This window comes from Paenirhodobacter hankyongi, assembly GCF_003664585.1.
Taxonomy (GTDB): Bacteria; Pseudomonadota; Alphaproteobacteria; order Rhodobacterales; family Rhodobacteraceae; genus Rhodobacter; species Rhodobacter hankyongi.
In genome coordinates, this window is sequence record NZ_RCHI01000001.1 from 280790 (window position 1) to 336833 (window position 56044).

51 protein-coding genes (1 of these 51 only partly in view) are annotated in these 56044 nt (G+C 69.6%); 38 read left to right on the forward strand and 13 right to left on the reverse strand.

Annotated elements, in window-relative coordinates; genetic code table 11:
• Window positions 1-16 precede the first annotated feature (16 nt).
• The 11 genes from DYS74_RS01310 (at window position 17) to glmM (ending at window position 14710) form a co-directional block, all read left to right on the forward strand.
• A complete protein-coding gene (locus DYS74_RS01310) occupies window positions 17-1531 on the forward strand; it encodes a sugar ABC transporter ATP-binding protein (protein WP_121530352.1) in 1515 nt (504 codons plus the stop codon).
• On the forward strand, window positions 1528-2532 hold the full coding sequence (locus tag DYS74_RS01315; RefSeq protein WP_121530353.1) for an ABC transporter permease: 1005 nt from the start codon (window positions 1528-1530) through the stop codon (window positions 2530-2532). Before DYS74_RS01310 ends, DYS74_RS01315 begins: the two co-directional genes overlap by 4 nt.
• On the forward strand, window positions 2529-3545 hold the full coding sequence (locus tag DYS74_RS01320; protein WP_121530354.1) for an ABC transporter permease: 1017 nt from the start codon (window positions 2529-2531) through the stop codon (window positions 3543-3545). The genes DYS74_RS01315 and DYS74_RS01320 overlap by 4 nt, the downstream gene beginning before the upstream one ends.
• Window positions 3535-5091: an FGGY-family carbohydrate kinase gene (locus DYS74_RS01325; protein ID WP_121530355.1), complete on the forward strand. Its 1557-nt coding sequence runs from the start codon at window positions 3535-3537 to the stop codon at window positions 5089-5091. Before DYS74_RS01320 ends, DYS74_RS01325 begins: the two co-directional genes overlap by 11 nt.
• A 101-nt stretch (window positions 5092-5192) precedes the next feature.
• Window positions 5193-6971, forward strand: a complete 1779-nt coding sequence (locus DYS74_RS01330) for a thiamine pyrophosphate-binding protein (RefSeq protein WP_121530356.1) — start codon at window positions 5193-5195, stop codon at window positions 6969-6971.
• Between the two features lie 105 nt (window positions 6972-7076).
• Window positions 7077-7682, forward strand: coding sequence for a glutathione binding-like protein (locus tag DYS74_RS01335; RefSeq protein WP_121530357.1), 606 nt, complete (start codon window positions 7077-7079; stop codon window positions 7680-7682).
• Window positions 7683-7826: 144 nt separating this feature from the next.
• Window positions 7827-10370: a putative PEP-binding protein gene (locus DYS74_RS01340; protein WP_121530358.1), complete on the forward strand. Its 2544-nt coding sequence runs from the start codon at window positions 7827-7829 to the stop codon at window positions 10368-10370.
• A gap of 224 nt (window positions 10371-10594) precedes the next feature.
• On the forward strand, window positions 10595-11287 hold the full coding sequence (locus DYS74_RS01345) for a cell wall hydrolase (protein WP_121530359.1): 693 nt from the start codon (window positions 10595-10597) through the stop codon (window positions 11285-11287).
• Between the two features lie 95 nt (window positions 11288-11382).
• A complete protein-coding gene (locus tag DYS74_RS01350; RefSeq protein ID WP_121530360.1) occupies window positions 11383-12312 on the forward strand; it encodes a dihydroneopterin aldolase in 930 nt (309 codons plus the stop codon).
• Window positions 12313-12350: 38 nt separating this feature from the next.
• Window positions 12351-13370: a dihydropteroate synthase gene (folP, locus tag DYS74_RS01355; RefSeq protein WP_121530361.1), complete on the forward strand. Its 1020-nt coding sequence runs from the start codon at window positions 12351-12353 to the stop codon at window positions 13368-13370.
• Window positions 13367-14710: a phosphoglucosamine mutase gene (glmM, locus tag DYS74_RS01360; protein ID WP_121530362.1), complete on the forward strand. Its 1344-nt coding sequence runs from the start codon at window positions 13367-13369 to the stop codon at window positions 14708-14710. The genes folP and glmM overlap by 4 nt, the downstream gene beginning before the upstream one ends.
• Window position 14711: 1 nt before the next feature.
• On the opposite strand, the gene DYS74_RS01365 is transcribed toward glmM, so the two are convergent.
• The 3 genes from DYS74_RS01365 to ilvC form a co-directional block, all read right to left on the reverse strand.
• Window positions 14712-15332, reverse strand: coding sequence for a sulfotransferase (locus tag DYS74_RS01365; protein ID WP_121530363.1), 621 nt, complete (start codon window positions 15330-15332; stop codon window positions 14712-14714).
• Between the two features lie 12 nt (window positions 15333-15344).
• Window positions 15345-15725: a hypothetical protein gene (locus DYS74_RS01370; RefSeq protein WP_121530364.1), complete on the reverse strand. Its 381-nt coding sequence runs from the start codon at window positions 15723-15725 to the stop codon at window positions 15345-15347.
• An 84-nt stretch (window positions 15726-15809) separates the two neighbouring features.
• Window positions 15810-16892 (reverse strand): ketol-acid reductoisomerase, encoded by a 1083-nt coding sequence (ilvC, locus tag DYS74_RS01375; RefSeq protein WP_121530365.1) that lies wholly within the window; start codon window positions 16890-16892, stop codon window positions 15810-15812.
• A 65-nt stretch (window positions 16893-16957) separates the two neighbouring features.
• On the opposite strand from ilvC, the gene DYS74_RS01380 reads away from it, so the two are divergent.
• The 6 genes from DYS74_RS01380 (at window position 16958) to ureC (ending at window position 21158) form a co-directional block, all read left to right on the forward strand.
• Window positions 16958-17416: an Lrp/AsnC family transcriptional regulator gene (locus DYS74_RS01380; protein WP_113900917.1), complete on the forward strand. Its 459-nt coding sequence runs from the start codon at window positions 16958-16960 to the stop codon at window positions 17414-17416.
• Complete coding sequence (locus DYS74_RS01385) at window positions 17413-17871, forward strand: Lrp/AsnC family transcriptional regulator (RefSeq protein WP_121530366.1); 459 nt, start codon at window positions 17413-17415, stop codon at window positions 17869-17871. The genes DYS74_RS01380 and DYS74_RS01385 overlap by 4 nt, the downstream gene beginning before the upstream one ends.
• 141 nt (window positions 17872-18012) lie before the next feature.
• Entirely contained in the window at window positions 18013-18825 is an 813-nt protein-coding gene (locus DYS74_RS01390) for an urease accessory protein UreD (RefSeq protein WP_121530470.1), read from the forward strand.
• Window positions 18826-18834: 9 nt separating this feature from the next.
• Window positions 18835-19137, forward strand: coding sequence for an urease subunit gamma (locus tag DYS74_RS01395; RefSeq protein WP_121530367.1), 303 nt, complete (start codon window positions 18835-18837; stop codon window positions 19135-19137).
• Between the two features lie 9 nt (window positions 19138-19146).
• Window positions 19147-19452: an urease subunit beta gene (locus tag DYS74_RS01400; protein WP_113900914.1), complete on the forward strand. Its 306-nt coding sequence runs from the start codon at window positions 19147-19149 to the stop codon at window positions 19450-19452.
• Complete coding sequence (ureC, locus tag DYS74_RS01405) at window positions 19452-21158, forward strand: urease subunit alpha (protein WP_121530368.1); 1707 nt, start codon at window positions 19452-19454, stop codon at window positions 21156-21158. The genes DYS74_RS01400 and ureC overlap by 1 nt, the downstream gene beginning before the upstream one ends.
• A 4-nt stretch (window positions 21159-21162) precedes the next feature.
• Here the strand turns inward: ureC and DYS74_RS01410 are convergent, their stop codons facing one another.
• Window positions 21163-21519, reverse strand: coding sequence for a hypothetical protein (locus tag DYS74_RS01410; RefSeq protein ID WP_121530369.1), 357 nt, complete (start codon window positions 21517-21519; stop codon window positions 21163-21165).
• Between the two features lie 76 nt (window positions 21520-21595).
• Between DYS74_RS01410 and DYS74_RS01415 the strand changes: the two genes are divergently transcribed.
• The 8 genes from DYS74_RS01415 (at window position 21596) to urtE (ending at window position 29747) form a co-directional block, all read left to right on the forward strand.
• Window positions 21596-22102, forward strand: coding sequence for an urease accessory protein UreE (locus DYS74_RS01415; protein WP_121530370.1), 507 nt, complete (start codon window positions 21596-21598; stop codon window positions 22100-22102).
• Window positions 22089-22733 carry an urease accessory protein UreF gene (locus tag DYS74_RS01420; protein WP_121530371.1) on the forward strand — a complete coding sequence of 215 codons (645 nt, stop codon included), beginning with the start codon at window positions 22089-22091 and terminating at the stop codon, window positions 22731-22733. The genes DYS74_RS01415 and DYS74_RS01420 overlap by 14 nt, the downstream gene beginning before the upstream one ends.
• Entirely contained in the window at window positions 22730-23356 is a 627-nt protein-coding gene (gene ureG / locus DYS74_RS01425; RefSeq protein WP_121530372.1) for an urease accessory protein UreG, read from the forward strand. Before DYS74_RS01420 ends, ureG begins: the two co-directional genes overlap by 4 nt.
• Window positions 23357-23612: 256 nt before the next feature.
• The gene (urtA, locus tag DYS74_RS01430; RefSeq protein WP_394342929.1) at window positions 23613-24920 is read left to right on the forward strand and encodes an urea ABC transporter substrate-binding protein; all 1308 of its coding nucleotides are present in this window, start codon (window positions 23613-23615) and stop codon (window positions 24918-24920) included.
• A 64-nt stretch (window positions 24921-24984) separates the two neighbouring features.
• Window positions 24985-26976, forward strand: coding sequence for an urea ABC transporter permease subunit UrtB (urtB, locus tag DYS74_RS01435; protein ID WP_121530373.1), 1992 nt, complete (start codon window positions 24985-24987; stop codon window positions 26974-26976).
• Between the two features lie 109 nt (window positions 26977-27085).
• The gene (urtC, locus tag DYS74_RS01440) at window positions 27086-28312 is read left to right on the forward strand and encodes an urea ABC transporter permease subunit UrtC (RefSeq protein WP_121530374.1); all 1227 of its coding nucleotides are present in this window, start codon (window positions 27086-27088) and stop codon (window positions 28310-28312) included.
• Window positions 28309-29049 carry an urea ABC transporter ATP-binding protein UrtD gene (gene urtD, locus DYS74_RS01445; RefSeq protein ID WP_121530375.1) on the forward strand — a complete coding sequence of 247 codons (741 nt, stop codon included), beginning with the start codon at window positions 28309-28311 and terminating at the stop codon, window positions 29047-29049. Before urtC ends, urtD begins: the two co-directional genes overlap by 4 nt.
• Before the next feature lie 2 nt (window positions 29050-29051).
• Window positions 29052-29747: an urea ABC transporter ATP-binding subunit UrtE gene (urtE, locus tag DYS74_RS01450; RefSeq protein ID WP_121530376.1), complete on the forward strand. Its 696-nt coding sequence runs from the start codon at window positions 29052-29054 to the stop codon at window positions 29745-29747.
• A 20-nt stretch (window positions 29748-29767) separates the two neighbouring features.
• Here urtE and DYS74_RS01455 read toward each other — a convergent pair whose 3' ends face one another.
• The 3 genes from DYS74_RS01455 to DYS74_RS01465 form a co-directional block, all read right to left on the reverse strand.
• On the reverse strand, window positions 29768-30976 hold the full coding sequence (locus tag DYS74_RS01455) for a UbiH/UbiF family hydroxylase (RefSeq protein ID WP_121530377.1): 1209 nt from the start codon (window positions 30974-30976) through the stop codon (window positions 29768-29770).
• Window positions 30977-31140: 164 nt separating this feature from the next.
• Window positions 31141-31323, reverse strand: coding sequence for a hypothetical protein (locus DYS74_RS01460; RefSeq protein ID WP_121530378.1), 183 nt, complete (start codon window positions 31321-31323; stop codon window positions 31141-31143).
• 99 nt (window positions 31324-31422) lie between these two features.
• A complete protein-coding gene (locus tag DYS74_RS01465; RefSeq protein WP_121530379.1) occupies window positions 31423-32082 on the reverse strand; it encodes a pyrimidine 5'-nucleotidase in 660 nt (219 codons plus the stop codon).
• 112 nt (window positions 32083-32194) lie between these two features.
• On the opposite strand from DYS74_RS01465, the gene DYS74_RS01470 reads away from it, so the two are divergent.
• A complete protein-coding gene (locus tag DYS74_RS01470; RefSeq protein ID WP_121530380.1) occupies window positions 32195-32842 on the forward strand; it encodes a GntR family transcriptional regulator in 648 nt (215 codons plus the stop codon).
• Here DYS74_RS01470 and DYS74_RS01475 read toward each other — a convergent pair.
• Both DYS74_RS01475 and carA read right to left on the reverse strand, forming a co-directional pair.
• Entirely contained in the window at window positions 32839-34863 is a 2025-nt protein-coding gene (locus DYS74_RS01475) for a glycosyltransferase (protein WP_121530381.1), read from the reverse strand. The genes DYS74_RS01470 and DYS74_RS01475 overlap by 4 nt on opposite strands.
• Window positions 34864-35014: 151 nt before the next feature.
• Window positions 35015-36181, reverse strand: coding sequence for a glutamine-hydrolyzing carbamoyl-phosphate synthase small subunit (gene carA, locus DYS74_RS01480; protein WP_121530382.1), 1167 nt, complete (start codon window positions 36179-36181; stop codon window positions 35015-35017).
• A 168-nt stretch (window positions 36182-36349) separates the two neighbouring features.
• On the opposite strand from carA, the gene DYS74_RS01485 reads away from it, so the two are divergent.
• The 5 genes from DYS74_RS01485 to DYS74_RS01505 all read left to right on the forward strand — a co-directional run bounded on the left by DYS74_RS01485 (window position 36350) and on the right by DYS74_RS01505 (window position 41828).
• Window positions 36350-36808: a GatB/YqeY domain-containing protein gene (locus DYS74_RS01485; protein WP_121530383.1), complete on the forward strand. Its 459-nt coding sequence runs from the start codon at window positions 36350-36352 to the stop codon at window positions 36806-36808.
• A gap of 419 nt (window positions 36809-37227) precedes the next feature.
• A complete protein-coding gene (locus tag DYS74_RS01490) occupies window positions 37228-38331 on the forward strand; it encodes an ABC transporter ATP-binding protein (RefSeq protein ID WP_121530384.1) in 1104 nt (367 codons plus the stop codon).
• Between the two features lie 89 nt (window positions 38332-38420).
• Complete coding sequence (locus tag DYS74_RS01495; protein WP_121530385.1) at window positions 38421-39494, forward strand: ABC transporter substrate-binding protein; 1074 nt, start codon at window positions 38421-38423, stop codon at window positions 39492-39494.
• Window positions 39495-39601: 107 nt separating this feature from the next.
• Window positions 39602-40855, forward strand: a complete 1254-nt coding sequence (locus DYS74_RS01500) for an ABC transporter permease (protein WP_121530386.1) — start codon at window positions 39602-39604, stop codon at window positions 40853-40855.
• A 13-nt stretch (window positions 40856-40868) separates the two neighbouring features.
• Complete coding sequence (locus tag DYS74_RS01505) at window positions 40869-41828, forward strand: ABC transporter permease (protein WP_121530387.1); 960 nt, start codon at window positions 40869-40871, stop codon at window positions 41826-41828.
• Here DYS74_RS01505 and DYS74_RS01510 read toward each other — a convergent pair.
• From DYS74_RS01510 to DYS74_RS01520, 3 genes are all read right to left on the reverse strand, one after another.
• Window positions 41815-43179, reverse strand: a complete 1365-nt coding sequence (locus tag DYS74_RS01510) for an O-antigen ligase domain-containing protein (RefSeq protein WP_245965158.1) — start codon at window positions 43177-43179, stop codon at window positions 41815-41817. The genes DYS74_RS01505 and DYS74_RS01510 overlap by 14 nt on opposite strands.
• On the reverse strand, window positions 43176-44675 hold the full coding sequence (locus DYS74_RS01515) for a hypothetical protein (protein WP_121530388.1): 1500 nt from the start codon (window positions 44673-44675) through the stop codon (window positions 43176-43178). The genes DYS74_RS01510 and DYS74_RS01515 overlap by 4 nt, the downstream gene beginning before the upstream one ends.
• A 110-nt stretch (window positions 44676-44785) precedes the next feature.
• Window positions 44786-45400: a response regulator transcription factor gene (locus DYS74_RS01520; protein ID WP_121530472.1), complete on the reverse strand. Its 615-nt coding sequence runs from the start codon at window positions 45398-45400 to the stop codon at window positions 44786-44788.
• A 315-nt stretch (window positions 45401-45715) separates the two neighbouring features.
• Between DYS74_RS01520 and DYS74_RS01525 the strand changes: the two genes are divergently transcribed.
• From DYS74_RS01525 to DYS74_RS01535, 3 genes are all read left to right on the forward strand, one after another.
• On the forward strand, window positions 45716-47128 hold the full coding sequence (locus DYS74_RS01525; RefSeq protein WP_121530389.1) for a WecB/TagA/CpsF family glycosyltransferase: 1413 nt from the start codon (window positions 45716-45718) through the stop codon (window positions 47126-47128).
• Between the two features lie 151 nt (window positions 47129-47279).
• Window positions 47280-47828 carry a molybdopterin-dependent oxidoreductase gene (locus DYS74_RS01530; RefSeq protein ID WP_183077425.1) on the forward strand — a complete coding sequence of 183 codons (549 nt, stop codon included), beginning with the start codon at window positions 47280-47282 and terminating at the stop codon, window positions 47826-47828.
• A 21-nt stretch (window positions 47829-47849) separates the two neighbouring features.
• Window positions 47850-50507 (forward strand): hybrid sensor histidine kinase/response regulator, encoded by a 2658-nt coding sequence (locus DYS74_RS01535; RefSeq protein WP_147435433.1) that lies wholly within the window; start codon window positions 47850-47852, stop codon window positions 50505-50507.
• On the opposite strand, the gene DYS74_RS01540 is transcribed toward DYS74_RS01535, so the two are convergent.
• On the reverse strand, window positions 50504-51712 hold the full coding sequence (locus DYS74_RS01540) for a polysaccharide biosynthesis/export family protein (protein ID WP_245965159.1): 1209 nt from the start codon (window positions 51710-51712) through the stop codon (window positions 50504-50506). The two genes, DYS74_RS01535 and DYS74_RS01540, sit on opposite strands and share 4 nt — an antisense overlap.
• A gap of 222 nt (window positions 51713-51934) precedes the next feature.
• On the opposite strand from DYS74_RS01540, the gene DYS74_RS01545 reads away from it, so the two are divergent.
• The 4 genes in view from DYS74_RS01545 to DYS74_RS01560 are tightly spaced (at most 31 nt apart) and all read left to right on the forward strand, a layout consistent with a single transcriptional unit that may run on beyond the window.
• Window positions 51935-53194, forward strand: coding sequence for an oligosaccharide flippase family protein (locus DYS74_RS01545; protein WP_121530392.1), 1260 nt, complete (start codon window positions 51935-51937; stop codon window positions 53192-53194).
• A 19-nt stretch (window positions 53195-53213) separates the two neighbouring features.
• Window positions 53214-54134, forward strand: a complete 921-nt coding sequence (locus tag DYS74_RS01550) for a glycosyltransferase family 2 protein (RefSeq protein ID WP_121530393.1) — start codon at window positions 53214-53216, stop codon at window positions 54132-54134.
• Window positions 54135-54162: 28 nt separating this feature from the next.
• Window positions 54163-55140 carry a glycosyltransferase family 2 protein gene (locus tag DYS74_RS01555; RefSeq protein ID WP_121530394.1) on the forward strand — a complete coding sequence of 326 codons (978 nt, stop codon included), beginning with the start codon at window positions 54163-54165 and terminating at the stop codon, window positions 55138-55140.
• 31 nt (window positions 55141-55171) lie between these two features.
• On the forward strand, window positions 55172-56044 hold the 5' portion of the coding sequence (locus DYS74_RS01560) for a glycosyltransferase (RefSeq protein WP_121530395.1). 177 nt of this gene lie beyond the right edge of the window; the window shows 873 of its 1050 coding nt (coding positions 1-873); the start codon lies at window positions 55172-55174; the stop codon falls past the right edge of the window.

Here is a 56044-nt window from a genome sequence, read left to right on the forward strand (position 1 = left end):
ATGAGGAACTGAAGCCATGGCAACGCCCGTTCTGACGGCGTCCGATGTGTCGAAGCGGTTCGGCCCGGTGCAGGCCCTGCGCGGCGTGGACTTCCACGTCGGGCCGGGCGAGGTGCACGCCCTGCTCGGCATCAACGGCGCGGGAAAATCCACCTTCATCAAGATCCTCTCGGGGATCATCCAGAAAGACGGCGGCACGCTGACCGTCGCCGGCCGCGAGGTGCATTTCCGCACCCCCGAGGACGCGATCCGCGCCGGCATCGCCACGGTGCAGCAGCACCCCGAGCTCGTGGCCGACATGAGCGGGCTCGACAACATCTTCCTCGGCCGCGAGACCGCCGGGCGCGGGCTGTTCGCCCGCATCGACCGCGCCGCGCTCGAGGCCCGGGCCGAGGCGCTGCTGGCGCGCTTTGCCGTGCCGCTCGACCTGCGGCAGGAAGTCGGGCAGATGTCCGCGGTCGAGCGCGAGGCGGTGGCGATCCTGCAGGCGCTTGCCGTCGACGGCATCCGCGTGCTGATCCTCGACGAGCCGACCTCGACGCTCACCGAGGTCGAGCGCGAGGACCTCTTCGCGCTGATGAACCAGCTCAAGACCCGCGGCATCTCGATCATCTACATCACCCACCAGCTGGAAGAGGTCTTTGCCATCGCCGACAGCTTCTCGGTGTTCCGTGCCGGCACCTGCGTGGCGCGGATGAGCGTCGCCGAGGCGCGCGAAAGCCGGGTGTCGCTGGCCGAGCTGATGCTGGGCGAGGCGGTGGGGGACGTGTTCCCGCCGAAGGCCGGGGCGCCCGCGGGCGAGGCGCTGCTCGAGCTCGAGGGGCTCGGCCGGCCGCATGAATTCACCGACATCAGCCTTCAGGCCCGGCGCGGCGAGATCCTCGGCATCTTCGGGCTGGTGGGGTCGGGCTGCGACGAGCTGTCGAAGACGATCTTCGGCGCGCTGCCGGCCGCGCGCGGCACGATCCGCGTGCATGGCCGCGAGGTGGCGCTGCGCTCGCCGCGCGCGGCGCTCGATGCCGGGATCTTCCTCGTGCCGGGCGACCGGCGCAGCGAGGGGCTGGCGCTGAGCCGGCCGGCGCTGTTCAACGTGCCGCTCGCCAACCTGCGCCGCGCCTCGGGCGGGTTCTGGGCACTGCGCCGCGGAAGGCTGCGCCGCGACGCGCAGGAGCTGACACGTCAGGTGGCGCTGCATCCGCCAAGCCTGACCACGCCGGCGAGCGGCTTCTCCGGCGGCAACCAGCAGAAGATCGTGCTGGCGAAGGGGCTCTACAGCGAGGCCGACATCTACATCTTCGTCGAGCCCACGGTCGGCGTCGACATCGGCGCGCGGGCGAAGATCTATGCGCAGATGCGTGCGCTCGCCCGGACCGCCGCGGTGGTGGTGATCTCGAGCGACTGCGACGAGGTGCACGGCGTCGCCGACCGCACCGTGGCGCTGCACAAGGGGCGTCTGGTGGCGCCGGGGGCACGCGGCTTCAGCCGCGACGACCTGCTGATGGCGGGGATCATGGGGGAGGTTGCGGCATGAGCCGGCTGAACGATCATTTCCGCGGCGCGGCCCGGGTTCTGGGCTTTGTCGCACTGGTGCTGGGCGTGGGCGCGGTCTTCGCGCTGATCGAGCCGCGCTTTCTGAGCCACGCCAGCCTGAGCGGCATCGCCCGGCACATGGCGGCGAACGGGCTTGCCGCGCTTGGCCTCACCTTCGTGGTGATCGTGCGCAAGTTCGACCTGTCGATCGCCGGCATCGCGGCCTTCGCGGCGATGTCGATGGGGGCGCTGATCGCCGCCGGGCTGCCGCTTTGGGCGGCGATCATGGGCGGGCTGGCGCTCGGTGCGGTGCTGGGCGCCATCTCGGGCATCGCGATCAGCTATTTCGAGCTGCCCGACATCGTCACCACCATCGCCGTCGGCTCGATCTGCGGCGGGCTGGCGTTCCTCTACACGGGCGGGCGCTCGATCTTCCAGAACTTCTTCCAGAGCGGCATCACCGACCTCAACGATGCCCGGCTGCTGGGGCTTGGCGTCTCGCTGTGGATCCTGCTCGCCGTCTATGCCGCGGCCTGGTTCGTGATGAGCCGCACCCGCACCGGCATGGCCTTCTATGCCACCGGCGAGAACCCGGTCGCGGCGCATTTCTCGGGCATCGCGACGCGGCGCTTCGTGGCGCTCGCCTATGTGCTGTGCGCGCTGTGCACGGTTCTGGCGGTGCTGCTGATCCTCGCGGAATCGGGCAATGCCGAGACCAACAAGGGCGCGAACCTGATGATGCCGGCCTATGCCGGGGTGTTCCTCGGTGCCGCGGTGATGGGCGGGACCTCGGTCGTCGCCACCTTCGGGGGGATCCTGCTCATCACCATGCTCCTCGACGGCTTCGCGCTGATGGGGGTGCCCTACTACTACAGCGACGGGGTCGTCAGCCTGATCCTTCTGGGCGGTGTGATCGCCTTTTCGGACAGCCTGCGTGAGTGGATCACCGGGCTTGGCCTGCTGCGCCCGCGCGCGGCGCGGAAATCGGAGAACAGGGCATGACCATGACCTATATCGACAAGACGACCCGCCCGGGCGGCACCCTGCGCCGGCGCATGGCGCGGCTGACGACCGATCTGTGGCTGCCGGCGGCGGTGGTGGTGCTGACCCTCGCGGTGGCGAGCGTCCGGCCGCAGATCCTCGACGCCGGCAATATCGCGGCCATGCTGAAATCCTTCTCGGTGATGGCGGTGATGGTGCTCGGTCTGACCTGGGTGATCGCCGCGGGCAAGATCGACGTCAGCTTCATGCAGGTCGCGGCGCTCGCCAACATGATCTGCGCCTGGAGCCTGGCGCAGGGCTGGGGCTGGGGCGCGGCGATCGGCGCGGCGCTGGCGGCGGGGCTGGTCGTCGGCGTGGTGAACGGGCTTCTCGTCTCGGCGATGCGGCTGCCGGCGCTGATCGTCACGATCTCGACCGCGGGGATCTGCGCCTCGATCGCGGCGGCGCTCGGCAAGGGCACGGTGATCCGGATCGAGGCGCCGGGGCCGCTCGCACCGCTGCTCGACCCGGTGCTCGGGGGCGCGGTGCCGCCGGTGGTGGTGCCGGTCCTGCTGATTGCGGCGCTGGCCTGGGTCGTGCAGGAGCGGCTGGCGATGGGGCGCTATATCTATGCCATGGCGCAGAACGAGGCCGCGGTGCGCAGCGTCGGCGTGCCGGTGGTGGGGCTTGGCGTGCTGCTTTTCGCCCTCTCGGGGGTGAGTGCGGCCGCCGCGGGTGTGCTGCTCGCCGAGCATCTCGCGTCGGGGCAGCCGATGATCGGCGGGCCCTACCTGATCAACGGGCTCACCGTGGTGCTGCTCGGCGGCATGATGGTGCGGGTCGGCAAGCCGAACATCCTCGGCACGCTGACCGCGACGCTCTTCATCGGGGTGCTGTTCAGCGGCACGGCGCTGCTTGGTCTGCCTGACTACCAGCGCCAGATCATCCAGGGGGCGCTGCTGCTGATCGGGCTCGCGGTTGCCACGCTGGCGGCCCGCCACCACGGCACCGGAGGGCACCGCGATGGCGCGTGATATCACCATCGGGCTTGATTGCGGCACGGGCGGCGCGCGGGCGCTGGTGTGCGACGCGGCGGGGCAGGTGCTTGCCATGGCAACGCGCGAGTACCCCACCCATTACCCGCGCCCGGGCTGGGCGACGCAGGCGCCGGCCGACTGGTGGCGCGCAGCCTGCGGCGCGATCCGCGAGGCGGTCGAGCGCGCCCGGATCGACCCCGCCCGCATCGCCGCGATCTGCGCCGACGGCACCTCGAGCACGCTGGTCGCGCTTGATGCCGATCTCGAGCCGGTGGCCGAGGCGATCCTGTGGATGGACAACCGCGCTTCGCCGCAGGCGCGCCGGATCGAGGCGACCGGCCATGCCGCGCTGCGCCGCTCGCGCGCCGGGGTCAGCGCCGAGACCGCGCTGCCGAAGATCCTGTGGCTGCGCGAAGAGGCGCCCGAGCGGTTTGCCCGCACCCGCTGGTTCGTCGAGATGGCCGATTATCTGGCGCTGAAGCTGTCGGGCCGGCTGACGCTCGGGCAGAACCTGACGATCAACCGCTGGTTCTATGACCCGCGCGCCGGCGGCTGGCCCGAGGATTTCCTGAATGCGATCGGGCTTCAGGGCATCACCGCGCGGTTCCCGTCCGAGATGCCCGCGCTTGGCGATCCGATCGGGCCGCTTTGCGCTGCGGCCGCGGCCGAGACCGGGCTGCCCGCGGATGTGCTGGTGGTGGCGGGCGGCACCGACGCCTATGTCGCGATGGTCGGGCTCAACACCCTGCGCCCGGGCGAGACCGCCCTCATCACCGGCACCTCGCATCTGGTGCTGCCGGTGGTGGCCGAGGATGTCGAGATCGAGGGCCTCTTCGGCCCGCATCCCGATTGCGTCACCCGGGGGCGTTTCGTGATGGAGGGCGGGCAGGTCTCGTCGGGGGCGATCCTGCGCTGGTGGCATGACCTTCTGCACGAGGCGGGCGACGGCTATGGGCCGTTGCTGGCCGAGGCCGAGGCGGCGCCGGCCGGGGCGAACGGGCTCGTCGTGCTCGACTTCTGGCAGGGCAATCGCAACCCCTTCACCGATTACGACCTGCAGGGCGCGATCTGGGGGCTGACGCTCAAGCATTCGCGCGCCGATGTGACGCGGGCGCTGATGGAGGCGGTGGCACTTGGCACCGCGAACATCCTCGGCCGGCTGAGTGCGAAGGGCCTTGCCGTCGACAGCATGACGCTCGCGGGCGGGGTGCTGCGCTCGCCCTTCTGGGTGCAGATGCACGCCGATTCCACCGGCACGCCGCTGCGCATCCCCGAGGTGGGCGACGCCACCGCTTTCGGTGCCGCAATCGCGGCGGCGGTGGGGGCGGGGCTGCATCCCTCGCTCGAGGCGGCGGCGGACCGGATGGTGCGGATCCGCGACGAGGTGCACCCCGACCCCGGGCGCACCGCGCAGTTCCGTGCGCAGCTTGACCTTTACCTTGAAACCCATGCCGCGCTGCGGCCGCTGATGCACCGCATGGCGGCGCGCAGCCGGGCGAGCCCCGCGCCGGTGGCGGCGCCCCCGGCCGCCGTGCCCGCCTGATCCCGGGCCGACCACACACCACTCACGACCTTGCCTCCTGCCGGCTGCGGCGCGCCCTGCGTCGCGGCACGGCCCAACGATGCCTGACGAAAGGAAAGATCATGGCTCATATCGGTGACCTCATTGCGGAAATGCTGGCGCAATACGGGGTCGAGTATGTCTACGGCATGCCCGGCGGGCAGACCACGGCGCTGCATGACGGGATCTCGCGCCGCACCGACCGCATCCGCCACATCCTGATGCGCGACGAACGCAACGCCGCCTATGCCGCCGACGCCTATGCGCGGCTGACCGGCAAGCCCGGGATCTGCGACGTCACGGTGGGCCCCGGCGCCAACCTCTTGCCCGCGGGCTTCCTCGAGGCGCTGAACGCCTCGATCCCGATGATCGGCATCATCGGCGAGCTGCCGCTCGACTGGCTGCCGCTGAAGGAGAAGGGCATCGCGAGCCAGGGCTTCGACCAGCTCTCCTTCTTCAAGACCTGCACCAAGGAGGCGTTCCTCGTGCCCTCGGTCACCGCGCTGCCCGAGCTGATCCGCACCGCCTTCCGCATCGCCACCGCGCCGCGGCCGGGGCCGGTCGCGCTGATCATCCCGCATGACATCTTCGATGCCGAATGGGACGAGGAGGTGCTGAAGATCCGCGTCGACGACCGCGCCCGGCAGATCCCCTATCTGCGCAGCTGTGCCCCGCATGGCGAGATCGCCCGCGCCGCGGCGCTGATCCGGCGCGCGAAGCGGCCGGCCCTCGTGTGCGGCGGTGGCGTGCACGGATCGGAGGCAACGGCCGAGGTGACGGCCTTCGCCGACCGGCTCGACGGGCTGGTCGTGACCTCGCTCTCGGGCAAGGGCTCGGTCCCCGAGACCCGCGACTATGCGGCGGGGGTGCTGAACCCGCTCGGCTCGAAGGCGGCGATCGATCTCGTCCGCGAGGCCGATCTGGTGATCTGGTGCGGCTCCAAGGTCAGCCAGAACACCGGCATGAACTGGTCGCTGCCGCTGCCCGAGCAGGCGACGATCACCATCGACGCCGACCCGCTCGAACACGGCCGCACCTTCCGCCCGACGGTGGCGCTGCTCGGCGATGTGCGCGAGACGGTGGCGGCGATCGACGCGGCGCTGGCCGAGATCCCGGCCCATCCCGAATGGCGCGCCCGCATCGCCGAGGTGAAGGCCGCCTGCGACGCCGACAAGCGCGCCGAGATCGAGAGCGACCGGATGCCGATCCAGCCGCCGCGGGTGATGGACGAGATCGCGCGCCGGCTCGGCGCCGAGGATATCGTGGTCTCGGACGCCTCGTTCTCGGCGGGCTGGATCTCGGGCTACATCCCGGCGAAGCGGGCGGGGCGGCAGTTCCTGTTCGCGCGCGGGCAGGGCGGGCTTGGCTATTCGGTGCCCGCGGCGATCGGCGCGGCGGCGGTGCGGCCCGATGCGCGCATCGTCACCGTCGCGGGCGACGGCGCCTTTTCCTATACCGTGGGCGAGCTTGCGACGCAGGCGCAATATGGCCAGCGGATCGTCAACGTGGTCATCAACAACGGCAAGCTCGGCTGGATCCAGCTGTGGCAGGAGCTCTACTTCAACAACGTGCAATCGGCGGTGCTGGAAACGCAAAGCGTGAAGCCGGGCTATGCCGGGGCGGCGGCGGCGCTTGGTCTTCTCGGGATCTATGTCGAGACCCCCGACGAGATCGGCCCGGCGCTCGACCGTGCCTTCGCCCATGACGGCCCCTCGGTGGTCGAGATCCGCATCGACGACCGCGCGACGCCGATCCACTCGTTCAAGCGGCGCCTGCGCGAGAAGTCGGACACGCCCTTCCCGCGGCCGGGCACCGTCTACAAGCTGCGCGACTGGAAGGTCTCGCCCGACCTTGCCGAGTGACGCGAGGATATTCGCCGCCCCCGGAGCGATCCGGGGGCGGTTGCCATTGCCGCGCCGGGCAGGGCTGCTAGATCGGGGGAACGACCTGTTTTCCGAGGACCGAGAATGAAACTCTACTACAAGCCCGGCGCCTGTTCGCTCGCCTCCCATATCGTGCTGTGCGAGATGGGCGTGCCCTTCGAGACCGAGGCGGTCGATCTGCAGGGCAAGGTGACCGCCGGCGGGCGCAACTATTTCGAGATCAACCCGCGCGGCGCGGTGCCGGCGCTCGAGCTTGATGACGGCACGGTGCTGACCCAGAACGCGGCGATCCTGCCCTTCCTCGGCGATCTGTCGCAGATTGCCGCGCTGAAACCCGCCTGCGGCACGATCGCGCGGGCGCGGCTGCACGAGGCGCTCGGCTTCTGCTCGGACCTGCACGCGGCCTTCAGTGGTCTTTTCGCCCCGAACATGTCCGAGGAGACGCGGGCGATGGTGATGGCGCGGGTGAGCCGCCGTCTGGGCGAGCTCGAGGCGATGATGCCGGCGGGCGAGGGCTATTGGCTCGGCCCCGATTTCACCCAGGCAGACGCCTATGTCGCCACCATCCTCGGCTGGGGGCTGGCGCTGAAACTTGACCTGTCGGCCTGCCCGAAGGCGCTGGCACTGCGCGCGCGGGTGATGGCGCGGCCGGCCGCACAGGCGGCGCTGCGGGCCGAAGGGCTGATCTGAGAACGGGCCTGTCCGGGTCTTCCGGGCGGGCTTTCCCGTGCTTTGGCTGACGCGGCGGCACCGACGTTGCGTCCGTCACTTGATCGTCGCACTTGCACGGGGCGCGTTTCCGCATATCCTGCGGGGGACCGGGGGATTGCTGCAATGCAGAAACATGCTGACTTCGCTGAATTCGTCACGCTGACGCCCTCGGCGCAGATCAGCATCGCGCGCCATGGCTGGCGGGCGAAGTGCCTGCAACGGCTGATCCGGCTTGATCTGCCGGTGCCGCAGACCGTGGCGCTGCCCTCCGAGACGGTGCGCGCGATCGTCGCCGGGCAATTGCCCGACACCGAGAAACTGGCGGCAGTCTTCGGCCCCGATTTCCTTGTCTCGGTGCGCTCGAGCCCGGAAAACCCCGAATGGGGCGGGCCGGGCACGGTGCTGAACGTCGGCATGAACGACGCGATGCACGCGCGGCTGACCGACAGCCACGGGCGCGAGGCGGCCGACGCGCTCTATCTGCGCTTCGTGCAGAATTACGCGACCCATGTCGCGCGGCTCGATCCCGACATGTTCCATGACGAGCCGGGGCCGGGGGCGCTCGCCTCGGCGCTCGCCACCTATCGTGCCGAGACCGACGAGGACTTCCCGCAATCGCCGGCGCGGCAGCTGGGCGAGGTGCTGCGCTCGATGGCGCGGGCCTGGGAGGGGACGACGGCGCGGCTCCTGCGTCAGGCGAAGGGCGCGCCGCTCGAGGCGGTGCTGGGCCTTCTGGTGCAGCGCATGGCGCTTGGCATCGGGCCGGGGCTGTCGGGCTCGGGCACGATGCAATTCGCCGATGGCGTCACCGGCGCGCGCCGCATCACCGGCCGCTTCCGCGGCCAGAGCCAGGGCCGCAAGGCCTCGGTCGAGACGCTATATCTCACCCGCGACCCGCGCGGCGCCTCGCTCGAGGAGGCCTCGCCCGAGGTCTTCGCCGAGCTGCAGGGCTATGGCTTCGCCTGCCGCGCGAAGCTGCGCGAGGAGATGCAGATCGAATTCGCGATCGAGGGCGGCCGGGTCTCGGTGATCGATGCGGTGCGGGTGGTGCGCTCGGCCCGGGCGGCGGTGAAGATCGCCGTGGCGCTGGCAAAGGACGGCATCATCAGCCGCGAGGAGGCGCTGCTTCGGGTCGAGCCGCGGGCCCTGTCGGAGCTTCTGCATTATCAGGTCGACCCGCGCGGCGCGCGCGACCGCTTTGCCCGCGGCATCGCGGCCAGCCCCGGCGCCGCCACCGGCCGCATCGTCTTCACCGCGGCCGCCGCCCAGGCCTCGGCCGCGCGGGACGAACCCTGCATCCTGGTGCGGCGCGAGACCGTGCCCGAGGACATCCGCGGCATGCACGCCGCCGTCGCCGTGCTGACCGAGCGTGGCGGCATGACCAGTCACGCCGCGGTGATCGCGCGCGGGCTTGGCCTGCCCTGCATCGCGGGCTGTGCCGACATCTCGATCAACCCGCGCGAGAAGGTGATGCTGGCGCCCGGCGGGCGGATCTTCCGCGAGGGCGACGTGATCACCCTCGACGGTACCAATGGCGAGGTGCTGGCGGGTGCGGCCGAGATGCTGGAACCGGCGCTCGACGACGGGTTCCGCACCTTGCTGCACTGGGCCGACAATGTGCGCGACATCGGGGTGCGGGCGAATGCCGACACCCCCGAGGACGCCCGCACCGCGCGGATGTTCGAGGCCGAGGGCATCGGCCTTGCCCGCACCGAGCACATGTTCTTCGACGAGGATCGCCTGACGCTGATGCGCGAGATGATCTTTGCCGACACGCCGAACGACCGGCGCATCGCGCTGGAACGGCTGCTGCCGATGCAGCGCGCCGACTTCATCACGCTCTTCGACATCATGGCGGGCCAGCCGGTCTGCATCCGGCTCTTCGATCCGCCGCTGCACGAGTTCCTGCCGCATGACCGCGAGGGGATGCGCGAGCTGGCCGAGGCGCTCGACCGGCCGCTGAGCGAGGTCACACGGCGTTGCGAGGCGCTGTCCGAATTCAACCCGATGCTGGGCATGCGCGGCGTGCGCCTTGGCGTGACCGTGCCCGAGATCTACGACATGCAGGCCCGCGCGATCTTCGAGGCAGCGGTCGAGGCCAGCCGGCGCGGCGCCAAGGTGGTGCCCGAGGTGATGATCCCGCTGGTCTCGGCCGCGCGCGAGGTCGAGATCGTCAAGACCCGGATCGACGCGGTGGCGGCCGCGGTGCGCACCGAGATGAAGGCCGAGTTCACCTATCGCCTCGGCGTGATGGTGGAAACGCCGCGCGCCGCGCTGCGCGCGGGCGAGATCGCCGAGCACGCGCATTTCCTCTCCTTCGGCACCAACGACCTGACGCAGATGACCTATGGCCTGTCGCGCGACGACGCCGGGCGCTTCATGTCGACCTATGTCAACCAGGGCGTCTATGCCGAGGATCCGTTCCACATCCTCGACGTCGAGGGGGTGGGGGAACTGCTGCTGATCGGCGCCGGGCGGGGCAAGGGCGCGCGGCCCGACGTGACGATCTCGGTCTGTGGCGAGCATGGCGGCAACCCCGAATCGATCGCCTTCTGCCGCGCCGCGGGCTTCGATTATGTGTCCTGTTCCCCCTTCCGGGTGCCGGTTGCCCGCCTTGCCGCCGCGCATTTCGCCCTTCTTGCGCCGAAGCATCGCGCGGGCCCCTGATCTTGCGTTTTTTCGCTGATTCCACTGGCGTTTCGCCCGGCGCGGGACTACTCACAGAAACGTGGCTCCGGGGGTGATTCGGGGCGCCAGTCAGCGGAATTCCGCCGTAAAGGCGGAAGGAAGTCCTTGTTTTCAAATCGGTAGGTAGACGCGGTGCAGCCATCTGGGCTATGAGCGCCGGGTCCCGGCATTTGTCGGGGCGACGTCCTTATCGGAAGATACACATGTCAGTGCTGAAAAGCTGGACGGGTGGAGCGGTGCTCCTCCTTGCCCTTGCCGGAGGCTTGCGTGCCGAAGTTACGGTAAGCCAGTCAAACGACCCCATCGGGATTGCGCAGCCCGGCTTCGCTCAGTCGAGCCTTGTCGCGCTGCTGTCCCAGGAACGCAGCGGGTTCGATTCGGTTCCAGCGAGCCGGATTTCCGCAATCACCACCGCGCCCCGCCCGAAAGCCGGGGAGGCGCCCGATGTCCTCACCGAGGACTGGCTCGCGGCCCAGCCGGTTCCCGCCGGCGGTGACCAGCAGTTTCAGTGCCTCGCCAGCGCCCTCTATCACGAGGCCCGCGGCGAAAGCGTCGAAGGCCAGCAGGCCGTGGCCGAGGTCATCCTCAACCGTGTCGACGACGGCCGGTTCCCCCACACCATCTGCGGTGTCGTGCATCAGCGTGCCGGTGGCAGCTGCCAGTTCAGCTGGGCCTGTGACGGCCGTTCGGATGCCGTGCGCCGCGATGCAACCTACGAGCAGGTCGCCAAGGTCGCGCGGGCGATGCTGGACGGGATGCCGCGCAGCCTGACCGACGGCGCGACCTTCTTCCACGCCCGCGGCGTCCGCCCGAGCTGGTCGAACCGCTTCGTCAACACCGCCGAGATCGGCGCGCATCTGTTCTATCGCCGACCGATCCAGACCGCCTCGAACTGAGGTGGGGTCGTTTCAGGCCTGAAGAATGACGTTTCGGGGTGGGCCTTTGCCCGCCCCGTTTCTATAACGGCGGGGCGTGACTGCACAGGACGCCGATGACACCCGATCCCATCTCCGACACCTCGCTGGCCTTCGCCCATCCCGAAGAGCGGGCGATCGCCTCCGCCTCGGCCGATCCGCGCGACCGGATCTCGCTGCGCGACCATGTGGTCACCGCCGATATCGGTGCCTTCCAGCAGGAGCGCGGCCACGGCCAGCGGCTGCGCTTCAACGTGGTGGTCGAGGTCCGCCCGGCGCCGGCGCCGCTCGAGGACGACGTCGACCGCATCCTCAGCTATGACCGGATCACCGAGGCGATCGCGGCCGAGCTGGCGGCCGAGCGGCTGAACCTGCTCGAGACGCTGGCCGAGCGCGTGGCCGAACGGATTCTGGCCGAACCGCAAGCGATGCGCGTCTTCGTCCGGATCGAGAAGCTCGACCGCGGCCCGGGGGCGCTTGGCGTCGAGATCGTGCGCTCGCGCGCCTCGGTGCCGGTGGCGGCGCACGAGGGGCAGGGGGCCGACGCGCTGCACCCGGTGGTCGCCTATCTGACGAATGCCGCGATCGCGGCGCCCGACCTCGGGGCACGGCTCGACCGGCTGGCGGCCTCGGGCGCGCCGGTGATCCTGACCGTGGGTCTGCCCGACACCCCCGTGCCCGAAACCGGGCAGCGCCCGACGCAGCGGCGCATCGACCTTCTGGCGATCGAGCAGAACGCCTGGCGGCTCGCCGCGCGTGACCGCCGCTGCATGGTCGTCGCGACCCGCACCGAGATCGACTGGGCGATGCGCAACGGCGAGATGGTGGTCTGGGCGCCCTCGAAGATCGTGCTCGACGCGGTCGACGGCCCGAAGGGGCCGGCGCGCGACGCGGTGGCGCTGGCGCTGTGGCTGGCCGAGCAGAGCGCGGCGCTGCGGCTGGAACTTCACGGCGATGTTTCAGCCCCGGCAGGAAGCCGCGTGCCGGTCGTCTCGGTGCCGGTCTGACGCTTGCCAAGCCGGGCTGCGCGCGCGATACGGGCGGCATGACCCGTCCGTATTACCGCCCGCTCGTCCAGTCCGATGCCCTCCGCCCCGAAGGTGCCCTGCCGCTTGCCGGTGGCTGGTGCTGGTTCACCGAGGTCGAAGTCCTCGGCCGTGGTGGCGAGAGCGAGATCCTGCCCGCAACACATCTGCCGCCCGAGGTGGCCGAACGCCTGTGCGCCCCGCGCCGCCCGGTCGCCGGTCTGACGATGGACGCGCCGCGGATCATGGGCATCCTGAACGTCACCCCCGACAGCTTCTCGGATGGCGGCCGCTATGACGACGAGGAGATCGCGCTCGACCATGCCCGCGCGCTGGCCGAGGCCGGGGCCGACATCCTCGACATCGGCGGCGAATCCACCCGCCCCGGTGCGCAGGAGGTGCCCGAGGACGAGGAAATCGACCGTACCGCCCCGGTGATTGCCGCCCTGCGCGACGAGGATTTCCCGCTGCCGATCTCGATCGACACCCGCAAGGCGCTGGTCGCCGATGCCGCGGTCGAGGCCGGGGCCGAGATGCTCAATGACGTCTCGGCGATGGAATTCGATCCGGCGATGGCGGAACTGGCGGCGATCACCGGCCTGCCGATTTGCCTGATGCACGCCCAGGGCCTGCCCGAGACGATGCAGGACGACCCCGAGTACGGCGATGTGCTGCTCGACGTCTATGACTATCTCGAGGACCGCATCGCGCTCGCCGAGGCGCAGGGCATCGCGCGCGAGCAGATCGTCGTCGATCCGGGCATCGGCTTCGGCAAGACCGTGGCGCATAACCTGGCGCTCATTCGCGGTCTTGGCCTGTTCCACGGGCTCGGCTGCCCGATCCTTCTGGGCGTGTCGCGCAAGCGCTTCATCGGCACCGTCGCGGGAGTCGAGACCGCCGAGGCGCGGATGCCCGGCACATTGGCCGTGACGCTCGCCGGGATCGCGCAGGGGGCACAGATCCACCGCGTGCACGATGTCGCCGAGATCGCCCAGGGCGTCCGGCTGTGGAACGCGATCACGAAAGGGTACGAGCAATGACGCGCAAACTTTTCGGCACCGACGGGGTGCGGGGCGAGGCCAACAGCTGGCCGATGACCGCCGAGATGGCGCTGAAGCTTGGCGCCGCGGCGGGGCGCTACTTCCGCCGTGACGCCGGCAACGGCCACCGCGTGGTGATCGGCAAGGACACGCGGCTGTCGGGCTACATGCTCGAGAACGCGCTGACCGCGGGGCTGACCTCGACCGGGATGAACGTGCTGCTGCTCGGCCCGGTGCCGACGCCGGCGGTGGGCTATCTGACCCGTTCGATGCGCGCCGATCTGGGGATCATGATCTCGGCCAGCCACAACCCCGCCAAGGACAACGGCATCAAGTTCTTCGGGCCCGACGGGTTCAAGCTGTCGGACGAGGCAGAGGCCGAGATCGAGGCGATCGTCGCCGGCGAGATCCGCCCGGCGCAGCCGCACAACATCGGCCGGGCGAAGCGCATCGATGACGGCGTCGGGCGCTATGTCGAATATGCCAAGACCACCTTCCCGGCGCGCGACCGGTTGAGCGGGCTGAAGGTGGTGGTCGATTGCGCGAACGGCGCGGCCTACAAGGCGGCGCCCGAGGTGCTGTGGGAGCTGGGCTGCGAGGTGATCCCGGTGGGCGTCACCCCGAACGGGCACAACATCAACGACCGCTGCGGCTCGACCCATACCGAGACCGCCTCCGAGGCGGTGCTGCGCCATGGCGCCGATCTGGGGATCTCGCTCGATGGCGATGCCGACCGGGTGATGATCCTCGACGAGCGCGGGCAGGTGGCCGATGGCGACCAGATCATGGCGCTTTTCGCCCGCCGCTGGGCCGAGGAAGGCAAGCTGCGCGGCGGCGCGCTGGTGGCGACGGTGATGTCGAACCTCGGGCTCGAACGCTTCCTCGCCGGCCGCGGGCTCCGGCTCGAGCGCACCAAGGTCGGTGACCGCTATGTGGTCGAGCGGATGCGCGAGGGCGGCTTCAATCTGGGCGGCGAGCAGTCGGGGCATATCGTGATGACCGACTATGCCACCACCGGCGACGGGCTGATGGCGGGGCTGCAGTTCCTCGCCGCGATGGCGGAAAGCGGGGCGCGCGCCTCGGAACTGACCCAGCAATTCGAGACCGTGCCGCAATTGTTGAAGAATGTGCGTTATGCCGCCGGGCAAGAGCCCCTTTCGACCGAGAATGTTCGAAAAGTGATCGCCGAGGCGGAGGCACGCCTGGCCGGTCAGGGCCGGTTGCTGATCCGCAAGTCGGGGACCGAGCCGCTGATCCGGGTGATGGCGGAATGCGAGGATGCGGCGCTGCTGTCCGAGACCGTCGACGGCATCGTCGCCGCGGTCGAGGCGGCGGCGTAACTCAGCGCTTGCCGTCGGGGTTCGCGTTCGCCACCCCCCACCAACGGATCTCGTGGCCGAGGAAGGCGCCCAGCCTCTCGGCCGCGTCCGGCGCGGTGATGTCGAGTTCGAGGAAATTCGGATCGCCCGCAAAGACCTGCCGCATCGCGTCGAGATGCGCCCCGATCCAGCGCGTCACCTCGCCCGGGCGGCCACCGCGGCCGCGGGGCAGGCCGGGGATGTCGCTTTCGGTGATCCGCTCGACCAGCGTGTTCCAGCGGCCAAAGCTGCTTTCGGTCGCCTGCGGCGGGCGATAGTTCAGGATGAAGCGGCAGTCGGGATGCAGCCGGCGGATCGTCAGCAGCAGCGCGATGTCGAGGTTCGGCCAGAGGTTCACCCCCTGCGCGGGCATGCAGAAATCCATCTGCGTCACCGCGTCGACGCCCTCGAGGAGCGCCAGCGGATCGCCGCGCGAGAACCAGCCGTCATAGATCAGCCGGCCGACCGGGCGGTTGCGCCACATCCAGTGCGCGCTGACGAGGCCGCTTTCCTCGAGCGCGCGCTGGATCGTGCTGGTGCCCGATTTCGGGAAGCCGACGACAAGCAGCTTCGGCAGGCGGCGCGCGTCGGACGTTTCGTCCATCGGTGCCCCCGGTCAGAGCGTCGCGGCGTAGACGACCGCAGTGATCGCCTCGCCCAGCGTCCAGATCAGTCCGACGATGGGCCAGGCGCCGCGGGCGCCAAGGCGGGCGCGTGCCTTTGCCAGCGCGCGCAGCGTGACCAGCCGCCACAGGCCGAGCGCCGCCGCGAAAAGCCGCAGGAAGGGCGTCAGCAGGTCGGGCAGCTGCGCATAGAGCAGGCCCGAGATCAGCACCACCAGCGGCACCACGCCCAGAAGCACGCCGTAATTGCCGATCCAGAAGGTATCGCCCAGACCCAGCCGGCCGGCGACGAGGTCGCCAAACCACGGCGCGGTGAAGATCTTCGCGCGTTCCGCCTCGATCTTCTCGATCTCTCGTTCCGTCAGTTCGGCCATCGCTGCTCTCCTTCTGCGCGCGCAGCGTAGAAACAAACGGGGCGCCCCGCAAGGCGCCCCGTCCGTGGTTCACTGTCGCAAGGATCAGTTGCGGGCCTTGTCGACCAGCTTGCCCTTGGCGATCCACGGCATCATGCCGCGCAGCTTCTCGCCGACCTGTTCGATCAGATGCTCGTCGTTGATGCGACGGGTCGCCTTGAAGAAGGGCTGGCCGACGGTGTTTTCCTGCATGAAGTCACGCACGAACTTGCCGTTCTGGATGTCGGTCAACACCGCTTTCATGCGGGCCTTGGTCTCTTCGTAGGGCAGAACGCGCGGGCCCGAGACATACTCGCCGTATTCGGCGGTGTTCGAGATCGAGTAGTTCATGTTCGAGATGCCGCCTTCGTAGATCAGGTCGACGATCAGCTTCATCTCGTGCAGGCATTCGAAATAGGCCATCTCGGGCTCGTAGCCGGCTTCCACCAGCGTCTCGAAGCCCATGCGGATCAGCTCGACCACGCCGCCGCACAGCACGGCCTGTTCGCCGAACAGATCGGTTTCGCATTCCTGACGGAAGTTGGTCTCGATGATGCCCGAGCGGCCGCCACCGATCGCCGAGACATAGCTCAGCGCGATGTCCATCGCCTTGCCGGTCGCATCCTGCGCCACTGCCACGAGGCAGGGCACGCCGCCGCCCTTGACGTATTCGCCGCGCACGGTGTGGCCCGGGCCCTTCGGCGCCATCATGATGACGTCGACGCCCGGCTTCGGCTCGATCAGGCCGAAGTGGATGTTCAGACCGTGGGCGAAGGCGATGGCGGAGCCTTCCTTCAGGTTGTCATGCACGTATTTCTTGTAGGTCGCGGCCTGCAGCTCGTCGGGCATGGTGAACATGATCACGTCGCACCAGGCGGCGGCTTCGGCGATGCCCATGACCTTCAGGCCTTCGGCTTCGGCCTTCTTCGCCGAGGGCGAGCCTTCGCGCAGCGCGACGACCACGTTCTTCGCACCCGAGTCGCGCAGGTTCAGCGCGTGGGCGTGGCCCTGCGAGCCATAGCCCAGGATGGCGACCTTCTTGTCCTTGATCAGGTTCACATCGCAATCGCGATCGTAGTAGACGCGCATGGCGCTCCTCCATTGCTTGATGCGCACAGGATAGGCGTCTTGCGAAGATTGTCGGTTCATTGTTTGAAGATTTTCGCGTGATGCGTTAAAGATCATTCCTGATAATCGGCATTGGCGGAATATTCATGCTCATCGACGATACCGACCGCAGGATTCTGCGCCAGTTGCTGGCGGAACCGGCGATGGCGACGGCGGATCTGGCCGAGCGGGCGGGGGTGACCACCGCGACCTGCTGGCGCCGGCTCGAACGGTTGCGCGAGGGCGGGGTGATCCGTGGCGCGCAGGCGGTGATCGACTGGCGCGCGCTTGGCTGGGAGGTCGAGGTGAGCCTGCGCTTCACCCTCGACAAGACCCATCCGCGCGCCTTCGACGAGTTTCTGGCCGCCGCGCGCGAGGTGCCCGAGGTGCTGGAGATCCAGACCTTCCTCGGTCAGACCGATGTGCGGCTGAACGTGATCGCCCGCGACATGGCGCATTGGCAGGAGATCTATCGCGCCCGGATCCTGACCCTGCCGCATATCCAGGATACCGAGGCGCTGATGCTGATCTCGACGATCAAGGACAGTGCGGAGCTGCCGCTGTGATCGCGCTCGACGATACCGACCGGGCGATCCTGCGCGCGCTCGAGGCCGATGCGACGCTGAGCGCGGGGGCGCTTGGTCGCCGGCTGGGCCTGTCGCAGCCCGCCTGCTGGCGCCGGATCCGGCGGCTTGAGGAGGCCGGGGTGATCGCCGGGCGGCGGCTGGTGCTGGACCATGCCGCGCTCGGCTTCGGGGTGACGGTGTTCCTGGGGGTGAAGCTGGCGACCAAGGGCCGCGTCAGCCTCGAGGATTTCGAGCGCGCGGTGACCGCCATCCCCGAGGTGCAGGTGGTGCAGCATGTGCTGGGCCTCTTCGACTATCGCATCAAGGTGCGCGCCCGCGACATCGCGGATTTCGAGCGCGTGCTGCGCCGGCGGATCATGACCTTGCCCGGGCTTGGCCAGGTCGAGGCGAATGTGCTGCTGTCGGAGGAGCGGCTGCCGGGGCCGCTTGGCTGATTTTCAAATTGCCCGCTTTGTGGGCATGTCGCCATTCTGGCGGGCATTGCGGCCTCGTGCCTTCGCCGGGGCAGGGGGTGCCGCAGGGCGCGGGATGGACCTTCCCGCATGCGGGGGATTGGATCGGGGCGAGAGGAAATGATGTTCGACACAGCCGGCCAGTCCCGCATGCAGCGCAGCCATGGCGAGGCCGCCGTGGCCTTTGATGGCGCGCGCCTGACCGGGCTGCGGCAGAAGGGCTCGGGCAAGGCGCTGCTGCCGCGGGTGCGCGGCGTGCCGGAGGTGGTGTTTCTCAACACCTCGGGCGGGCTGACTTCGGGCGATACGCTCTCCTATGCCGTGACACTCGAGGGCGGCGCGCGCGCCGTGACCACCACGCAGGCGGCCGAACGCGCCTATCGCGCCAACGCCGGCCCCGCCCGTGTCACCGTGCACCACAAGGTCGGTCCGGGCGGATCGCTCGACTGGCTGCCGCAGGAGACGATCCTGTTCGAGGCGGCGAACCTTGCCCGCGAGACGGTGATCGAGCTTGCTCCAGACGCCTCCTGCCTGCTGCTCGAGGCGGTGGTCCTGGGCCGGGCTGCGATGGGCGAGACGGTGGAGACCTTGCAGTTTTCCGACCATCGCACCATCCTGCGGGCCGGAAAACCAGTGTTTTTCGAGCCTTTCGCGCTGAATTCGAACATTCTGGCCCGTGGGCCGCGTGCGGCGATCCTGGGGCCCGCACGTGCCTTCGCGACGCTGGTGCTCTGCGCCCCGGGGGCCGAGGATGCGGTCGCGGCCGCCCGCGCGGCGCTGGCCGAAGCCGGGGTTGAAGGCGCCGCCTCGGGCTTTGACGGCAAATGCGTGGTGCGGTTGCTGGCCCGTGACGGCTGGCCGCTGCGCCGACAGATCCTGAAGCTGATGGATGCGCTGCGCCGGGGTGCTGCCCCGCCGCGCGTCTGGCAATTGTAAGAGGGAACGATGAACCTGACCCCCCGTGAAAAGGACAAGCTGCTGATCAGCCTTGCCGCCATCGTGGCGCGCAACCGGCTCGAGCGCGGCGTGAAGCTCAACCACCCCGAGGCGATCGCGATCATCTCGGATTTCGTGGTCGAGGGCGCGCGCGCCGGCGTCTCGGTGGCCGAGCTGATGGAGACCGGCGCCCAGGTGCTGACCCGTGAGCAGTGCATGGAGGGCATCCCCGAGATGATCCACTCGATCCAGGTCGAGGCGACCTTCCCCGACGGCACCAAGCTCGTCACCGTTCACCATCCGATCCGCTGAGGTGCCGCGATGATCCCCGGAGAAATCTTCCCCGCCGAAGGCGTGATCACCCTGAACGAGGGGCTCGAGGCGATCACCCTCACCGTCTCGAACACCGGCGACCGGCCGGTGCAGGTGGGTTCGCATTACCATTTCGCCGAAACCAACCCGGGCCTCAGCTTCGACCGCGCCGCCGCGCGCGGCTATCGGCTGGATATCGCCGCGGGCACCGCGGTGCGCTTCGAGCCCGGCCAGACCCGCGAGGTGCGGCTTGTGCCCTATCGCGGCGCACGCAAGGTGTTCGGCTTCAACCAGACCGTGATGGGGGACCTCTGATGCCCGCAACGATTTCCCGCGCCACCTATGCCGACATGTTCGGCCCCACCACCGGCGACCGGCTGCGCCTGGCCGATACCGATCTGATCATCGAGGTCGAGAAGGATCTTACCACCTATGGCGAGGAGGTGAAATTCGGCGGCGGCAAGGTGATCCGCGACGGCATGGGGCAAAGCCAGGTCAGCCGCGCCGCGGGCGCGATGGACACCGTCATCACCAACGCGCTGATCGTCGACTATACCGGCATCTACAAGGCCGATGTCGGGCTGCGCTCGGGCCGGATCGCCGGCATCGGCAAGGCCGGCAACCCCGACACCCAGCCCGGCGTGACGCTGATCATCGGGCCCGGCACCGAGATCATCGCGGGCGAGGGCAAGATCCTGACCGCGGGCGGCATGGACGCGCATATCCATTTCATCTGCCCGCAGCAGATCGAGGATGCGCTGGCCTCGGGCGTGACGACGATGCTCGGCGGCGGCACCGGCCCCGCGCATGGCACGCTCGCCACCACCTGCACCCCGGGGCCGTGGCACATCGGCCGGATGCTGCAAAGCTTCGAGGCCTTCCCGATGAACCTTGCCCTGGCCGGCAAGGGCAACGCCTCGCTGCCCGAGGCGCTCGAGGAGATGGTGAAGGCCGGCGCCAGCTCTCTCAAGCTGCACGAGGACTGGGGCACCACGCCCGCGGCGATCGACTGCTGCCTGTCGGTGGCCGATGCGATGGACGTGCAGGTGATGATCCACACCGACACGCTGAACGAAAGCGGCTTTGTCGAAAACACGCTCGCTGCCTTCAAGGGCCGCACCATCCACGCCTTCCACACCGAGGGCGCGGGCGGCGGCCATGCCCCCGACATCCTGCGCGTCGTCTCGGCGCCGAACGTGATCCCGTCCTCGACCAACCCGACGCGGCCCTACACCAAGAACACGATCGAGGAACACCTCGACATGCTGATGGTGTGCCACCACCTCGACAACAAGGTGCCCGAGGACGTCGCCTTCGCCGAAAGCCGGATCCGCAAGGAGACGATCGCCGCCGAGGATATCCTGCACGACATGGGCGCGATGTCGATCATCAGCTCGGACAGCCAGGCGATGGGGCGCGTGGGCGAGGTCATCATCCGCTGCTGGCAGACCGCCGACAAGATGAAGAAGCAGCGCGGGCGGCTGGCCGAGGAAACCGGCGCCAACGACAACTTCCGGGTCCGCCGCTATGTCGCGAAATACACGATCAACCCGGCGATCACCCATGGCGTCGCGGCGCATATCGGCTCGGTCGAGGTCGGCAAGCGCGCGGATCTGGTGCTGTGGGACCCGGCCTTCTTCGGCGCCAAGCCCGAGATGGTGCTGATGGGCGGCATGATCGTCGCGGCGCAGATGGGCGACCCGAACGGCTCGATCCCGGCGCAGCCCTTCTACACCCGGCCGATGTTCGGCGCCTTCGGCAAGGCGCTGTCCGCGAGCTGCGCCACCTTCGTTTCCGAGGCGGCGGTGGCCGAGGGGGTGAGCGGGCGGCTTGGCCTCGAGAAGGACGTGATCGCGGTCAAGGGCACGCGCGGCATCGGCAAGGCGGACATGATGCTGAACACCGCGACGCCGATGATCGAGGTGAACCCCGAAACCTACGAGGTGCGCGCCGATGGCGAGCTGCTTGTCTGCGAGCCGGCGGAAAGCCTGCCGCTTGCGCAGCGCTACTTCCTGTACTGAGCGATCAGGTCAGGCTGAACCGGGTGAACAGCCTTGCGCGCGGCAATGTGCGCAGGGCGCCGGCAAGGTCGGGCAGGGCGATCCCCGGTCCCCGCTCCTCGGCCGTGCGGCGCGACGAGCGCAGCACGCGCGAGACCTTCTCGCGGGTATAGCCGGGGTCGAGGCGGATCTCGTCGGGCAGAAGCCTCGGGTCGAAGACCTGGCTGCGCTGCGTCACCACCTCGATCTTGTGCCAGCGGCCGACGGTCGGCAGGTCGGGACGGGTGAGGAACGCGGCGCGCAGTTCGGCCTCGCGTCGGCGCAGACGGGCAATCTCGGTCCGAATGGCGACCAGCTCGTCGGCAGGGGGTGTCAAATGCATCTTCGCCTCCCTCGCGAAGTTAAAGCATCAGTATGCGCCGCCATCTTTAAGAAACGTCTAACAGCGAAGGTCCGAGATGACAGAACTTCCCCATGCGCAGGCCGTAGTGCCGAAGGGCCAGTGGCAGGGCGCGGCCGATCACGTCGCGCTGGACTACGAAGGCCGTTTCCTGCGCCGCAAGCGGCTGGTGTCGGCGGGGGGGATCGCCTTCCTTGTCGACCTGCCCGAGGTGGTGAACCTGACCGGCGGCGAGGCGTTCCGGCTTGATGACGGGCGGCTGGTCGAGGTGCGTTGCGGGCTCGAGCCGGTGCTGAGCATCTCGGGCGATCTGGCGCGCCTTGCGTGGCACATCGGCAACCGCCATACGCCGTGCCAGATCGAGCCCACGCGGCTGGTGATCCGCGCCGATCACGTGCTCGAGGCGATGCTGCGCCAGCTTGGCGCGCGGGTCACCGCGACGGTCGAGCCCTTCGCCCCCGAGGGCGGCGCCTATGGCATGGGCCGGACGATGGGCCATGACCACGGCCATGCGCACGGGGCGGGGCATTCGCACGGGCCGGGGCAGTTCCATGTCCACCCCTGAGGCGCTTGGCCTGCTCAGTCTCGTGCAATGGCTGTCGCCGGCCTTCCCGACCGGCGCCTTCGCCTATAGTCACGGGCTTGAACAGGCGGTGGCGGAGGGCGACGTGCGCGACGCGCCGGCGCTGGCGGACTGGCTTGCCGACATCCTCGCCCATGGCGCGGGCTGGAACGACGCGGTGCTTCTGGCCTGCGCGCTGCGCGGCGAGGATCTGGCGCCGCTCGCCGATCTGGCCCGCGCGCTGGCCGGCAGTGCCGAGCGGCTGCATGAGACCGAGGCGCAGGGCGCGGCCTTCACCCGGGCGCAGGCCGAGATGACCGGCGCGCCGCTCGAGCCCCTGCCGCTGCCGCTTGCGGTGGCCCGTGCGGCGCGCGGCCTGGCCCTGCCGGCCGGGCAAGTGATTGCACTTTTCCAACATTCCTTCGCCTCGAACCTGGTCTCGGCGGGGGTCAGATTTGTCCCTTTGGGACAATCGGCGGGGCAGGCGGTGCTGGCCGGCCTGCACCCGATGATCGCTGCGCTCGCCGCCCGCGCAGTCACGGCCACGCGCGCCGATCTGGCGAGCGCGGCCTTCCGCGCCGAGCTGCAGGCGGCGGCGCATGAAACGCTTGACGTGAGGATCTTCAAGACATGACGAACGGACCGCTTCGCGTCGGTATCGGGGGCCCGGTGGGCGTGGGCAAGACCACGCTGACCGAACAGCTGTGCCGCGCCCTGGCCGGCCGCTGCTCGATGGCGGTGGTGACGAATGACATCTACACCCGCGAGGATGCCGAGGCGCTGATGCGCGCGCAGGTGCTGCCGGCCGAGCGCATCCGCGGCGTCGAGACCGGCGGCTGCCCGCATACCGCGATCCGCGAGGATGCCTCGATCAACCTCGCCGCCATCGCCGAGCTGAATGCGGCCTTCCCGGACCTCGACCTCGTGCTGATCGAGTCGGGCGGCGACAACCTTGCCGCCACCTTCAGCCCGGAACTGGCCGATCTGACGATCTATGTGATCGACACCGCGGCGGGGCAGGACATCCCGCGCAAGCGCGGTCCGGGGGTGACCCGCTCGGACCTGCTGGTGGTGAACAAGACCGACCTTGCGCCCTATGTCGGCGTCGATCCGGTGCTGCTTGAATCCGACACGCAGCGCGCCCGCGGCGCCCGGCCCTATGTCATGGCGCAGCTGCGCCAGGGCCGGGGCATCGCCGAGATCGTCGCCTTCCTCGAGCGCGAAGGGGGGCTCGAACTGGCGGCGATTCCGACCTGATTGGCAGAAAAACCGACAAATTGATCAAAATGGTGCCCGGGCGTTGCGCGACGCCCGGGCATTCGCCCAATTTTTGGCCGTAATTCACGAATTCGTGCCGGGGGCGTGATCCTCCCGTGCGCCGCCGCTTGCCGCAGCGCGGCGTGCTGCGCTCTGCTGTCCTCAGCGGCACCGGAACCGGGCCGCGCCGCCGCAACCGGCGGCCGACAATCTGCCCGCGCATCGAACGACGGGCCGGAACAGGGGGATTTTCACGATGATGCGGTTTGGGACGCGGTTTGGGACGCTGATGGCGGGCGCGGCGCTGGCCACGCTGTTCGCGGCGGGCGGTGCGCTCGCCGAGGGCGACACGATCAAGGTCGGCGTGCTGCATTCGCTGTCGGGCACGATGGCGATCTCGGAGACGACGCTGAAGGACACCGTCCTGATGCTGATCGACGAACAGAACAAGAAGGGCGGCCTTCTGGGCAAGAAGATCGAGCCGGTGGTGGTCGACCCGGCCTCCGACTGGCCGCTGTTCGCCGAGAAGGCGCGCGAGCTGATCACCGTCGACAAGGTGGATGTGATCTTCGGCTGCTGGACCTCGGTCAGCCGCAAGTCGGTGCTGCCGGTGCTCGAGGAGCTGAACGGGCTGCTGTTCTACCCGGTGCAATACGAGGGCGAGGAAAGCTCCTACAACGTCTTCTACACCGGCGCCGCGCCGAACCAGCAGGCGATCCCGGCGGTGGACTATTTCCTGAACGAGCTCGGCGTGCAGAAATTCGCGCTGCTTGGCACCGACTATGTCTATCCGCGCACCACGAACAACATCCTGACCGCCTATCTGAAGTCGAAGGGCATCGCCGAGAGCGACATCTTCGTCAACTACACCCCCTTCGGGCAGTCGGACTGGTCGAAGATCGTGGCTGACGTCAAGGCGCTTGGCGCCGACGGCAAGAAGGTGGGCGTGATCTCGACGATCAACGGCGACGCGAACATCGGCTTCTACAAGGAACTCGCGGCCTCGGGGATCACCGCCGAGGACATCCCCGTCGTCGCCTTCTCGGTGGGCGAGGAGGAGCTTTCGGGTCTGGGCGAGGGCGATCTGAAGAACCTCGTCGGCCAGCTGGCCGCCTGGAACTACTTTGAGAGCGCCGACACGCCCGAGAACAAGGCTTTCATCGAGGGCTGGCACAAGTATACCGGCAACGACAAGCGCGTCACCAACGACCCGATGGAGGCCACCTATATCGGCTTCAACATGTGGGTGAACGCGGTGACCGAGGCCGGCACCACCAATGTCGACAAGGTCGAGGATGCGATGATCGGGCAGAAATTCCCGAACCTCACCGGCACCACGGCCGAGATGCTGCCGAACCACCACCTGACGAAGCCGGTGCTGATCGGCGAGATTCAGGCCGACGGCCAGTTCGACATCATCTCGCAGACCGACCCGGTGCCGGGCGATGCCTGGACCGACTTCCTGCCCGAATCCGCCGTGCTCTCGTCGGACTGGAAGACGCTCAAATGCGGCATGTACAACACCGACACCAAGACCTGCGTTCAGTTGAAGTCGAATTACTGATCGGCTTCGGCACCCAGGAGGGGGCGTTCGCGCCCCCTCCGACGACCCTTGCAGGGAAACCGAGATGCGCAAATTCCTTCTGGCGCTGAGTGCCTCGCTGTGCCTCGCGCTGCCCGCGCCCGCGCAGGAAAGCGCTGCCCCCGCTCCATCCGAAACGACGATTGCCGCGCCGGCCCTCACCGGCCTCGCCGCAGTGATCGCCGGGAATGCCGAGGCGATCGCCAGGCCCTCGCGCCAGACCATCGGGCCTGTTGTGGCGGCGATCGTGGCCGCAGGGGAGGGCGCGCCCGGCTTCCTCGCCGCCTGGGCCGACAAGCGGCTGGGGCAACGCAAGTCCGACGGGGCGATCTTCGTGGTCGAGAAGCAGGGCGCCGATTATGCGCTGAGCGACCCGGTCAGCGGCGCCCTGGCCGGCACCGCGGCGAAAGCCGAGATCGCCGAGATCAAGCCGAATTCCGGCGTGCGCGGGCTGATCGCCGGTGCGCTGGTGCAGTTCCAGCTCTCCGACCCCGACCCGGCCCAGCGTCGCGCCGCGCTCGAGGCGCTGGCCCGCGAGGGCGGGGCCGAGCATCTCGCCCCGCTCGCCGCCGCGATCTCGGGCGAAAGCGACCCGGTGATCCGGGCGCAGAAGGAGCGCCTGCTCGGCCTTCTGACCATCCGCTTCGGCGCGACGCCCGCCGCGCGCGTTGCCGCGATCGAAGGGTTCGGCGCCGATATGGGGCTTGATTTCCGTGCGGCGCTGAACCCGATCCGCGCCACCGCGCGCGCGGCCTTCGACGGCGCCCCTGCGGGCAATGTGGCGAAAGAGCTGCGCCCGGGGCAAGGCGGCTTCACCGCCGAGGAAGCCTATGCGCTGCTTGTCGCCCAGGGGCTCGCGCCGAAACGGCTCACCCGCGCCGACCTGCGCGCCGCGCTCGAGGCGCATGTGGAGAACGGCGCGGTCGGCGGCGTGCCGCTGGCCGCGCTCGACGACCCGGCAAAGCGCGACGCCGCCTATACCGCGCTTGAAGCGGCCGGGGCCGTTCCCGCCGCCGCCACCGATGACGAGGTCGCAAACGCCGTCGCCGCACACCGCTATGCCGAGATCTACGCCGAGCCCGAGGCCGCCGTCACCACGGCCGCCGCCGCGGCGCTGCAATCGGTCTCGCTCAAGGTCGACGCGATGCAGGGGATCGACCTCGGCCTCGACGCACTGTCGCTCGCCTCGATCTATTTCCTCGCGGCGATCGGCCTTGCCATCACCTTCGGCGTGATGGGCGTCATCAACATGGCGCATGGCGAGTTCATCACCATGGGCGCCTACACCGGCTATGTCGTGCAGCTCTGGATCCACGATTACACCGCCTCGATCCTCGTGGCCCTTCCCCTCGCCTTCGCCGTCACCTTCACCGCCGGCGTGGCGATGGAGCGGCTGGTGATCCGCCATCTCTACAAGCGCCCGCTGGAAACGCTTCTGGCCACCTTCGGCATCTCGATCGCGCTGCAGCAGCTCTTCAAGAACATCTTCGGCACCCAGGCCCGGCCGCTCACCGCGCCCGACTGGCTGGACGGGGCCTGGGTGCTGAACGACATCGTCGGCATCTCCTATATCCGCATCGCGATCTTCGTGCTGGCGCTGGTCTTCCTCGGCCTCTACCTCTTCGTGATGAAGCGCACCCGGCTCGGCCTCGAGGTCCGCGCGGTGACGCAGAACCCCTCGATGGCGGCCTCGATGGGGATCAACCCCGACCGTATCAACATGCTGGCCTTCGGGCTCGGCTCGGGCATCGCGGGCATCGCGGGGGTGGCCATCGGCCTCTTCGCCAAGGTCACCTCGGAACTCGGCTCCGATTACATCGTGCAGAGCTTCATGACCGTGGTCGTCGGCGGCGTCGGCAATATCTGGGGCACGCTCGCGGGCGCGACGCTGGTCGGCTTCCTGCAAAAGGGGATCGAGGCGCTGAACCCCTCGAACACGCTGGCCGCGCAGACCTACATGATCCTCTTCATCATCATCTTCATCCAGTTCCGGCCGCGGGGCATCATCGCCCTCAAGGGCCGCGCGGCGGGGGATTGAGCATGACCCGGCACGCATCCCTCGCTCTGCATTCATCTTGCCCGAAATACCTCGGGGGGCCCGGGGGGCTGGCCCCCCGGCACGCCGCCGCAATCCCGGAGGCCCGGAGATGAAACCCGGCTTTCTCGCAAAGAACCCCTCGGTTCTCGCCTTCCTCGCACTGCTTGCGCTCTTCACCCTCGCGGTGACGCTGCTTTCGACCGCCTATGGGGCCGAGATCGTCTCGACCTCGATGGTCAAGACGCTGGGCAAGACGCTCTGCCTGTGCCTCATCGCAATCGCGATGGATCTGGTCTGGGGCTATACCGGCATCCTCAGCCTCGGCCATTTCGCCTTCTTCGGGCTTGGCGGCTACATGATCGGCATGTGGCTGATGGTCGCCCGCACCCGCGAGATCGTGCTCGCCTCGGCTGCGGGCGTGCTGCCGATGACGCCGCAGGAGCTGAGCGACGCGATCGCCACGCAGATCTTCGGCGTCGTGGGCTCCTCCGAGCTGCCGGCGATCTGGCATTTCGCCGGATCGCTGCCGATGCAGCTCCTGTTCGTCGTGCTGGTGCCGGGGCTCCTCGCCTTCCTCTTCGGCTGGCTCGCGTTTCGCTCGCGCGTCACCGGCGTCTATCTCTCGATCCTGACCCAGGCGATGACGCTCGCGCTGTCGCTGTATCTCTTCCAGAACGACTCGGGGCTGCGCGGCAACAACGGGCTCTCGGGGCTGCAGAACATCCCCGGCCTTGCCGCCGATCAGGATCACCTGTCGGTGTGGTTTCTCTGGGCCTCGGCCGTGGCGCTCGGGCTCGGCTATCTGCTCGCCAGCTTCGTCACCTCGGGCAAGTTCGGCTCGGTGATGCGTGGCATCCGCGACGACGAGGCGCGGGTGCGCTTCCTCGGCTATTCGGTCGAGAGCTACAAGCTCTTCGTCTTCACCCTGACCGCGGTGATCGCCGCGATCGCCGGCGCGCTCTACTACCCGCAGGCGGGCATCATCAACCCGGCCGAGATGGCGCCGATCGCCTCGATCTATCTTGCGGTCTGGGTGGCGATCGGGGGCAGGGGGCGGCTTTACGGGGCGGTGATGGGCGCGGCCTTCGTCTCGCTCGTCTCGACCTGGTTCACCGGCGGGCGCGCGCCCGACCTGACCCTCGGGATCTACACGGTGAAATGGGTCGACTGGTGGCAGGTGCTCTTGGGCCTCAGCTTCGTCCTTGTCACGCTCTTCGCGCCGAAGGGGCTCTCGGGGCTTGTCGACCTGCTTGCCGGGCTGCGGACACCCTGGCGTGGCGGCACCCCGCTCGGCCCCGATGACGGCTCGCTGCGCGAAGAGGAGGCGGTGGAATGAAGGCGCTGCTCGAGGTCTCCGGCATCTCCGTCTCCTTCGACGGTTTCCGCGCGATCAACAACCTGTCCTTCTCGATCGGCCCGGCCGAGCTGCGCGCGGTGATCGGCCCGAACGGGGCGGGCAAGACCACCTTCATGGACATCGTCACCGGCAAGACCCGCCCCGACGAGGGCCGCGTGCTCTGGGGCGAGAAATCGGTCAACCTGCTGCGGATGAACGAGGCCCAGATCGCCCGCGCCGGCATCGGCCGCAAGTTCCAGCGCCCGACGGTGTTCGAGGACCAGTCGGTGGCCGAGAACCTGATGATGGCGCTGAAGGCGGCGCGCGCGCCGTGGAAGGTGCTGGTCTGGCGCCCGCGCCCGGCCGATCACGCCCGTGTCGCGGCGCTGGCGGCGCAGGTCGGGCTTGCCGATAGTCTGACGCGGAAATCCGGGGAATTGTCGCACGGTCAGAAACAATGGCTCGAGATCGGCATGCTGCTCGCGCAGGAACCCCGGCTTTTGCTGGTCGACGAGCCCGCGGCCGGGATGACCTTGGCCGAGCGCGAGCAGACCACCGCGCTGCTGGTCGATCTGGCGAAGACCCGCGCCGTGGTGGTGGTCGAACACGACATGGATTTCGTGCGCCGGCTGAACTGCCGGGTCACCGTGCTGCATGAGGGATCGGTGCTCGCCGAGGGCTCGCTCGATCACGTCACCGCCGACCGGCAGGTCATCGAAGTCTATCTGGGGCGCTGAAGATGCTGGAAACCAAGGGGCTTACCCTTCACTACGGCGGGTCGCAGATCCTTTACGGCATCGACATGGTGGCGAAGGCGGGCGAGGTGACCTGCATCATGGGCACCAATGGCGTGGGCAAGACCTCGCTCCTGAAGGCGATCTCGGGCACCCATCCGCGCTCGGGCGGCACGCTTGTCCTTGATGGCGAGGAGGTGCCGCGGGTCCCGCCGCAGGGCATGGCGCGGCGCGGACTTGGCTATGTGCCGCAGGGGCGGATGATCTTCCCGCTGCTCACCGTGCGCGAGAACATGGAAACCGCCTTCGCGGTGCTGCCGAAATCCGAACGCTTCATCCCCGACGAGATCTATGATCTGTTTCCGATCCTGAAGGAATTCCTGCATCGGCGCGGCGGCGATCTGTCCGGCGGGCAGCAGCAGCAGCTGGCGATTGCGCGGGCGATGCTGATGAAGCCGAAGATCCTGCTGCTCGACGAGCCGACCGAAGGGATCCAGCCCAACATCATCCAGCAGATCGGCCGCGTCATCGCCTATCTGCGCGCGCGCGGCGATATCGCGATCATCCTGGTCGAGCAGTATTTCGACTTCGCCCATGACCTCGGCGACCGCTTCTATGTGCTCAAGCGCGGCACGGTGGCGATGGAGGGCACGAAGGTGTCGCTCACCCGCGAGGCGCTGCGCGAGGTGGTGAGCGTGTGAGGGCAGCGCCCCCTGTCTGTTCAGCGCACGCCAAGCCCCGCCCGCATCAGCGTCTTGCGCACCGGCTTGAGCGAATAGAGCGCGCCCAGAACCCCCGCGCGCAGGTCGCGCAACGGTTGCGGCGCGACCATCGAGGCGCGGTTGAGGAAGTCGATGCCGATCTCGCGCGCCTTCACCTCGGGCCAGCGCCGGCGGTTATAGGCGGCAAGCATCGCCGGTTCGCCGAGATGCGCCGGGTCCTTCTCGGCCAGCCGCAGCAGGCAGGTCAGATCGGCAAGCGACATGTTCAGCCCCTGCGCCCCGATCGGCGGGATCACATGCGCGGCCTCGGCAATGAGCGCGACGCGCTCGGCCGCGAAGCGCGCGGCGATCTGCGTCATCATCGGCCAGACCGAGCGGCGGGTGACGAGGGTGAGCGGGCCCAGAAGCCCGGTCGAGCGCGCGTTCATCGCCGCCTCGAACTCCGGCACCGGCAGGGCGGCCAGACGCTCGGCCTCGGCGCCGCGTTCCATCCAGACGATGGCCGAGCTGTGCAGCCCGTCGCGGTCGGGCAGCGGGATCAGGGTGAAGGGGCCGCCCGAGCGGTGGATCTCGGTCGAGACGTCATTGTGCGGCAGCGGGTGGGTCACGGCGAAGGCGAGCGCCTTCTGGCCATAGCGGGTGGTCTTCACCGGGATGCCCGCGGCCTCGCGGATGAAGGAGTTGCGGCCATCGGCGGCCACCACCAGCTTCGCGCGCACCCGGCTGCCGTCCGACAGCGTCACCTCGGCCCCGCTTTCGCGGGTGACGAGGCCGGTCGTGGCGACGCCCGGGCGGAAATCGACGAGCGGCAGTTCGGCGAGCCGCGCCACCATCTCGCGCCGCAAGAGCCAGTTCGGGAAGTTCCAGCCGAAGGGCTCGTCCGACAGATCGGCGGCGTCGAAATCGCGGGTGAGGCGGGCGACGGGCTCGGCCCCGCCCGCGTCGATGATGCGCATGATCTGCAGGGGGGCCGCATAGGGGGCGAGCCGCGCCCAGAGCCCCGCGCCCTCGAGCACGGCGCGCGAGGGGTGCAGGAAGGCGGTGGTGCGCATGTCGGCGCCGGCCTCGCCCTCGGCGGTGACGGGGGGCTGCGGGTCGACGCAGATCGTGGTGAAACCGGCCGCCCCGAAGGCCGCCGCGGCGGTCAGGCCGGCGACACCGCCGCCCGAGATCAGGATGTCGGTCGTGCGCAGGGTCTGTTGCTCCATCTCGGGCCTCCGTTTCAGCGCGCCCAAGATGCCCCGGCGGGCGGCGCGTTGCAATCGGGTGCGGCGATCGGTCCGCGCCGCGGAAGCGAACGGCCTCGCACACAAGCAGAAACGGCCCGGAGCCGGAGGCTCGGGCCGTGTGCGGCGTGCCGTGCCGTGCCGGCTCAGCCGCCCGCGGTCATCACCACGAGGAAGGCCAGCATGATCCAGGTGGCCACAACGGCCCAGAGGATCAGCCCGCCAAGGCCCATGAAGGCGACGAGGCCAACGGCGATGCCGATGATCACGAGCGCCAGAAGGTACATCTGGGCGGAATTGTCTTTGGTGTCCGCGTGCTTGGCGGTCATGGCAGAATCTCCCTTGGCTGTCTCCCTGACAGTCCGGTCTGCATAGCGGCTGGCGCCGCGCATGGGAACCGCGCCACGTTGTCGCAGGGGCGAAATGGCTCAGCTGTGACGCGGATGCCGCAGCGCGGCAAGGAATCCCGTCAGGTCGTTGGTGTGGTGCTGGATATGCGGCCCGGAGGCGGGGTCGGGGGCCACGTGGACGGTCTGCATCCCCATCGCATGGGGGGCGGCCAGGTTGCGCGGGTCATCCTCGAACATCGCGGCCTGCGGCGGGCGGATGCCGGCCTTGGCAAAGACCGTCTCGAAGGCCTGCGGCTCGGGCTTGGGGTGGAACTCGGCATCCTCGACGCCGAACACCCCGTCGAAAAGCCCGCTCAGCCCGCGCGCGTCGAGCACCCGCTGCGCATAGGGGGCCGAGCCGTTGGTGAAGACGATCTTGCGCCCGGGCAGGTCGTCGATGGCGCTGCGCAGCGCCGGGTCGGGGCTGAGCGAGTCGAAGGAGATGTCGTGCACCTCGGCCAGATAGGGCATCGGGTCGAGCCCGTGCTCGTGCATCAGCCCGGCCAGCGTGGTGCCGTAGAGCCGCCAGTAATGGTCGCGCAGCCGGTTCGCCTCGCCGCGGTCGACGCCGAGCGCGCGCATGACATATTCGGTCATCTTCACCTCGATCTGGGCGAAGAGACGGGCCTCGGGAGGGTACAGGGTGTTGTCGAGGTCGAACACCCAGTCGGTGACATGTGCGAAATCTGCGGCTGACATGGCGCGGACCCTATCCCGGCCGTCGGGCAGGGGAAAGGGGGAGGGATCCTTTTGTCGGCTTGTCAGGCGGCGGCTGCGCTCCTAAGTCTTGTGCGCAACCGAGAGAGGGCCAATGCAGAAAGACGCTTACACGCTGATCCTCGAGGCGATCGACGCCGGGGTCTACCGTCCGGGTGACCGGCTGGTGGAATCGGAACTCGCCGAGCGGTTCGGCGTATCGCGCACGCCCGTGCGCGAGGCGCTGCAACGGCTCGAGACGCAATCCATGCTGGCGCGCGACGGCCGCTCGCTGATCGTCGCCTCGCTCGATCACAACCAGCTGGCCGAGCTTTACGTCGTGCGCTCGGAACTCGAGGCGCTGGCGGCGGCGCTCGCCGCCAAGCATGCCGCGCCCGAGGAGGTGCGGGTGCTGCAGGAGATGGTCGACGAGGACCGCGCCCGCACCCGCAATCCGATTGCCCTGTCGCAGGCGAACAAGCGCTTCCACCGGCAGATCCATCTGGCCTCGCACAACCGCTATCTGGTGCAGCAGCTCGACCTCGTGCACCGCTCGATGGCGCTTCTGGCGACCACATCGCTGGCGGCCGAGGGGCGGGGCGAGACGGCGCTGGCCGAACACCAGGCGATCGTGGACGCGATCCGCAAGGGCGACGAGGAGGGGGCCGCGGCGGCGCTGCGGGCGCATATCTCGAAGGCCTTCGAGACGCGGCTGAAGCTCGATGCCCAGGGCGGGCACAAGGGCGCGGTCGAGGGGCGCTAGTCGATCTGCGGTGCCCGCGGCGGGCGGGCGGGCTCGGCGGTTGCCGGAGCGAGGGCCGGGGCGGGTGTTGCCGGCGCCGCGACGCCGTGCAGCGCGTCGAACAGCCCGTGCGCGGTCTTGTCCCAGTAGAAGGGCCGGGTGACGACCTCGTAGATCGCCTTCCAGCCGGCGAGCGCGCCGAGCGGGAAATAGAAGTGCAGCGTTGGCACCCAGGGCAGCAGGTGGCGATGGCGGGGGCCGCGTACCGCCCAGATCCCGACCGCGAGATTGACGATCTCGGCCAGCGAGAAGAGGGCCTGCAGCGCCGTTTCGCTTCCGGCCGAGAGCAGGTCGCGCACCGGGTGCCACAAGCCGAGGAAGATGAGCCAGCAGCTCCACAGCACCGGCGCCAGCAGGTATTGCGAGAGCGCGCCGAGGAACATCACCTGCAGGCCGAGAAAGCGCCAGGCGCCCAGCTCGCGCCACAGCTGTCCGGGCGTGCGCATGTGCACCCCCCAAGTCATCGCATAGCCCTTGAGCCAGCGCGAGCGCTGCTTGACCCAGGGCAGGGGGCGGCAGTTCGCCTCTTCGCGGGTGACGGTGGCGAGCAGTTCGGTGCGCAGGCCGCGCCGCGCGAGGCGGATGCCCAGATCGGCATCCTCGGTGACGTTGAAAGCATCCCAGGCGCCGACCGCCTCAAGGAGGTCGCGGCGGAAGAACAGCGTGGTGCCACCCAGCGGCACGGCCAGGCCGAGCCGCGCGACGCCGGGCAGCACGGCGCGAAACCAGACCGCATATTCCACGGTGAAACAGCGCGCGAGCCAGTTCGTGCGCGGGTTGTAGTAATCGAGCACCCCCTGCAGGCAGGCGACGTCGGGCGGGGCCTCGGCAAAGCGGCGGGCCGCGGCGTGGAGCTGGTCGGGATCTGGCATGTCCTCGGCATCCCAGACCCCGACGATCGAGCCGCGGCAGAAGTTCAGCGCAAAGTTCAGAGCCCGCGGCTTCGTCCGGATCGGCCCATCGGGGACGGTGACGACCCGCAGCCAGCGCGGCAGCGTCGCGCCGGCCAGCGCGTCACGCGTCGTCCAGTCCCCTTCCTCGACCACCAGCAGCACGTCGAGCAGCTCGCGCGGGTAGGTCAGGCGGCCGAGCCGGTCGACCAGGCGCTCGGCAATATCGTGCTCGCGAAACAGCGGCACCATCATCGAGATCACCGGCAGGCGGATCGGCGCCGTGACCTGCGCCGGCGGCAGGGTCGTCGCCAGGCGGTGCAGCTCGGCGAGCCAGGCCAGCAGCTTGAGCGCCATGGTCAGCACGAGTGTGGCGATGGCCCAGGCGAACAGCACGGCGAAGACGGCCATCGGCGCCAGCAGCAGACCGAGCGCGATCCCGGCCATCGCCCCGAGCGCAAGTCGCGCGGCGCGCTCGCCGTCGTGGCTGCGGCAGCTTTCGGTGGCGGCGACGCGGCATTCGGCGCGGCGGATCAGGGCCGTCTGGCGGCGCGAAAGCAGCGCGTCATGCACCGCCCGCTCGGGGGCGAGAACCATCCGGTAGGGGGCGAACTCGACGGGCAGGGCGCCGCGCAGGCGGGTGAACTCCTCGGGCCGCGCGGTGGCGATCACCGTGGTCGCGCCGATCCGCCGCCACGGCACCATCGCCTCCTTCAGGCACAGCTCGGGGCCGAGGGCGTCGATCAGCCGCGGGTCGGGCGGTTCGGCGGCCAGATCGACGCGCGCGGCCTGCCATTGCTCGGCCAGTGCCGCCATCAGCGCCGCCTCGCTCACCCAGCCATGCGTCAGCAGGATGTCCCCCAGCCGGACGTCCTCGCGCTCGCGCAGGGCAAGGGCCGTGGTCAGGTCGCCCGGCGTGACCGCGCCGTGATCGAGCAGGATCCGGCCGAGCGGTCGGCGTCCGCTGACCGGGCGGGGCGTGCGTGCGCGGCGCGCGGTGATGCCGACGCGCCCGCTGGCGGCAAGCCCGGCAAGCCCCGGGGTGCCGTCCGCCGCCGCTCCGTCGATCCGGCCCCCCTCGTCCGAGATCATGCCGCCCCCGCTGCGCTGGTGTTGCGGAAACAGGATTCCAGAGCGAGGTTAACGCAAGGTTAATCTGGTTCCCGGCGCCGGGGCTGGGCGGAAACGAAAAGGGGCGGCCCGGTGTCCCGAAGCCGCCCCGGCATGTCCTGCCTCGACGCGCTCAGCCGGCGCGGCGGGCCCGCATCGCCTCGGCGAAGCGTTCGAAGAGGTAATAGCTGTCCTGCGGGCCGGGGCTGGCCTCCGGGTGATACTGCACCGAGAACACCGGCCGCCCCTCCATCGCGATGCCACAGTTCGAGCCGTCGAAGAGCGAGACATGGGTCTCCTGCACGCCCTTCGGCAGGGTCTGTGCATCGACGGTGAAGCCGTGGTTCATCGAGGTGATCTCGACCTTGCCGGTGGTCAGGTCCTTGACCGGGTGGTTGGCGCCGTGGTGGCCGTGGTTCATCTTGATCGTCTTCGCGCCAAGCGCGAGGGCGAGCATCTGGTGGCCGAGGCAGATGCCGAAGAGCGGCAGCTCGGTTTCCAGAATGCCCTTGATCATCGGCACGGCATAGGCGCCGGTCGCGGCCGGGTCGCCCGGGCCGTTCGACAGGAACACGCCCTCGGGGTTCAGTGCGAGCACGTCCTCGGCGGTGGCCGAGGCGGGCAGCACGGTGACCTCGCAGCCGGCCGAGGCGAGGCAGCGCAGGATGTTGCGCTTCGCGCCATAGTCGATCGCGACGACCTTCAGGCCGGGGCCCTCGCGGCGGCTGTAGCCCTCGGGCCAGGCCCACCGCTTCTCGTCCCAGGTGTAGCTTTGCGCGCAGGTCACGTCCTTGGCGAGGTCGAGGCCGACAAGGCCCTTCCACTCGCGCGCCTTCTTCACCAGCGCCTCGATGTCGAAGTTGCCTTCGGGATCGTGGGCGATGGCGACATGCGGGGCGCCCTGCTGGCGGATCGCGCGGGTCAGGCGGCGGGTGTCGACGCCGCCGACGCCGATCCGGCCCTTCTTCACCAGCCAGTCGACAAGGTCATCGGTGGCGCGCCAGTTCGAGGGATCGGTCGGGTCCCATTTCACCACGAGGCCGGCGGCGACCGGCTCGGCGGTCTCGTCATCCTCGGTGTTGACGCCGACGTTGCCGACATGCGGGAAGGTGAAGGTGACGACCTGGCCGGCATAGCTCGGGTCGGTCATGATCTCCTGATAGCCGGTCATCGCGGTGTTGAACACCAGCTCGGCGACGGTGACGCCGGCGGCGCCGAACCCCTTGCCGTAGAACAGTTGCCCGTCCGCAAGCGCGATCAGCGCGGTGGGCTTTTCCGATGACTGGTTGATTGCAGGCATGGCGCGACTCCCCGGGGCAAAATCTGCTGGAACCTACGGGGGCGGGCCTGCCGGGTCAAGGCCCTTGCGGCAAAAGATGTTATCGTTTTAAATCAATAAGTTACGCAGCTTGCGCCGGGGCGTTGGCAGGGGTATCCTGACGCCCTTGGGTCAGATGAGGACAACGTGATGCAGATGCGCGAGCGGCTTTCCGCGGCATTGAAAGAGGCGATGAAGGCGAAGGACGCCGCCCGTCTCTCGACGCTGCGGCTGATCAATGCGGCCATCAAGGATCGCGAGATCGCGATGCGGACCGAAGGCGAGGCGGTGTCGATCGGCGATGCCGAGGTGCTGGGCATCCTCGGCAAGATGGTGAAGCAGCGCCAGGAATCTGCGCGCGCCTATGAAGAGGGCGGCCGGCTCGAACTGGCCGAGAAGGAACTCGCCGAGGTCAGGGTGATCGAGGAGTTCCTGCCGCGCCAGCTGAGCGCCGAGGAAGTCACCGCCGCGGTCGATGCGGCGATCGCGAGGGTCGGCGCCAGCTCGATCCGCGACATGGGCCGCGTGATGGCCGAACTGAAGACGAAATACACCGGGCAGATGGACTTTGGCGCCGTCGGCCCGATGGTGAAGACCCGGCTCGGCTGAGCCCGCGCCGTGCCGCCGCGCGCGCGTCCGGATGGATGGCGCGGGGCGGCACGCCTCTTTCCCCGACAGTGATGACGCGCGCGGCCCCGGCCGCGATTCGTCCGCGCCCTTGAAAGCGGCGCGGCGGGGGCGTTTGGCGTGACGATTCGACCTCTGCCGGCGCCCCGCGACTGACGCGACGTCTGCCGGCGCGGCCGGGGCCGTTGTCGCGATGCCTCGAAAATGGACAGTCTGACGCAGGGGGCAGGTCGCGCTTTGAGGCTAGTGCGCCGCTTTCTGACGGTTCGGTGACAGGAGATCGGTCCGTTTCGGTCCCATTTTGTCGCGACGGGTTTTCCGGGTTGAAATCCGATTGCCCGCTTGCGTAAGCTTCCCTCACGGGAGCAAACGAACCAAAAAAACGACAGGGGAGCCCGAATTTGACGACTGCAGCGACCGACGAAGGTTTCGTCGTATTCGATCACGTCCAGAAGAGCTATGACGGCGAAACTCTGGTTGTGAAGGACCTTAACCTCTCGATCGGCAAGGGCGAATTCCTGACGATGCTCGGCCCGTCCGGCTCGGGCAAGACGACCTGCCTGATGATGCTGGCGGGGTTCGAGACCGCGACGCACGGCGAGATACGCCTTGGCGGGACGAACATCAACCACCTGCCGCCACACAAGCGCGGCATCGGCATGGTGTTCCAGAACTATGCGCTTTTCCCGCACATGACGGTGGCCGAGAACCTGTCCTTCCCGCTCGAGGTGCGTGGCATGGGCAAGTCCGATCGCGAGGCGAAGGTGAAGCGCGCCCTCGACATGGTGCAGATGGGCAAGTTCGCGAACCGTCGCCCGGCGCAGATGTCGGGCGGCCAGCAGCAGCGCATCGCGCTGGCCCGCGCCCTCGTCTTCGATCCGGAACTCGTGCTGATGGACGAGCCGCTCGGCGCGCTCGACAAGCAGCTGCGCGAGCACATGCAGTTCGAGATCAAGGCGCTGCACGAACGGCTGGGCATCACCGTCGTCTATGTCACCCACGACCAGGGCGAGGCGCTGACGATGTCGGACCGCGTTGCGGTGTTCAACGACGGCCGGATCCAGCAGCTGGCCCCGCCCGACGAGCTTTACGAGCGGCCGAAGAACAGCTTCGTCGCCCAGTTCATCGGCGAGAACAACAAGCTGCCCGGCACCGTCGAGAGCCTCGAGGAGGAAACCTGCACGGTGCGGCTGCAGACCGGCGAGCTGATCAACGCCACGCCCGTCAACATCCGCCACGTCGGGCAGGAGACGCTGGTCTCGATCCGCCCCGAGCGCATCGAGTTCAAACCCGAGATGATGCCGCCGGGTGCCCACATGATCGACGCCGAGGTGCTCGAGGTGATCTACATGGGCGACATCTTCCGCACCCGGATGCGGGTTGCCGGGATCGACGACTTCGTGATGAAGTCGCGCAACACGCTCGGCCAGACCAAGCTGCGTCCGGGCGAGAGGCTGAAGATCGGCTGGCATCCGCAGGACGCGCGCGCCCTCGACCCGATGTGATCCGGGCGCAGCTCAAAAACGCGGGCGGCGGAACCGTCGCTCCGACAGAAATGACGACAAGTCAGACAAGACCAACAGGGGAGTAAACCATGAAGAAACTTTTGATCCTCACCACCGCGCTGGTGGCGACGGGCTATGCCGCCTCGGCGCAGGAGCTCAACATCGTCTCCTGGGGCGGATCCTACACCGTTTCGCAGGTCGAGGCCTATCACAAGCCCTTCACTGCGATGACCGGGGTCAAGATCAACTCGATCGACGCCGACAACCCGGCGACGCCGCTGAAGGCGCAGGTCGAGGCCGGCAACGTCTCGATCGACCTCGCCGACATCGAGCTTTCGGACGCGATCAGGCTGTGCGACGAAGGCCTGCTCGAGCCGATCGACCCGGCGATGCTGCCGCCGGCGCCCGATGGCACCCCGGCGACCGAGGACTTCGTGCCGGGCGCGATCCAGGACTGCGCCGTGGCGAACATCGTCTGGGGCACGGTCGTTGCCTATGACAAGACCAAGTTCCCGGGCAACGAACCCTCGACGCTGGCCGATTTCTTCGACACCACCAAATACCCGGGCAAGCGCGGCCTGCTGAAGACCGCCAAGCGCACCATGGAAATGGCGCTGGTCGCCGACGGCGTTGCGCCCGACAAGGTCTATGAGGTGCTCGGCACCGACGAGGGCGTGGCGCGCGCCTTCAAGAAGCTCGACAGCATCAAGAAGGACATCGTCTGGTGGGAAGCCGGCGCGCAGCCGCCGCAGCTGCTGGCCGATGGCGAAGTGGTGATGACCACCGGCTACAACGGCCGTTTCTTCGCCGCCGAAGTGGGCGAGGGCAAGCCCTTCGGCACGATCTGGGACGGCGAATACATGGACTATGACCTCTGGGCGATCCCGAAGGGCGCGCCGCATCTCGAGGACGCGAAGAAGTTCCTGGCCTTCTCGACCGACACCCAGCGTCTGGCCGATCAGGCGAAATACATCGCCTACGGCCCGGCCCGGAAATCGTCGAACGCGCTCATCGGCATGTACAAGGACGGCAAGACCGAGATGGCCCCCTACATGCCGACGAACCCGGAGAACATGAAGAACCCGATCTGGACCGACCCGACCTTCTGGGCGGACCACGATGCGGAACTGGCCGAGAAGTTCAACGCCTGGCTCGCCAGCTGATCGTCTGACCTTCAGACTGCGGAGGACGGGGTTTCCCCGTCCTCCCTCTCCCCCGCGCCGCCGCCTTCGCCGCGGTGGCCCCGACGCGCCTTCCGAAGGGGAACCGAATGACCGACGCGACCTCCCAAATGATCACCACCGCGGACGGCAAGCCGCTCAAGGCCGCGCTTGCCGCCTCGCTTGCCGTGCGCCGCCGCCGCGCCTTCCTGCTTGTCGCGCCGCTCTTTCTGTTCATCCTGATCTCGTTCATCGTGCCGATCGGGCAGATGCTGTTCCAGTCGTTCTACAACGACACCTTCAGCAAGAACGCCCCGGCGCTGGTCGAGTGGTTCTCGACCCATCCCGAGGGCTCGGAGATCGACGAGAGCGCCTATGCCGCGCTCGCCGCAGACCTTGCATTGATGAAGAAGAACCGCAGTGCCGGCGAGGCGGGCACCCGGATCAACTATGACGTCTCGGGCACCCGCTCGCTCTTCACATCGACCGCGCGCGGCGCCGACAAGTTCCAGCCACCGTTCAAGGAGGCGATCCTGAAGGTCGAGAAGAAATGGGACGATCCGAACGTCTGGCGCGCGATGCGCTCGGCCTCGAGCCCGTTCACCCTCGACTTCTATCTCGCCGCGAACGACCTGACCCGTGACGAGACAGGCAAGATTGTGCCGGTGGCCGAGGGCCAGGCGATCTACAAGAAGCTGATGGGTCGCACGCTGATGCTCTCGCTCGAGATCACTGCGCTGTGCCTGCTGCTGGGCTTTCCGATCGCCTTCCTGCTGTCCTCGCTGCCGATGCGCAAGGCGATGCTGCTGATGATCCTGGTGCTGCTGCCGTTCTGGACCTCGCTCCTGGTGCGCACCACCGCCTGGATGGTGCTGCTGCAAAGCCAGGGCGTGGTGAACGACCTGCTGGTCTGGCTGGGCCTGATCCGCGACGACCACCGCATCCAGATGATGTATAACGAGACCGGCACGATCGTGGCGATGACCCACATCCTGCTGCCCTTCACCATCCTGCCCCTCTATTCGGTGATGAAGACGATCCCGCCCAGCTATGTGCGCGCGGCGCGCTCGCTTGGCGCCACGTCCTGGACCGCCTTCCGCCGGGTCTATCTGCCGCAGACGCTGCCCGGCATCGGGGCAGGGGGGCTTTTGGTCTTCATCCTGGCGATGGGCTATTACATCACCCCGGCGCTCGTCGGCGGCGCCGATGGCCAGATGATTTCCAACATGATCGCGATGCACATGCAGAAGACGCTGAACTGGTCGCTGGCCGCGGCGCTCGCCGCCGAGCTGCTGGCGATCGTGCTGATCTTCTTCTGGATCTACGACAAGCTTGTCGGCATCGACAAGATGAAGCTCGGCTGAGGAGAGAGGACCGATGGCGCTTCCCGTCTACGCAAGCCCGCTCGAAAGGCTGTGGCATTACACTTACCTGGTGATCTGCGCGCTGATCCTGATCTTTCTGATCGCGCCGATCATCATCGTGATCCCGCTCAGCTTCAACGCGGAGCCCTACTTCACCTTCACCCAGAAGATGCTGACCTTCGACCCCGAGGGCTACTCGTTGCGCTGGTATGATGCGCTCCTCACCTTCGGCATGCAGAACCCCGAGGCCGAGCGCGGCTCTGCCTTCTGGTGGGATTTCTGGCACAACGCCACCTGGATGCAGGTGACGAAGAACTCGGTCATCATCGGCGTCTGCGCGACGCTGCTCTCGGCGGGCCTCGGCACCATCGCGGCGCTCGGCCTGACCCGGCCCGAGATGCCCTTCCGCAAGCAGATCACCGCGGTGCTGATCTCGCCGATGATCGTGCCGATCATCATCTCGGCCACGGGCATGTTCTTCTTCTACTCGGGCCAGTGGCTGCCGGTGCTCAGCCTGTCGGGCGGGGTGCATCTGGAATGGGGGCGGCTTGCGGGCACCTATGCGGGGATCATCCTCGCCCATGCCGCGCTTGGCATTCCCTTCGTCATCATCACGGTGACGGCGACGCTCTCGGGATTTGACCAGTCGCTGGTGCGGGCGGCGGCCTCGCTTGGCGCGAACCCGCGCACGGCCTTCTTCCGGGTGGTGATGCCGCTCATCCTGCCGGGCGTGGTCTCGGGCGGCCTCTTCGCCTTCGTGACCTCGTTCGACGAGGTGGTCGCGGTGCTCTTCATCGCCAACCACGATCAGCAGACGATCCCGCGGCAGATGTGGAACGGCATCCGCGAACAGATCTCGCCGGCGATCCTCGCTGTGGCGACGATCCTCGTGGTGATCTCGATCGCGCTTCTGGCCACGGTCGAGCTGCTGCGCCGCCGCTCGGAACGGCTGCGCGGTCTCAGCCCGCGCTGAGCGGGCCCCCGGAACCGGACGACGCAGGCAGGGGGGCTTCGGCCCCCCTGTCGCGTTGCGGAGGCTGGCATTCGGGGGGCCGGGCACGGCGGGCCTGTTCGCGCAGGTTCACCCCAAGCGCCATCAGTGCCGGCCACAGCATATAGGCCTCGATCTCCAGGTTCTCGCCGAAGGACAGCAGCAGGATCGTCATCATCACGCCAAGGGGCAGCCGCCCCGCGGCGCCCCGCCCGGCCTCGAGCAGCGCGTTCAGGGTCTGCAGCACCATCGGCACCAGAAGCCCGGTGAAGCCGACGATGCCCTTGACGAACAAGAGCCCCCACCAGGTGTGATGGCTGCCGATCGGCATGTGCTCGACGACATGGCCGCCGGGCGCGACGGTGCCATGGCCGAACCAGAAGGCCTCGGCCCGCCAGCGCTCGCCGGCGATGCGCTGCAGCGTCTCGCGCACCCGGGTGCTGTCGGCGCGCGCGCCCTTGAAGGCCGCGACCGCATCGCCCATGAGCCGCGCAAGCGTCGGGCCCAGAACGGCAAGCGAGGCCGCGAGTCCCGCAAGCGTCATCCAGACCGCACTGCGGGCGACGAGCGGCACCATCCGTGGCCCGATCGTGCAGGCGACAAGGCCGATCATCCCCATGCGCGATTTCGACAGCACGATCATCGCCAGCCCGCCCGCCAGCCCGGCGATCCGCCAGCGCCTCTCTTTCTCTTCCAGCGCGAAGACCACCATGATGACGCCCAGAAGCGCCGCAAAGGGCGACCAGGGGGCATAGAACTGCCAGCGCGGGGTCCAGCTCGCCGGGTCATAGGTGAAGAGGTAGACGCTGAAATACTCGGGCCCCGGGCCGCCGATCGCCTTCAGCGGCGAGGTGAAGATCTTCTCGGGCAGATGCAGGATCGGGGCGAGGAACAGGAGGGGCGTCAGGCAGGCCGTCCACAGCCCGACGACGCATTGCCCGCGCACCAGGATCTCGCGCCGCACCGGCAGCACCGCGCCGGCGAGCAGGAACAGCGGGATCAGCGCCCAGCCCTTCATCCAGCCGATCGTCGACTTGATCGTGGCGCCGGTGCCAAGGCCCCAGTCGAGATGCCCGACCCAGAGCGCGATCAGCAGCACGGCCATGCCCGCGAACCAGACCAGCACCAGCCCCGGCACCGGGCCGGTGGCGCGCAGGTCGGGCCGGATCGCCGGGCCGAGGTAGAGCGAGAGTGCCGCCAGCATCGCCAGCGTCCAGCCCAGCACCGGCCCCGCGACATAGAGGGCGCCGAGGAAGTAGAGCGGCCAGGTCCAGACCTGCGCCTTCCACACCATCGCCTCGGCCGGGTTGGCGGGGGCGAGTGGCGCGGTCATGGCGCGGCGGTCGCGACCGGGCGCGGCGCCAGAAGCCGGCCGATCAGCGGCTTGCGCACCCAGCCAAGAGTGAGCCCGATCAGCAGGAAGATCGTCGCCGCACCGCCCGCCGCAATCGCCAGCCCGCGCCGCGGCGAGGAGGGGGCATCGGGCAGCGACGGGTCCTCGAGCACCTGCACCAGCGGGTAGGAGGCGTAAAGATCGGTCTTCGCACTGCCCGAGCGTGCCATCGCCGAGGCAAGAACCGTTTCCGCGACGCGGAAGTTGCGCTCGCCATCCTCGAGCCGCGCGGCAGGCGCGCGCAGCGCCTCGACCCGGGTCTCCATCGTCGCGAGCCGCGCGCGCTGGCTCGCACGTTCCGCCGCGAGCCCCGCCCGCGCCGTCTCGGCCGCGACGAGGTCGCGCAGCAGCCCGGCGCGCTCGTCCGCGCGGGTGAGGTCGAGCGTGGCAAGCTGCGCCGGGGCGAGCCCGGTCAGCGCCTCGGCATGGGCCAGCATCCGGGCGCGCGCCGCGGCAAAGCCCGCCTCGGCGGTACGCCGTTCGGGATGGCCGGGGCCGAGCCGCGACAGCGGGGCGAGCGCCGCCGCCGCCTCGGCCGCCGCGGTGGCAAGGGCCGCGTGCTGCGCATCGGCCTGCAGCTTGAGCAGCGCCGCCGCGAGTTCCGGGGTGACGCCCAGCCGGGTCTCGAGGCTCGCCTCGGCCTCGGTCCGGTCGTCAAGCTGCGCCGACAGATCCGCCACGCGGGCGCGCAGGGCGTCCGTCTCGCTGACCAGGGCGGCATATTGCGCGGCCGAGGCAAGGCCGCTGTCGCTCTGCAGTCGTGCCACCTCGGCCCGGGTGGCGGCGACGGTGGCGCGGTACTCCTCGATCGCGCGATCCTCGCTGCCGCGCCGCTGCGCCTGTTCGTCATGGCGCAGCGCATCAAGCGCGCTGAAGAAGGCCGCAAGCAGCGCGCCGGCGCGCGCCTGCGCCTCTTCGGGGCTGGGACCGGTCAGCTCGAGCTGGATCAGCCCGGTCTGATCGACCAGCTCGATCCGCGGCTTGCCGAAGTCCCGCGGCGCCATCCCCCGGCGCGCGGCGGCGGCGGCAAGGATGCGGTCGGCCGAGAGCAGCCGCTTGTAGGTCTCGGTCGGGCTGACGGTGCTTGACGAAAACGGCGAGGGCGCCGCCGAGGAGGCCTGCCCGAGCTGGTCGAGATTGACCGAGGCAGAGCTGCCCGAGCCCGGCAGGATCAGCGACAGTTCGGAGCTGTAGCGCAGCGGCGCCTTCGCCAGATAGGCGCCGATCGGCGTCCAGATCGCCGCCGCGCCCAGCAGCGCAATCACGCCATAGCGGGGCAGGCGGCCGGCATCATCGAGCCGACCGCCGCCGACGAGCCGCAGCCACGAGAGCTCGCGCCACGTCCGTCGCTTGAAGAGGAGACGCCCGCCGCGACCGCTCGCCGTGCTGAGAGTGGTGGCTTCGGCGCTTGCAAGCGGCGTGTCATTCAACATCATGGCCAGCGCCTCCTCTCCTTCCTTCTAGCGCAGCGCGCCGGCGAATGCCGCCGCGAGGAGGGATCGGCCGGGGACGCGATGGGAGAGGGCGACCTATCCGTCCGGATAGGTCAGAACAGCCCCGCGTCGCGCGCGATCATCGCCGCCTGGGTGCGGTTATGGGCGCCGATCTTCCGGTAGAGCGTCTTCACGTGCAGCTTGACCGTGGGCTCGGTCACCTCGAGATCGCGGGCGATCTCCTTGTTCGACTTGCCCTCGACGAGGCCCTCGAGCACCTCGGCCTCGCGCCGGGTCAGCCGTTCGCGCAGCGGGTGGGCTGGGTCCTCGGCGGCGCCGCGCAGGAAGTCGAGCGGCGCATATTGCTCGCCCATGGCCATGAAGCGCACAGCATTGACCAGCGATTTCGCGGCAAGTGTCTTCGGCACATAGCCCGCCGCACCAAGCGCCAGCGCGCGTTCGGCAAGCTCCGGCGTGCCGGTGCCCGAGATCAGCGCCACCCGCTGCCCGCCGTCGAGCGCAAGGATCTGCTCGAGCCCCTCGAGCCCGTTCATTCCCGGCATCGCGAGGTCGAGCAGCACGAGGTCATAGGCCGGTCCGCGCCGGATCGCGGCGATGGCCGCGGGCAGGTCGGCGACGGTCTCGGCCACCATGCCGCCCTCGCTTTCGAGGAACAGCACCAGCGTGTCGCGCAGCAGGTCGTGGTCGTCGGCGATCAGGACGCGCAGGGGCGCCCCGGGGCCGCCGGCCGGTCTCGTGGTCACGGCTGCTCTCCTCCCGGTTGATTCGCCTGGCGGATATGGTTGCATGTTGCGGCCCTCCCGTCGCTTTCATTGCACCAGATCATGGCGATTTTGGGGTGGGCTGCGGGATAGGGGGACCTATCCGGCCGGATGGGACAGCCTGTCGCGGCGGGGCAGAGGGCCGCTGCGGCGGGACAGCGGCCTATCCCGGGGCGGGGCGCGCCCCTCCCGCCGCGTGCTGGAGCGGGCAGGGGCAGGGCAGGCAGGTTGGGGGCAGATCCATGCTTCCGGAGACCCGCCATGACCTTCTCGCTTCCCTCCGCCGCCTTCACCGCCTCTGCCCCCGTCTCCGCCGCCGTCTCCGCCGCCGCGCCGCGCAGTGCCGGCCTGCCCGCGATCCGGCTGTTCGGGCTCGACCTTGTCGATGCCAGTGCCGATGCCGCGATTGCGGCGATGCTCGCCCCCGGCCGGCGCCGCGTGGCTTTCCTGAACGCGCATTGCGGCAATGTCGCCGCGCACGATCCGGCCTATGCGGCGGCGCTGGCCTCGGCGGACCTCGTCCTGCCCGACGGCATCGGGGTCGAGCTTGCGGCGCGCATGCAGGGGCAAAGCTTCACCGCCAACCTGAACGGCACCGATCTGGTGCCGGCGCTTCTGCACGAGGCGGCGCTGCGCGGGCTGTCGGTGTTCCTGTTCGGCGCGGCGCCGGGCGTGGCCGAGGCCGCGGCCGCGGCGCTGACCCGGCGGATGTCGGATCTGCGCATCGTCGGCACCCGCGACGGGTATGAGGGCGCGCGCGACAGCGCCGCGGCGATCGCCGCGATCAACGCCTCGGGCGCCGATCTGCTGATTGTCGCGCTTGGCGTGCCGGCGCAGGACCTGTGGCTGGCTGAGCATGCCGAGCGGCTTGCGCCGCGGCTGACGCTTGGCGTGGGCGCGCTGATCGACTTCCTCGCCGGCCGGCAGCGGCGGGCGCCGGCGCTGGTGCGCCGGGTGCGCGCCGAATGGGTGTGGCGGCTGGCGATGGAGCCGCGCCGCATGGCCCGCCGCTACCTCGCCGGCAATCCCGTCTTCCTCGCCCGCGCCGCGACCGAGGCACTGCGGCTGCGCGGCGCGATCGGGGTGCAGCGCCGGCTGCTCGATCTCGCCGTGGCCGGGGGAGCGTTGCTTCTGCTTGCTCCGCTCTTCGCCCTGATCGCGCTGGCGATCCGGCTCGAGTCGCGCGGCCCCGCGCTCTTCCGCCAGACCCGGATCGGCCGCGACGGCCGTCCCTTCACGGTGTTCAAGTTCCGCTCGATGCACGCCGATGCCGAGGCGCGGCGGGACGCATTTCTGGCCAGTTCGGACCGCGCCGGGATCTGCTTCAAGGCCCGCCATGACCCGCGCGTCACCTGCGTTGGCCGGGTGCTGCGCCGGTTTTCGCTCGACGAACTGCCGCAGGTGTTCAACGTGCTGCGTGGCGAGATGTCGATCGTCGGGCCGCGCCCGGCCCTGCCCGAGGAGGTCGCCGCCTATCCCGCCCATGCGCGCGAGCGGCTGGCGGTGAAGCCGGGGCTGACCGGGCTGTGGCAGGTCTCGGGCCGCGCCGAGATCAGCTTCGAGCGGATGGTCGAGATGGACCGCGTGCATGCGCGCTCGGCCACGATCGTGCTCGACCTCGTGGTGATCGCGCTGACCTTCCGGGCGCTGGTCACCGGGCGCGGGGCCTGCTGAACGGACAGATAGGCTGACCTATCCCATCGGATAGGTCAGCTGTGCCGATGTTCCCGCAGCTGCGCACGCCAAACGTGTTAGCCTGATCTCAACCGTGGCGGGAGATTCTTCCGCCATGCCTTCCGCAACCCTGTCCGACCCCGGGGATCCCATGACCAGACGTTTTCATCCGCTCCTTTCGCTCGCCCTTGCCGGCTGCCTGTTCCTGACCGCGCCGCTGCCGGGCCTTGCCGGCACCGACACCTCCGGCGCCGAGGTGCTGGCGCAAAAGCCCACCGGCACCGTGCTGCTGACCATCACCGGGTCGGTCGCCGGCGCCGCCGCGCCGGTGACGGTGCAGCTCGATCAGGCGATGCTGGCGGCGCTGCCGCAGGCCACCTTCACCACCACCACGATCTGGACCGAGGGGCCGCAGACCTTCACCGGCGTGCCGCTCTCGGCGCTGCTGGCCGCGACCGGGATGACCGGCCGGGCGATCCTCGCCCGCGCGATCAACGATTATTCGGTCGAGATCCCGGTCGAGACATGGCCCTCCGATGGCCCGATCGTCGCCTATCTGCGCAACGGCAAGCCGATGTCGGTGCGCGAGAAGGGGCCGCTGTGGATCGTCTATCCCTATGATGCGCGCGCCGACTATCGCAGCGAGGTGGTCTATTCGCGCAGCATCTGGCAGCTCGACCGGCTGGAACTGAAGCCCTGACGGGCGGGAGGCGGACCGATCGTGTGGCAGGTCGAGGCAGAGAGCGCGCAGCCTGACAGTCCCCGGCGCAGCCGGTTGCGATGGCTGCGCCCCGGGCTGATCGTCCTGGTCTTCGCGCTGGCGCTCGGGCTGATCGCGGTGATGAGCGTCAGCGTGATGGGGCAGTTGCGCGCGCTGCGCACCGCCTCGTCCGACAACCTGCAATGGACGCTCGCCCAGGTCGACACCGAATTCCTGCGCTATCACCATGCGATCGAGGAGGCGCGGATCGACAGCATGCAAGGCATGCTGAGCACCGCCGACCTGGCCGAGCTGCGCACCCGCTTCGATATCTTCTACAGCCGCATCGACACCTTCCGCGCCACCGGCACCTATGCCAAGCTGCGCGATGACGCGGAATTCTCCCGCGCCTTTGCCGACACCAGCGCGGCGCTTGCGCAGATGATGCCGGCGATCGACGGGCCGGATGACGCGCTGGAGGCCAGCCTGCCCACGCTCGATGCCGCGGCCGAGCGGGTGGCGCCGACGGTGCGCTCGCTCTCGCTGATCGGGCTTGCCGAATTCGCCCGGCAGTCGGATGCCGGCCGCGTCGCCGTCACCACCATGCTGATGCGGCTCGGCGGCGTCGCCTCGGTGCTGTTCGTCGCGATCTCGCTGCTCGCGGTGTCGCTGCTGCGGCTCTATCGGCTGAGCGAGACCCGCGCGGATGAACGTGCCGTCACCGCCGCGCGGATGCGCACGGTGATCGAGACCTCGCTCGACGGCATCATCCTGTGCGATCGTCGCGGCCGGATCATCGAGTTCAGCCCGGCGGCCGAGACGATCTTCGGTCATACCGCGGCCGAGGCGAAGGGGCGCGACATGCTGGGCCTGATCCTGCCGCCGGGGGCCGAGACCGCGCCGGGCGGCCTTGCCCTTGCGGCCGAGCTGCGCGACCCGCTGCCCGGCGTGCATGACCGGATCTATCTCGACGGGGTGCGGCGCGACGGCACCACCTTCCCGGCCGAGGTCTCGGTGCGGCTCGCCGATGCCGGCGGGCGGCGGCTGTTCGTGCTGTTCATCCGCGACATCTCGGTGCTGAAACAGGCCGAGGCGGCGCTGACCGAGGCGCGCGACCGGGCCGTGGCCGGCGAGAAGGCGAAGGCCGATTTCGTCGCGGTGATGTCGCACGAGATGCGCACGCCGCTGAACGGGCTTCTCGGCTCGATCTCGCTGTTGCGCGACACCGGGCTCGATGCGCGTCAGCGCCGCTATGTCGACACGGTCGAGCTGTCGGGACGGTTGCTCAGCGGGCTGGTCAACGACGTGCTCGACCTGTCGAAGTTCGAGGCCGGAATGATGGTGCTCACGCGCGCGCCGTTCCAGCTGTCGCGGGTGCTCGACGACGTGGTGTCGAACCAGCGTGAACTGGCGCGGGCGCATGGCAACCGGCTGGGCTGGAGCTGGTGCGGCGCGCCCTTCGATCCCTGCATGGGCGATGCGGCCAAGCTGCGCCAGGTGCTGCTGAACCTCGTCAACAACGCCACCAAGTTCACCACCGACGGCGAGATCCGGATCGAGGTCGAGGCGATGCCGGGCGAGGGCGGGCTGCGCGAGGTCGAGGTCCGGGTGATCGACACCGGCGCCGGCATCGCCGAGGCCGATCAGGAGCGGATCTTCCGCGATTTCGAGATGGTCGACAGCTCCTATGGCCGGCAGGGCGGCACCGGGCTCGGGCTTGGCATCGCGCGGCGGCTGGTCGAGCTGATGGGCGGCGAGATCGGCGTCGAGAGCACGCCGGGCGAGGGCAGCCTGTTCTGGCTGCGCCTGCCGCTCGAACGGGCCGAGACCGCGCCTTCCGAGGCCCGCAGCCCGCGCCGCGCGCCGCGCAAGCGGGCGCCGGCGCAGCGGCTCTCTGTGCTGGTCGTCGAGGACAACGAGATCAACCGCACGCTCCTGCGCGAGATGGTCGAGGCCGAGGGCCATATCGTCACCGAGGCGGTGAACGGCCGCGAGGGGGTGGAGCGCGCCGCGGCGGCCCGGTTCGATCTGATCCTGATGGATGTCTCGATGCCGGTGCTGGACGGTCGCGACGCCACGCGCGAGATCCGCGCCGGCCGCGGCGCCTCGCGCGATGTGCCGATCGTCGGCGTCACCGCCCATGCCCTGCCCGAGGAGCTGGCCGCCTTCCGCGAGGTCGGAATGACCGACATCCTGAAGAAGCCGATCGACCGGCCGGCGCTGGTGCGGCTGCTCGCCGGCACGGTGCGGGCGATGGAGGCGGAGGTTCCGGCTGTGCCGGCGGCTCCGGGCCCCGAGCCGCTCTTCGATCCCGAGCGCTTCGGCGGCATGGTTTCCGGTGCGGCGCTGCAGGGGCTGTTCGAGCGTTTCGTGACGCAGGGGGACGGGCTGCTGGGCGACCTTGCCGGCGGCGCCTTCGGGCCGATGACCGAGGCGACAGCGCGCGCGGCGGCGTTGGCGGCGGTGCATCGCTGTGCGGGCTCGGCCGGCGCGCTCGGCGCGCTGCGGCTGCAGGCGGTGCTGCAGGCGATCGAGACTGCGGCGAAGCGCGGCGATGACGCGCCGCTGGCCGGCGCGGCGGAGACGCTCGCGCCGCTCTGGGCCGGGACCCGGGCCGAGATCGAGGGCTGGCTTGCGGCGCAGCGCGCCGGGCAGGCGGCGGGGCAGGTGGCGGGCTAGAACCCGCCGGCCACCGCGCCGATCACCCGCGCCACGTCGGCGATATTGGTGACCGTGCTGTCATAGCAAGCGAGCGCATCGCCCGGCAGCAGATAGGGGTCGTAATCGTCGCGGTCGGCGCGGGTCATCATGTCCTCGAGCCGCCGCTCGACCACGACCGAGACGCCGGTGAGCGGATTGCGCGACAAGAGCGCGGCCGAGCGGTGCCCGCTGGTCGCCAGCGCCCCGCCGACGCAGTTCGCATTGATCGCCGCCTGCAGGAAGCGCGTGCCATAGGGCACCTGCCGGGTCTCGGCGCCATTGGCCGAGGGGGCGTTGCCGGTGGCGGGCTGGGTCAGGTTCGACAGGAAGAGCGACACGCCCGGCGGGCTGACCGGGCTCGGCACCATCAGCGCCTCCTGGAAGCAGCCGCGCGAGGGCACGGCGACGGTATCGCCCGCGATCAGCATCACGTCGTCGAAGGCCGTGCCCTCGATCGCGCCGCGCATGTCGATCGAATAGCTGCGCCCGCCCCGCGTCAGCCGCACCGCCGACAGGTCGGCGTCGGGCCGGATGCCGCCCGCGGCGCGCAGCGCGGCGGACAGGTTGCGCCCCTCGGTCGAGCCGCCAAGCGCCTCCTGCCGGCGGGTGTCGATCGTGTCGCCGCGCAGGCCGAGCTCGATCACATGCGGCTCGAACACCGCGCCCGAGACGCCGACGCGGACCGAGCCGAAATCGGAGACCAGCACCGAGACCTCGGGTGCCTCGGGGTAGTGCCCGCCGGCGACGAGCCGCGCGCCGATGTCCCTGGCGACCGACCCGGAGCCGCGCCCGGCCGCCGGCACCGCGCCGAGGAAGGGCAGCTTCACCGTGCCGTCGCGCGACACCTCGTAGGCGCCGCTGAAGGTGGTGTCGCCGAAGATCCGGATGTCGAGCAGATCACCGCGCGAGAGCGCCTCGCCGCCCAGGCCTGCGGGGGCGTGCGCGGCGCGGCCGGTGCCGCCCGCCGGCGCGCGGCAGGTCTCGGCATTCATCGCGGCCGAGCGCAGCGCCACTGCCTCCTTCGGCTTCGGTCCGGGGGTGCGGTATTGCGCCTGAAAGCCGCCGCCCGTCGCCGCCGGTTCGAGGTTGTCGGGCCGGCGTTCCGGCGCGCAGGCGACGGCAAGGGCAAGCGACAGGGCAAGGGCGGAAGAGGTCCGGAGGGCGGCGGGGCGGATGGGGCGCAAGCTTTGCTCCGTGAAAGACATGGGGCGAATACGGGCAGAGTATCGGATGGCCGGGCGGGCGTCTACGCGCGCGGCGGGGGTGGGCGACCCTCTCCCTTCGGATAGGGGAACATCCCTTGGCGTCGTCCGGCTCTCCGGGGGCTCCCGCGACGGCGGGGCAGGGGGCGCGGTAAAACGGGGACATGACCTAACGGCATTTCGCCCCAGACCGGACCCGACACCATGCGCACGCCCCGTTTCCCCACCGCCGGCAGCTTTGCCTCGCACCTGATGGCGCTTGGCCTGTCCGACGTGGCGCAGCGCGCCTCGCGCCTCGCCGTGGTGGTGGTGGTGGCGCGCAACCTCGACGCCGGGGCGATCGGCCTTGCGGCCGGCGCCATGGCCGCCTCGGACCTGCTGAAGGCGCTGACCGAGAACGGTGTGAACCAGCGCATCATCGCCGCGCCCGAGGCCGATCTGGAGGCCGCCTGCATCACCGGGCGCAAGATCCACCGCGCCTGGTGCCTCGGTCTTTTCGCGCTGCAGGTGCTGGTTGGCGCCGGGGTCTGGGCGGGCACGGGCGATGCGCTCGTCTTCGGGATGATCGTGCTGCTCGCCGGCGAATATCTGGTGATGCCGGCGGGGCTCATTCACTGCGCGCTTGCGATGCGCGAGGGGCGGCTGGCCCGCACCGCGGCGATCGGCGGCACGCAGGTGGTCTTTGCGAACCTGCTGACCGCGGTGCTGGCGCTGGTGCTGGCCGGTCCGCTGGCGCTTGTGCTGCCGCGGCTGATCGCGGCGCCGGTGTGGCTGATCGGCATGCGCCGGCTGCGGCCGTGGCGCCCGGTGCCGGGCCTCGAGGGCCTGCCGCTGCGCCACTTCACCGGCTACGGCGCCGCGGTGCTGGGCGTCGAGGTGGTCAAGGCCGCCCGGCTGCAGGCCGACAAGCTGGTGATCGGCCTGATCCTCGGGCCCGAGCTGCTGGGTGCCTATTTCCTCGCCTTCAACGCCGGGCTCGGGCTGGCCAGCTCCTTTGCCAATGCCTTCGGGGTGGCGCTGTTCCCGGCGCTGTGCCGGGCCGAGGACCGGGCGCAGGCGCTGCGCCGCGCGCTTCTGCTCTCGGTCGGGCTGATCGCCCCGGTGGTGGTGGTGCAGGCGCTTCTCGCCCCCTGGTATGTGCCGATCCTCTTCGGTGCGAAATGGGCGGGGATGAGTGCCATCGTCTCGACCCTGTGCCTGGCCGCGATCCCGGCGCTGGTCTGGACCGCCGCGGCGCAATGGCTGCGCGCCGAGGGCCGCCCGGCGCTCGAGTTCCGCGTCACCCTGGCGATGACCGTGCTGTTGATCGCCAACACTGCGCTGACCGCCCCCTTCGGGCTCGGCGTGACCGCGGCGGGCTATCTCGCCGTCGCTTCCCTCACCCAGCTTGGTGCGGCGCTGCCCGCCCTTGCCTCCGCCCTTCGCCTGCCGCGCCGCCCGGCGCTGCGCCTTGCCAACGCCTGACCGACAGAAAGGCCCCGACATGCCCCGTTTCTCGATCATCATCCCCTGCCGCAACGCCGCCGCCACCCTGCCGGCCACGCTCGAAAGCCTCGCCGCGCAGACCCTGCCCGACTGGGAGGCGCTGCTGGTCGACGATGCCTCGACCGATGCCACCGCCGCGCTGATCGCCGCGGCCGCGGCCGCCGACCCGCGCATCCGCGCCGTGACCGCGCCGCGTCGCGGCCCCTCGGCCGCGCGCAACCACGCCGCCCTTGCCGAGGCGAAGGGCGAGATCCTTGCCTTCTGCGATTCCGACGACCTCTGGGCGGCGGAAAAGCTCGCCCGCTTCGATGCGGCCTTCGCCGATCCGGCGGTGAGCGCGGTCTATGCCCGCGTCGCCTTCTTCCGCGCCGACCCCGACCGCCCGAGCACCGCCTCCGAGATTGCCGAGGTGCCGCTGACCATCCTCGACCTGCTGGGCGAGAACCCGGTCTGCACGATGTCGAACCTGGCGATCCGCCGCGCGGCCTTCGAGGCCACCCGCGGCTTCGACGAGGAGCTGGTGCAGAACGAGGATCTCGAATGGCTGGTGCGACTGGTGGGGGGCGGCGCGGTGGTGATCGGCATCGACGCGGTTCTGACCTTCTACCGCACCAGCGTCAGCGGGCTGTCGGCCGACCTGCCGGCGATGCAGGCCGGGCGCGCCGCCGCGGTCGAAAGCGCCGCGCGCTATGGCGAGACCCCCGATCCGCGCCACGAGGCGGTGTTCCTGCGTTATCTCTCGCGCCGGGCGCTGCGGCTTGACCAGCGTGGCGGCTCGGCGCTGCGCCTGGCGCTTGCCGGCATAGCGGCGAGCCCCGGCGGTTTCTTCGCCCCCCCGCGCCGCGGTGCGCTGACGGCGGGGGGCGCGCTGCTCGCCCCGCTGCTGCCCGGCTCGCTGCGCCGCATCCTCTTTGCCTGACCTGTTCCTTTTCCCCGGAGTGCCCACCATGCCCCACGCCTCGATCATCGTGCCCGCCTTCAACGCCGAAGCCACGCTGGACGCGACGCTGCGCAGCCTGCGCGCGCAGACCTTCACCGATCTCGAGATCATCGTCGTTGATGACGGCTCGAGCGACCGCACCGCGCGGATCGCCGCGGACCATGCCGGCGAGGATGGCCGGGTGCAGCTGGTGATGCAGGCGAACCGCGGCCTTGCCGGCGCGCGCAACAGCGGCATCCAGGTTGCCCGCGGCGCGATCATCGGCTTTTGCGACGCCGACGACCTGTGGCGCCCGCACAAGCTGGCCGCGCATGTCCGGCATCTGGCCGAGGCGCCGGCGGTGGGGCTCAGCTTTTCGGGATCGGCGCTGATCGACGGGGCCGGGCAGCCGCTCGGCCTCGCGCAGCGGCCGCGGCTCTGGGGGATCCGACCCGATCACGTCTTCCTGCGCAACCCGGTCGGCAACGGCTCGGCCGCGGTGCTGCGGCGCGCGGCGCTCGATGCCATCGCCTGGCGTCCGGCGGGCGAGACGGTGCGCGACTGGTGGTTCGACGAGCGCTTCCGGCAGTCGGAGGACATCGAATGCTGGCTGCGTCTGGCGCTGACCTCCGACTGGCAGATCGAGGGGGTGCCGGGCACGCTGACTGCCTATCGGGTGAATCCGGCGGGGCTGTCGGCGGCGGGCGGGCGGCAGCTTGCCGCCTGGGAGCGGGTGGTGGCGAAACTCGCGCCGCTCGCCCCCGATTTTTTCGCCCGGCACACGCCGGCGGCGCGCGCCTATCAGCTGCGCTATCTCGCGCGGCGCGCGGTCTCGGCGGGCGACGGGCGCGAGGCGCTGCGCCTTGTGCTTGCCAGCCTGCGCCTGTCGCGCCACCCGCTGGTGAACGAGCCGGCGAAGACCCTGGTCACGCTTGCCGCCGCGCTGGCGCTGCGGCTCTTCGGTGCCGCCGTGCTGCCCGCCCCCTTCGCCCGCCGTTCCGCCTGATCCCCCGATCCCCTGATCCCGGAGACCCGCCATGACCCAGATCCTCCCCGCCGCTGCCCCCGCCCGCCTGCGCGTCGTCCACCTCGTCGATGACGGGAACTGGGGCGGCGTCACCCGCGGCATGAAGTTCCTCGGCCGCGATGCCGACCTGGCCGCCTCGGCACAGCATTCGGTCGTCACCGTCAGCCGCAGCGCGCTGTCCGCCCCGGCGCTCGAGGCCGATGTGATCGTCTCGCATCTGGCGATCAGCTGGCGCGCGCTGCCCTTCCTGACCGCGCTGCGCGCCCGCTATGCGCATCTGCCGATGGCCCATGTCGAGCACAGCTATTGCGAGGGCTTCGTGGCCGGCAACGTGCTGCACCGGCTGCGCTTCCAGACCCTGCTGCGCAGCGCCTTCGCGATGTTCGACCGGATCTGCTCGGTCAGCGCAGCGCAGGGCGAGTGGCTGGTGGCGCGCGGTCTGGTCGGGCGCGAGCGGTTGCAGGTGCTGCGTTCCTGCGGCGGCGTCGCCGATTTCCTCGACCTGCCGCTGGCCGAGGGCGCGCCGCGCGCCTTTGGTGCGATCGGCCGTTTCGACCGGCAGAAGGGGTTCGATCTGCTGATCGAGGCGTTCCGCCGGGTCGCGGTGCCGGGCGCGACGCTGACGCTGGTGGGCGACGGGCCCGAACGCGGCCGGCTCGAGGCGCTGGCGGCGGGGGATCCGCGCATCGGTTTCGCCGGCTATTCCGCCAGCCCCGCGACGATGATGCGCCGTTTCGATGCGGTGGTGATGCCCTCGCGGTGGGAGGCCTATGGGCTTGTCGCGCTCGAGGCGATGGCGGCGGGGCGGGATCTGCTGGTCTCGGGCGTCGATGGGCTCGCCGATCACGTGGGGCGCGGCGCGCGGCTGTGCCGGGGGCGGGAG

What these genes read in the sequence shown, in the direction of transcription:
- urtD (WP_121530375.1), top strand. Translation starts at nt 28,309, where the DNA reads ATGAAGGCGCTGCTCGAGGTCTCCGGCATCTCCGTCTCCTTCGACGGT.
- urtE (WP_121530376.1), top strand. Translation starts at nt 29,052, where the DNA reads ATGCTGGAAACCAAGGGGCTTACCCTTCACTACGGCGGGTCGCAGATC.
- DYS74_RS01400 (WP_113900914.1), top strand. Translation starts at nt 19,147, where the DNA reads ATGATCCCCGGAGAAATCTTCCCCGCCGAAGGCGTGATCACCCTGAAC.
- DYS74_RS01555 (WP_121530394.1), top strand. Translation starts at nt 54,163, where the DNA reads ATGCCCCACGCCTCGATCATCGTGCCCGCCTTCAACGCCGAAGCCACG.
- DYS74_RS01515 (WP_121530388.1), bottom strand. Translation starts at nt 44,675, where the DNA reads ATGATGTTGAATGACACGCCGCTTGCAAGCGCCGAAGCCACCACTCTC.
- DYS74_RS01455 (WP_121530377.1), bottom strand. Translation starts at nt 30,976, where the DNA reads ATGGAGCAACAGACCCTGCGCACGACCGACATCCTGATCTCGGGCGGC.
- DYS74_RS01320 (WP_121530354.1), top strand. Translation starts at nt 2,529, where the DNA reads ATGACCATGACCTATATCGACAAGACGACCCGCCCGGGCGGCACCCTG.
- DYS74_RS01330 (WP_121530356.1), top strand. Translation starts at nt 5,193, where the DNA reads ATGGCTCATATCGGTGACCTCATTGCGGAAATGCTGGCGCAATACGGG.
- DYS74_RS01370 (WP_121530364.1), bottom strand. Translation starts at nt 15,725, where the DNA reads ATGGCCGAACTGACGGAACGAGAGATCGAGAAGATCGAGGCGGAACGC.
- urtA (WP_394342929.1), top strand. Translation starts at nt 23,613, where the DNA reads ATGATGCGGTTTGGGACGCGGTTTGGGACGCTGATGGCGGGCGCGGCG.
- glmM (WP_121530362.1), top strand. Translation starts at nt 13,367, where the DNA reads ATGACGCGCAAACTTTTCGGCACCGACGGGGTGCGGGGCGAGGCCAAC.
- DYS74_RS01365 (WP_121530363.1), bottom strand. Translation starts at nt 15,332, where the DNA reads ATGGACGAAACGTCCGACGCGCGCCGCCTGCCGAAGCTGCTTGTCGTC.
- DYS74_RS01530 (WP_183077425.1), top strand. Translation starts at nt 47,280, where the DNA reads ATGACCAGACGTTTTCATCCGCTCCTTTCGCTCGCCCTTGCCGGCTGC.
- DYS74_RS01525 (WP_121530389.1), top strand. Translation starts at nt 45,716, where the DNA reads ATGACCTTCTCGCTTCCCTCCGCCGCCTTCACCGCCTCTGCCCCCGTC.
- urtC (WP_121530374.1), top strand. Translation starts at nt 27,086, where the DNA reads ATGAAACCCGGCTTTCTCGCAAAGAACCCCTCGGTTCTCGCCTTCCTC.
- DYS74_RS01475 (WP_121530381.1), bottom strand. Translation starts at nt 34,863, where the DNA reads ATGATCTCGGACGAGGGGGGCCGGATCGACGGAGCGGCGGCGGACGGC.
- ureG (WP_121530372.1), top strand. Translation starts at nt 22,730, where the DNA reads ATGACGAACGGACCGCTTCGCGTCGGTATCGGGGGCCCGGTGGGCGTG.
- folP (WP_121530361.1), top strand. Translation starts at nt 12,351, where the DNA reads ATGACCCGTCCGTATTACCGCCCGCTCGTCCAGTCCGATGCCCTCCGC.
- DYS74_RS01340 (WP_121530358.1), top strand. Translation starts at nt 7,827, where the DNA reads ATGCAGAAACATGCTGACTTCGCTGAATTCGTCACGCTGACGCCCTCG.
- DYS74_RS01310 (WP_121530352.1), top strand. Translation starts at nt 17, where the DNA reads ATGGCAACGCCCGTTCTGACGGCGTCCGATGTGTCGAAGCGGTTCGGC.
- DYS74_RS01460 (WP_121530378.1), bottom strand. Translation starts at nt 31,323, where the DNA reads ATGACCGCCAAGCACGCGGACACCAAAGACAATTCCGCCCAGATGTAC.
- DYS74_RS01390 (WP_121530470.1), top strand. Translation starts at nt 18,013, where the DNA reads ATGTTCGACACAGCCGGCCAGTCCCGCATGCAGCGCAGCCATGGCGAG.
- DYS74_RS01315 (WP_121530353.1), top strand. Translation starts at nt 1,528, where the DNA reads ATGAGCCGGCTGAACGATCATTTCCGCGGCGCGGCCCGGGTTCTGGGC.
- DYS74_RS01350 (WP_121530360.1), top strand. Translation starts at nt 11,383, where the DNA reads ATGACACCCGATCCCATCTCCGACACCTCGCTGGCCTTCGCCCATCCC.
- DYS74_RS01415 (WP_121530370.1), top strand. Translation starts at nt 21,596, where the DNA reads ATGACAGAACTTCCCCATGCGCAGGCCGTAGTGCCGAAGGGCCAGTGG.
- carA (WP_121530382.1), bottom strand. Translation starts at nt 36,181, where the DNA reads ATGCCTGCAATCAACCAGTCATCGGAAAAGCCCACCGCGCTGATCGCG.
- ureC (WP_121530368.1), top strand. Translation starts at nt 19,452, where the DNA reads ATGCCCGCAACGATTTCCCGCGCCACCTATGCCGACATGTTCGGCCCC.
- DYS74_RS01325 (WP_121530355.1), top strand. Translation starts at nt 3,535, where the DNA reads ATGGCGCGTGATATCACCATCGGGCTTGATTGCGGCACGGGCGGCGCG.
- DYS74_RS01495 (WP_121530385.1), top strand. Translation starts at nt 38,421, where the DNA reads ATGAAGAAACTTTTGATCCTCACCACCGCGCTGGTGGCGACGGGCTAT.
- DYS74_RS01380 (WP_113900917.1), top strand. Translation starts at nt 16,958, where the DNA reads ATGCTCATCGACGATACCGACCGCAGGATTCTGCGCCAGTTGCTGGCG.
- DYS74_RS01500 (WP_121530386.1), top strand. Translation starts at nt 39,602, where the DNA reads ATGACCGACGCGACCTCCCAAATGATCACCACCGCGGACGGCAAGCCG.
- DYS74_RS01545 (WP_121530392.1), top strand. Translation starts at nt 51,935, where the DNA reads ATGCGCACGCCCCGTTTCCCCACCGCCGGCAGCTTTGCCTCGCACCTG.
- DYS74_RS01505 (WP_121530387.1), top strand. Translation starts at nt 40,869, where the DNA reads ATGGCGCTTCCCGTCTACGCAAGCCCGCTCGAAAGGCTGTGGCATTAC.
- DYS74_RS01485 (WP_121530383.1), top strand. Translation starts at nt 36,350, where the DNA reads ATGCAGATGCGCGAGCGGCTTTCCGCGGCATTGAAAGAGGCGATGAAG.
- DYS74_RS01465 (WP_121530379.1), bottom strand. Translation starts at nt 32,082, where the DNA reads ATGTCAGCCGCAGATTTCGCACATGTCACCGACTGGGTGTTCGACCTC.
- DYS74_RS01345 (WP_121530359.1), top strand. Translation starts at nt 10,595, where the DNA reads ATGTCAGTGCTGAAAAGCTGGACGGGTGGAGCGGTGCTCCTCCTTGCC.
- urtB (WP_121530373.1), top strand. Translation starts at nt 24,985, where the DNA reads ATGCGCAAATTCCTTCTGGCGCTGAGTGCCTCGCTGTGCCTCGCGCTG.
- DYS74_RS01510 (WP_245965158.1), bottom strand. Translation starts at nt 43,179, where the DNA reads ATGACCGCGCCACTCGCCCCCGCCAACCCGGCCGAGGCGATGGTGTGG.
- DYS74_RS01395 (WP_121530367.1), top strand. Translation starts at nt 18,835, where the DNA reads ATGAACCTGACCCCCCGTGAAAAGGACAAGCTGCTGATCAGCCTTGCC.
- DYS74_RS01420 (WP_121530371.1), top strand. Translation starts at nt 22,089, where the DNA reads ATGTCCACCCCTGAGGCGCTTGGCCTGCTCAGTCTCGTGCAATGGCTG.
- DYS74_RS01335 (WP_121530357.1), top strand. Translation starts at nt 7,077, where the DNA reads ATGAAACTCTACTACAAGCCCGGCGCCTGTTCGCTCGCCTCCCATATC.
- DYS74_RS01410 (WP_121530369.1), bottom strand. Translation starts at nt 21,519, where the DNA reads ATGCATTTGACACCCCCTGCCGACGAGCTGGTCGCCATTCGGACCGAG.
- ilvC (WP_121530365.1), bottom strand. Translation starts at nt 16,892, where the DNA reads ATGAACCGACAATCTTCGCAAGACGCCTATCCTGTGCGCATCAAGCAA.
- DYS74_RS01470 (WP_121530380.1), top strand. Translation starts at nt 32,195, where the DNA reads ATGCAGAAAGACGCTTACACGCTGATCCTCGAGGCGATCGACGCCGGG.
- DYS74_RS01550 (WP_121530393.1), top strand. Translation starts at nt 53,214, where the DNA reads ATGCCCCGTTTCTCGATCATCATCCCCTGCCGCAACGCCGCCGCCACC.